Annotated in this window: 50 protein-coding genes and 2 pseudogenes (1 of these 52 running past the window's edge); 21 read left to right on the top strand and 31 right to left on the bottom strand. The window is 70.9% G+C overall.

The genetic code is table 11. The features are described from left to right. Nucleotides 1–781 carry the 5' portion of a polysaccharide deacetylase family protein gene (locus ACZ4LX_RS29045; RefSeq protein WP_467649839.1) on the bottom strand. It extends 68 nt beyond the left edge of the window, so the window shows 781 of its 849 coding nt (coding positions 1–781); the start codon lies at nucleotides 779–781; its stop codon lies off the left edge, out of view. Between the two features lie 188 nt (nucleotides 782–969). Between ACZ4LX_RS29045 and ACZ4LX_RS29040 the strand changes: the two genes are divergently transcribed. After that, entirely contained in the window at nucleotides 970–1431 is a 462-nt protein-coding gene (locus tag ACZ4LX_RS29040) for a universal stress protein (protein WP_467649840.1), read from the top strand. A 168-nt stretch (nucleotides 1432–1599) separates the two neighbouring features. Continuing rightward, complete coding sequence (locus ACZ4LX_RS29035; protein WP_467649841.1) at nucleotides 1600–2112, top strand: sigma-70 family RNA polymerase sigma factor; 513 nt, start codon at nucleotides 1600–1602, stop codon at nucleotides 2110–2112. Nucleotides 2113–2237: 125 nt separating this feature from the next. On the opposite strand, the gene ACZ4LX_RS29030 is transcribed toward ACZ4LX_RS29035, so the two are convergent. Beyond that, nucleotides 2238–2435, bottom strand: coding sequence for a zf-HC2 domain-containing protein (locus ACZ4LX_RS29030; protein ID WP_467649842.1), 198 nt, complete (start codon nucleotides 2433–2435; stop codon nucleotides 2238–2240). A gap of 160 nt (nucleotides 2436–2595) precedes the next feature. On the opposite strand from ACZ4LX_RS29030, the gene ACZ4LX_RS29025 reads away from it, so the two are divergent. Then, on the top strand, nucleotides 2596–3105 hold the full coding sequence (locus ACZ4LX_RS29025; protein ID WP_467649843.1) for a hypothetical protein: 510 nt from the start codon (nucleotides 2596–2598) through the stop codon (nucleotides 3103–3105). A 37-nt stretch (nucleotides 3106–3142) separates the two neighbouring features. Here ACZ4LX_RS29025 and ACZ4LX_RS29020 read toward each other — a convergent pair whose 3' ends face one another. The 10 genes from ACZ4LX_RS29020 to ACZ4LX_RS28975 form a co-directional block, all read right to left on the bottom strand. After that, complete coding sequence (locus tag ACZ4LX_RS29020) at nucleotides 3143–4333, bottom strand: sensor histidine kinase (protein ID WP_467649844.1); 1191 nt, start codon at nucleotides 4331–4333, stop codon at nucleotides 3143–3145. Beyond that, a complete protein-coding gene (locus tag ACZ4LX_RS29015; RefSeq protein WP_467649845.1) occupies nucleotides 4330–5811 on the bottom strand; it encodes a sodium/solute symporter in 1482 nt (493 codons plus the stop codon). The genes ACZ4LX_RS29020 and ACZ4LX_RS29015 overlap by 4 nt, the downstream gene beginning before the upstream one ends. Then, a complete protein-coding gene (locus tag ACZ4LX_RS29010) occupies nucleotides 5808–6170 on the bottom strand; it encodes a hypothetical protein (RefSeq protein ID WP_467649846.1) in 363 nt (120 codons plus the stop codon). Before ACZ4LX_RS29010 ends, ACZ4LX_RS29015 begins: the two co-directional genes overlap by 4 nt. Nucleotides 6171–6232: 62 nt before the next feature. Beyond that, nucleotides 6233–6985: a LytR/AlgR family response regulator transcription factor gene (locus ACZ4LX_RS29005; protein ID WP_467649847.1), complete on the bottom strand. Its 753-nt coding sequence runs from the start codon at nucleotides 6983–6985 to the stop codon at nucleotides 6233–6235. A 165-nt stretch (nucleotides 6986–7150) separates the two neighbouring features. Next, a complete protein-coding gene (locus ACZ4LX_RS29000) occupies nucleotides 7151–8011 on the bottom strand; it encodes an Fpg/Nei family DNA glycosylase (RefSeq protein ID WP_467649848.1) in 861 nt (286 codons plus the stop codon). A gap of 33 nt (nucleotides 8012–8044) precedes the next feature. Then, the gene (locus ACZ4LX_RS28995; RefSeq protein WP_467649849.1) at nucleotides 8045–8902 is read right to left on the bottom strand and encodes an amidohydrolase family protein; all 858 of its coding nucleotides are present in this window, start codon (nucleotides 8900–8902) and stop codon (nucleotides 8045–8047) included. A 1-nt stretch (nucleotide 8903) separates the two neighbouring features. Further along, the gene (locus ACZ4LX_RS28990) at nucleotides 8904–9215 is read right to left on the bottom strand and encodes an L-rhamnose mutarotase (protein WP_467649850.1); all 312 of its coding nucleotides are present in this window, start codon (nucleotides 9213–9215) and stop codon (nucleotides 8904–8906) included. A gap of 1 nt (nucleotide 9216) precedes the next feature. Next, nucleotides 9217–10200: an aldo/keto reductase gene (locus ACZ4LX_RS28985; protein ID WP_467649890.1), complete on the bottom strand. Its 984-nt coding sequence runs from the start codon at nucleotides 10198–10200 to the stop codon at nucleotides 9217–9219. 140 nt (nucleotides 10201–10340) lie between these two features. Then, on the bottom strand, nucleotides 10341–11774 hold the full coding sequence (locus ACZ4LX_RS28980; RefSeq protein ID WP_467649851.1) for a wax ester/triacylglycerol synthase family O-acyltransferase: 1434 nt from the start codon (nucleotides 11772–11774) through the stop codon (nucleotides 10341–10343). A gap of 160 nt (nucleotides 11775–11934) precedes the next feature. Beyond that, nucleotides 11935–14001, bottom strand: a complete 2067-nt coding sequence (locus tag ACZ4LX_RS28975; RefSeq protein ID WP_467649852.1) for a SpoIIE family protein phosphatase — start codon at nucleotides 13999–14001, stop codon at nucleotides 11935–11937. A 284-nt stretch (nucleotides 14002–14285) separates the two neighbouring features. Here ACZ4LX_RS28975 and ACZ4LX_RS28970 point away from each other — a divergent pair, with 284 nt between their 5' ends. Further along, the gene (locus tag ACZ4LX_RS28970) at nucleotides 14286–15653 is read left to right on the top strand and encodes an FAD-dependent oxidoreductase (RefSeq protein ID WP_467649853.1); all 1368 of its coding nucleotides are present in this window, start codon (nucleotides 14286–14288) and stop codon (nucleotides 15651–15653) included. A gap of 91 nt (nucleotides 15654–15744) precedes the next feature. Here ACZ4LX_RS28970 and ACZ4LX_RS28965 read toward each other — a convergent pair whose 3' ends face one another. Continuing rightward, nucleotides 15745–16797, bottom strand: a complete 1053-nt coding sequence (locus ACZ4LX_RS28965) for a chitinase (RefSeq protein WP_467649854.1) — start codon at nucleotides 16795–16797, stop codon at nucleotides 15745–15747. A gap of 349 nt (nucleotides 16798–17146) precedes the next feature. Between ACZ4LX_RS28965 and ACZ4LX_RS28960 the strand changes: the two are divergent. Further along, a pseudogene (locus tag ACZ4LX_RS28960) lies at nucleotides 17147–18576 on the top strand (carotenoid oxygenase family protein). Between the two features lie 179 nt (nucleotides 18577–18755). Here ACZ4LX_RS28960 and ACZ4LX_RS28955 read toward each other — a convergent pair. After that, entirely contained in the window at nucleotides 18756–19997 is a 1242-nt protein-coding gene (locus ACZ4LX_RS28955) for a DUF6777 domain-containing protein (protein WP_467649855.1), read from the bottom strand. A 152-nt stretch (nucleotides 19998–20149) separates the two neighbouring features. On the opposite strand from ACZ4LX_RS28955, the gene ACZ4LX_RS28950 reads away from it, so the two are divergent. From ACZ4LX_RS28950 to ACZ4LX_RS28940, 3 genes are read left to right on the top strand one after another with little or no spacing between them, the layout of a single operon-like run. After that, complete coding sequence (locus tag ACZ4LX_RS28950; RefSeq protein WP_467649856.1) at nucleotides 20150–21004, top strand: YndJ family protein; 855 nt, start codon at nucleotides 20150–20152, stop codon at nucleotides 21002–21004. Beyond that, a complete protein-coding gene (locus ACZ4LX_RS28945) occupies nucleotides 21001–21525 on the top strand; it encodes a DUF1990 family protein (protein ID WP_467649857.1) in 525 nt (174 codons plus the stop codon). Before ACZ4LX_RS28950 ends, ACZ4LX_RS28945 begins: the two co-directional genes overlap by 4 nt. Nucleotides 21526–21549: 24 nt before the next feature. Next, a complete protein-coding gene (locus tag ACZ4LX_RS28940; RefSeq protein ID WP_467649858.1) occupies nucleotides 21550–22986 on the top strand; it encodes a lipase maturation factor family protein in 1437 nt (478 codons plus the stop codon). A gap of 52 nt (nucleotides 22987–23038) precedes the next feature. Here ACZ4LX_RS28940 and ACZ4LX_RS28935 read toward each other — a convergent pair whose 3' ends face one another. From ACZ4LX_RS28935 to ACZ4LX_RS28895, 9 genes are all read right to left on the bottom strand, one after another. Continuing rightward, nucleotides 23039–24388, bottom strand: coding sequence for an ammonium transporter (locus tag ACZ4LX_RS28935; protein WP_467649860.1), 1350 nt, complete (start codon nucleotides 24386–24388; stop codon nucleotides 23039–23041). A gap of 33 nt (nucleotides 24389–24421) precedes the next feature. Next, nucleotides 24422–25381 carry an urease accessory protein UreD gene (locus tag ACZ4LX_RS28930; RefSeq protein WP_467649861.1) on the bottom strand — a complete coding sequence of 320 codons (960 nt, stop codon included), beginning with the start codon at nucleotides 25379–25381 and terminating at the stop codon, nucleotides 24422–24424. A gap of 1 nt (nucleotide 25382) precedes the next feature. Continuing rightward, a complete protein-coding gene (ureG, locus tag ACZ4LX_RS28925; RefSeq protein WP_467649862.1) occupies nucleotides 25383–26003 on the bottom strand; it encodes an urease accessory protein UreG in 621 nt (206 codons plus the stop codon). 31 nt (nucleotides 26004–26034) lie between these two features. After that, the gene (locus ACZ4LX_RS28920) at nucleotides 26035–26781 is read right to left on the bottom strand and encodes an urease accessory protein UreF (protein ID WP_467649863.1); all 747 of its coding nucleotides are present in this window, start codon (nucleotides 26779–26781) and stop codon (nucleotides 26035–26037) included. Between the two features lie 5 nt (nucleotides 26782–26786). Further along, complete coding sequence (ureC, locus tag ACZ4LX_RS28915) at nucleotides 26787–28511, bottom strand: urease subunit alpha (protein WP_467649864.1); 1725 nt, start codon at nucleotides 28509–28511, stop codon at nucleotides 26787–26789. Then, a complete protein-coding gene (locus tag ACZ4LX_RS28910) occupies nucleotides 28511–28966 on the bottom strand; it encodes an urease subunit beta (protein ID WP_467649865.1) in 456 nt (151 codons plus the stop codon). The genes ureC and ACZ4LX_RS28910 overlap by 1 nt, the downstream gene beginning before the upstream one ends. Further along, entirely contained in the window at nucleotides 28963–29865 is a 903-nt protein-coding gene (locus tag ACZ4LX_RS28905) for a sirohydrochlorin chelatase (RefSeq protein WP_467649866.1), read from the bottom strand. Before ACZ4LX_RS28905 ends, ACZ4LX_RS28910 begins: the two co-directional genes overlap by 4 nt. A gap of 3 nt (nucleotides 29866–29868) precedes the next feature. Further along, nucleotides 29869–30174, bottom strand: coding sequence for an urease subunit gamma (locus tag ACZ4LX_RS28900; RefSeq protein ID WP_467649867.1), 306 nt, complete (start codon nucleotides 30172–30174; stop codon nucleotides 29869–29871). Between the two features lie 67 nt (nucleotides 30175–30241). Next, nucleotides 30242–31204 carry an urea transporter gene (locus tag ACZ4LX_RS28895; RefSeq protein WP_467649868.1) on the bottom strand — a complete coding sequence of 321 codons (963 nt, stop codon included), beginning with the start codon at nucleotides 31202–31204 and terminating at the stop codon, nucleotides 30242–30244. A gap of 200 nt (nucleotides 31205–31404) precedes the next feature. Between ACZ4LX_RS28895 and ACZ4LX_RS28890 the strand changes: the two genes are divergently transcribed. Both ACZ4LX_RS28890 and ACZ4LX_RS28885 read left to right on the top strand, forming a co-directional pair. After that, nucleotides 31405–31872 (top strand): fluoride efflux transporter FluC, encoded by a 468-nt coding sequence (locus ACZ4LX_RS28890; RefSeq protein ID WP_467649869.1) that lies wholly within the window; start codon nucleotides 31405–31407, stop codon nucleotides 31870–31872. Beyond that, the gene (locus ACZ4LX_RS28885) at nucleotides 31869–32243 is read left to right on the top strand and encodes a fluoride efflux transporter FluC (RefSeq protein WP_467649870.1); all 375 of its coding nucleotides are present in this window, start codon (nucleotides 31869–31871) and stop codon (nucleotides 32241–32243) included. Before ACZ4LX_RS28890 ends, ACZ4LX_RS28885 begins: the two co-directional genes overlap by 4 nt. Nucleotides 32244–32323: 80 nt before the next feature. Here the strand turns inward: ACZ4LX_RS28885 and ACZ4LX_RS28880 are convergent, their stop codons facing one another. Together ACZ4LX_RS28880 and ACZ4LX_RS28875 are read right to left on the bottom strand one after the other, a co-directional pair. Then, nucleotides 32324–32500 carry a hypothetical protein gene (locus tag ACZ4LX_RS28880; protein WP_467649871.1) on the bottom strand — a complete coding sequence of 59 codons (177 nt, stop codon included), beginning with the start codon at nucleotides 32498–32500 and terminating at the stop codon, nucleotides 32324–32326. Between the two features lie 349 nt (nucleotides 32501–32849). Continuing rightward, entirely contained in the window at nucleotides 32850–34334 is a 1485-nt protein-coding gene (locus tag ACZ4LX_RS28875; protein ID WP_467649872.1) for an SDR family NAD(P)-dependent oxidoreductase, read from the bottom strand. A gap of 289 nt (nucleotides 34335–34623) precedes the next feature. Here ACZ4LX_RS28875 and ACZ4LX_RS28870 point away from each other — a divergent pair, with 289 nt between their 5' ends. The 3 genes from ACZ4LX_RS28870 (at nucleotide 34624) to ACZ4LX_RS28860 (ending at nucleotide 37971) form a co-directional block, all read left to right on the top strand. Next, nucleotides 34624–35796, top strand: a complete 1173-nt coding sequence (locus ACZ4LX_RS28870) for a PP2C family protein-serine/threonine phosphatase (protein WP_467649891.1) — start codon at nucleotides 34624–34626, stop codon at nucleotides 35794–35796. Continuing rightward, complete coding sequence (locus ACZ4LX_RS28865; RefSeq protein ID WP_467649873.1) at nucleotides 35793–37409, top strand: sensor histidine kinase; 1617 nt, start codon at nucleotides 35793–35795, stop codon at nucleotides 37407–37409. The genes ACZ4LX_RS28870 and ACZ4LX_RS28865 overlap by 4 nt, the downstream gene beginning before the upstream one ends. Before the next feature lie 106 nt (nucleotides 37410–37515). After that, nucleotides 37516–37971 carry an ATP-binding protein gene (locus ACZ4LX_RS28860; protein ID WP_467649874.1) on the top strand — a complete coding sequence of 152 codons (456 nt, stop codon included), beginning with the start codon at nucleotides 37516–37518 and terminating at the stop codon, nucleotides 37969–37971. An 86-nt stretch (nucleotides 37972–38057) separates the two neighbouring features. Here ACZ4LX_RS28860 and ACZ4LX_RS28855 read toward each other — a convergent pair. The 4 genes and pseudogenes from ACZ4LX_RS28855 to ACZ4LX_RS28840 all read right to left on the bottom strand — a co-directional run bounded on the left by ACZ4LX_RS28855 (nucleotide 38058) and on the right by ACZ4LX_RS28840 (nucleotide 41900). Next, a pseudogene (locus ACZ4LX_RS28855) lies at nucleotides 38058–39831 on the bottom strand (GH92 family glycosyl hydrolase). 129 nt (nucleotides 39832–39960) lie between these two features. Next, nucleotides 39961–40191 (bottom strand): hypothetical protein, encoded by a 231-nt coding sequence (locus tag ACZ4LX_RS28850; RefSeq protein ID WP_467649892.1) that lies wholly within the window; start codon nucleotides 40189–40191, stop codon nucleotides 39961–39963. A gap of 29 nt (nucleotides 40192–40220) precedes the next feature. Continuing rightward, a complete protein-coding gene (locus tag ACZ4LX_RS28845) occupies nucleotides 40221–40862 on the bottom strand; it encodes a GAP family protein (RefSeq protein ID WP_467649875.1) in 642 nt (213 codons plus the stop codon). A 324-nt stretch (nucleotides 40863–41186) separates the two neighbouring features. Then, on the bottom strand, nucleotides 41187–41900 hold the full coding sequence (locus ACZ4LX_RS28840) for a (2Fe-2S)-binding protein (protein WP_467649876.1): 714 nt from the start codon (nucleotides 41898–41900) through the stop codon (nucleotides 41187–41189). Nucleotides 41901–42133: 233 nt separating this feature from the next. Here ACZ4LX_RS28840 and ACZ4LX_RS28835 point away from each other — a divergent pair, with 233 nt between their 5' ends. Next, nucleotides 42134–43555 carry a DMT family transporter gene (locus ACZ4LX_RS28835; RefSeq protein ID WP_467649877.1) on the top strand — a complete coding sequence of 474 codons (1422 nt, stop codon included), beginning with the start codon at nucleotides 42134–42136 and terminating at the stop codon, nucleotides 43553–43555. Here the strand turns inward: ACZ4LX_RS28835 and ACZ4LX_RS28830 are convergent. Next, a complete protein-coding gene (locus ACZ4LX_RS28830) occupies nucleotides 43545–44939 on the bottom strand; it encodes a transglycosylase family protein (protein WP_467649879.1) in 1395 nt (464 codons plus the stop codon). The genes ACZ4LX_RS28835 and ACZ4LX_RS28830 overlap by 11 nt on opposite strands. A gap of 240 nt (nucleotides 44940–45179) precedes the next feature. On the opposite strand from ACZ4LX_RS28830, the gene ACZ4LX_RS28825 reads away from it, so the two are divergent. The 3 genes from ACZ4LX_RS28825 (at nucleotide 45180) to ACZ4LX_RS28815 (ending at nucleotide 49444) form a co-directional block, all read left to right on the top strand. Continuing rightward, a complete protein-coding gene (locus tag ACZ4LX_RS28825) occupies nucleotides 45180–47690 on the top strand; it encodes a glycoside hydrolase family 3 C-terminal domain-containing protein (RefSeq protein ID WP_467649880.1) in 2511 nt (836 codons plus the stop codon). Nucleotides 47691–47698: 8 nt separating this feature from the next. Further along, nucleotides 47699–48793: a LacI family DNA-binding transcriptional regulator gene (locus ACZ4LX_RS28820; RefSeq protein WP_467649881.1), complete on the top strand. Its 1095-nt coding sequence runs from the start codon at nucleotides 47699–47701 to the stop codon at nucleotides 48791–48793. Between the two features lie 87 nt (nucleotides 48794–48880). Further along, entirely contained in the window at nucleotides 48881–49444 is a 564-nt protein-coding gene (locus tag ACZ4LX_RS28815) for a hypothetical protein (protein ID WP_467649882.1), read from the top strand. A 128-nt stretch (nucleotides 49445–49572) separates the two neighbouring features. On the opposite strand, the gene ACZ4LX_RS28810 is transcribed toward ACZ4LX_RS28815, so the two are convergent. Then, on the bottom strand, nucleotides 49573–50928 hold the full coding sequence (locus tag ACZ4LX_RS28810) for an ROK family transcriptional regulator (protein ID WP_467649883.1): 1356 nt from the start codon (nucleotides 50926–50928) through the stop codon (nucleotides 49573–49575). 145 nt (nucleotides 50929–51073) lie between these two features. Between ACZ4LX_RS28810 and ACZ4LX_RS28805 the strand changes: the two genes are divergently transcribed. The 4 genes from ACZ4LX_RS28805 (at nucleotide 51074) to ACZ4LX_RS28790 (ending at nucleotide 55697) form a co-directional block, all read left to right on the top strand. Continuing rightward, nucleotides 51074–52387 carry an ABC transporter substrate-binding protein gene (locus tag ACZ4LX_RS28805; RefSeq protein ID WP_467649884.1) on the top strand — a complete coding sequence of 438 codons (1314 nt, stop codon included), beginning with the start codon at nucleotides 51074–51076 and terminating at the stop codon, nucleotides 52385–52387. A gap of 10 nt (nucleotides 52388–52397) precedes the next feature. Then, complete coding sequence (locus ACZ4LX_RS28800) at nucleotides 52398–53411, top strand: carbohydrate ABC transporter permease (RefSeq protein WP_467649886.1); 1014 nt, start codon at nucleotides 52398–52400, stop codon at nucleotides 53409–53411. Between the two features lie 67 nt (nucleotides 53412–53478). After that, on the top strand, nucleotides 53479–54318 hold the full coding sequence (locus tag ACZ4LX_RS28795; RefSeq protein WP_467649887.1) for a carbohydrate ABC transporter permease: 840 nt from the start codon (nucleotides 53479–53481) through the stop codon (nucleotides 54316–54318). 20 nt (nucleotides 54319–54338) lie between these two features. Next, nucleotides 54339–55697, top strand: a complete 1359-nt coding sequence (locus ACZ4LX_RS28790; RefSeq protein ID WP_467649888.1) for a GH1 family beta-glucosidase — start codon at nucleotides 54339–54341, stop codon at nucleotides 55695–55697. Nucleotides 55698–56114 lie beyond the last annotated feature (417 nt).

Below are 56114 nucleotides of genomic sequence, written 5' to 3'. Positions count from 1 at the left end.
CGGCGACGCTCTGCGAACGGTTGCCGCCCGCGTCGTGCGAGAGCACCACGACCCCGGGCCCGGCCCCCTCCCTAACCCGCCCGACGATGCTGTCGGTTCCCGGTACGGTCCAGTCCAGGGTGTCCACCGTCCAGGCCATCGGTTCCATGCCCATCGCGGCCCCGATCTCGAACGAGTTCCGGTTCCAGGCCCCGTAGGGCGCCCGGTACCAGAGCGGCGGAGCGCCGGTGATCTTCTCGATCACCTCGCTGGTACGGCCCAGCTCATCGGTGATGCCGGCCCGGGAGAGCCCGGTGACCAGCGGGTGGGTCCACGAGTGGTTGCCGATGACGTGCCCCTCGTCCGCCATCCTGCGTACCAGGTCCTCGTTGTCATGGGCCATCTCCCCACAGAGGAAGAACATGGCCCGTACGTCATGCTTGCGCAGTGTGCGCAGGATGTGCGGCGTGTGGAGCGGATCCGGTCCGTCATCGAAGCTCAGCACCATGGCCCGGCCGATATCCGGCAGTTCCTCGAAGGGCCGGGTGCGCACCGGTGGCGCCGCCGGACGGTAGGAGGGCGGGTTGTGCGCGGTCATGGGTCTCAGCCGGTAGGCGAGCGGCCGGGCCTCCGGGGCGGCCGCCCGCGAACCGGCTGCGGCTGCCGGTGGCGGGGCGGGAGGCCGGACCGGGGTACCGGCGGAGTCCGCCGCGACCAGGCGCACGGCGGTGGCGGCGCCCAGTCCGGCGGCCAGCCTCAGCAGCGTTCTGCGTACAGGCGACATCGGTGACATCAGCGACATCGGCGAAATCTGATTACTTTTCATGACCAACTGCTCGCATGACCGCTCTGCCACCCTTCTCAACGACACCGATGATCGGAGATATTGCACCCCGATGGAGGGAGCGCGTCCACGCGTCCGGCAGCAGCGCGCCGGGCACCCGCCGGCCCGGACCGGGGCCCCGCCCGCGAGCCGATAGCCTCACTGCCGTGACAGACCAGCAGCCCCACCAGTTCGAACGTGGCACGGACGGCCCAAAGGTGATCGTCGCGGGCCTCGACGGTTCCGATTCCTCGATGCGCGCAGCGGCGTACGCGGCGGGTCTCGCCCGTCGGCAACGGGCCATGCTCGCCCTCGTCTACGTCCAGCCCGTGCTGGCGGCGGGTGCCGCCCTGGGCGCTCCGGTCGGCGACGCGACCGGAGAAGTCGCGGAGGGGCTGGTGAACGAGATCCGGGCGTCGACGGAGCGGATGAAGGACATATGGGATGTGCGCTGGGAGTTCCACACCTTCCGTGGTGATCCGTACAACGGGCTGGTGACGGCGGCGGACGAACTCAAGGCGGACGCCGTCGTGGTGGGCGCGTCCGAGTCGGCGGGGCACCGGTTCATCGGCTCGGTGGCGGTCCGTCTGGTGAAGGCCGGGCGCTGGCCGGTCACCGTGGTCCCGTAGCGCCCTCGCCCTTTCCCCCGCCGCCCGACCGTTCACCGCACCATTCGCCGCTCTGTGCGACCGCTCGTCGCACAGGGCCGCGTTTGTCCTGTTCCCCGGGGCGTGAATGCGTTCGTATACGCCAGTCGGCAACGAGGCGGCACGGACCGCGGGGAAGGGGCGTTCACCATGACCACGACGACCGATGAGCGGGCACTCGCGGATCTTCAGCGTGAACACGGACCCGCCCTGTTCCACTTCCTGCTCGGCCTGACGTTCGGTGACCGGCAGCGGGCCGAGGATCTCCTTCAGGAGACGCTGGTGCGCGCCTGGCAGCACCCGGAGGCGTTCGACGGCCCGTACGAGTCGATGCGGCCCTGGCTTTTCACGGTCGGACGCCGGCTGGCCATCGACGCTCGCAGGTCGCGGCTGGCCCGGCCGACAGAGGTCAGCGACGCGGTCCTGGAAAGCGCCCCGGCTCCGGGGGACACCGCGGAGTCGGCGGTAGCCGCGCTCGATGTGCGGCAGGCGGTACGCACCCTGAGCGCCGAGCACCGGGCCGTGCTTGTGCAGATCTACTTCCGGGGGCTGAGCGTGGGTGAGACCGCCGAGGTACTCGGGATACCCGCCGGCACGGTGAAGTCCCGCTCCTACTACGCGCTGCGCCTGCTCTCCCGCAATCTTTCCGGCTACCGGAACTGATCGCCGTGTACCGGGACCGGGCCCGGTGACGGCAGCGGCTCCGAGCGGTGCGGTGAGCGGCGGTGAGACAGAGGGTTCCGCCGCTCGACGTACCCGGCGGAGGGGGCGGGGAGCGGCAGCGGGAGTCAGTCCAGCAGGTCCTCCTCGCTGAGCAGCGGCAGCAGGGCCGCAGCCTCCGCGACCGCCACGTATTCGGCGGCGCAGCGGTCGCAGCACTGGAGATGGCGGGCGACGGTGTGCGCCTCCGCGGCGCCGAGCGCGTCCAGGACGTAGGCACCGAGCAGTTGCCGCATGTGCGGTCCCTCCTCCGGGTCGGCGGTCATCGCATCCTCATGTCTGTGACGGATCAGGTCCGACGGATCCTGCCCTTCTGGCCACGCGGGGCGCGCTCCCCCGGTTCAATGCTGCGTGTGGGGCCGGTCGGGCCCCCGTCCGCCGGGCAGCTCCCGGCCCGGCCCCGAGAACGGAAGGAGGCGAGACGGGATGTGTCCGGAACGTCACGACGGATCCCACGGAGGCGGTCTGCTGGTCCCGATGGCCTGGATGTACGCGGAGTACATCGCCGACGAACTGCTGCGGACCGGCGACCTGATGGAGCCGGCGACCCTGGAGTACCGGGCGGGGCGTGATGCGCTCGCCCTGACCGTGTTTCTCTCCGACGCAGCGGTGGCCGAGGCGCTGCCCGCCACTCGGGTGGACGAGCTGCGGCTGCTGACGGCGTACGGGACGCCGTGGCGCCGCTGGGTGTGCGAGCGGCTCGGCGCGCTGGAGACGGCGCCCGGCGGCACGGGCCCGGACCTGGCGCTGGCACGGGCTGCCTGGCGGTGGCTGGAGGAGACCGAGCTGCTGGCCGCCGACCTCGACGCGCTCGGCCCGCTGCCGTGGGAGTCCGCCGGCCCGGATGAGCCGGACGGGCAGGACGGCGTCCAGGTGTGGACGCCTGCCTGGCAGCTGGGTCTGCCGCTGGGGCATCTGGCGATCCACCTGTACTGAGTCCGCGCCGGGGCCGCGCCGAATCCACCCAAGGCGCTCAGGAACCGTGCACCCCGGCACGGTACTTCGGCAGTCGCACGGTGATGCGCATACCGGCGCCGATGCCGGTCTCGATGACGAGCCCGTACTCGTCCCCGTACACCTGGCGCAGCCGTTCGTCGACGTTGAGCAGTCCGATGCCGGTCGACTTACCGCCTTCACCGCGCAGGATGTGACGCAGGCGTCCGGGGTCCATTCCGGTGCCGTCGTCCTCGATGACGACCTCGGCCTCGGAGCCGGCGTCCAGTGCGCTGATGGTGATGCGGCTGGAGGTGACGGCTCCTTCGAGTCCGTGTTTGACGGCGTTCTCCACCAGGGGCTGGAGGCAGAGGAACGGCAGGGCGACGGGCAGGACCTCCGGGGCGACCTGGAGGGTGACCGAGAGGCGTTCACCGAACCGGGCCCGGACGAGAGCCAGGTACTGGTCGATGGAGTGCAGTTCGTCGGCGAGGGTGGTGAAGTCACCGTGGCTGCGGAACGAGTAGCGGGTGAAGTCGGCGAACTCCAGCAGGAGCTCGCGGGCCTGCTCGGGGTCGGTACGGACGAACGAGGCGATGGCGGCCAGCGAGTTGAAGATGAAGTGCGGGGAGATCTGCGCGCGCAGGGCTCGGATCTCGGCCTCGATGAGCTGGGTGCGTGAGCGGTCGAGCTCGGCGAGTTCCAGTTGTACGCAGACCCAGCGGGCGACCTCGCCCGCCGCCCTGGCCAGGACTGCGGATTCGCGCGGGGCGTAGGCGATCAGGGTGCCCAGGACCCGGTGGTCGACGGTGAGCGGCACGGCGACGGCCCAGCGCAGCGGGCAGTCCAGGTCCTCGCACTCGCTGCGGAAGGCGGTCCCGCGTCCACTGGCGAGGAGGTCCTCCACTTGCTCCATGACGTGCCGGCCGTGGTGGTCGCCCTCGCCGTCCCAGACCAGGACCCGGTCCCGGTCGGTGAGACACAGGGCGTCGGTTCCGAGCAGTGAGCGCAGCCGGCGGGCCGATCTGCGGGCGCTCTCCTCGGTCAGTCCGGCGCGCAGCGGGGGCGCGGCGAGCGATGCGGTGTGCAGGGTCTCGAACGTGGCGTGCTCGACGGGTGTGCCGACGTCGCTGGTGCGGACGGGGCGCGCGGTGCGCCGGCCGGTCAGCAGGCCGCCGGCGAACAGCAGCAGGGCGAGGAGCACGACGGCGGCGTATCCGGCTCCGGTCACCGGTGCCTCCCGGTGGTCAGCGCCTCGGGCAGGTGGAACCGGGTCATCGCGGCATTGGTTCCGGAGGGTATCCGGCCCGGGGTGGCGAGCGAGACCAGAATCATGGCGAGGAAGCCGACGGGCACGGACCAGACGGCGGGCCAGGCGAGCAGGGCGTGCGGCCAGCCGGGTGGGCGCACCGCCCCGCTGACGGTGATGGCGACGGAGAGCAGCGCGGAACCGCCGCCCAGGACCAGTCCCGCCACGGCGCCGGGCGGGGTGAGCCGGCGCCACCAGATGCCGAGGACCAGCAGCGGGCAGAAGGAGGACGCCGACACGGCGAACGCCATCCCCACCGAGTCGGCGACCGGTACCCGGCTGACCAGCAGTGAACCGGCCAGCGGGACGGAGATGGCGAGGACGGTGGCCAGCCGGAAGTGCCGTACCCCGCGCGAGAGGAGGACGTCCTGGGTGATGACGCCGGCGACCGCCATGGTCAGTCCGGAGGCGGTCGACAGGAACGCGGCGAAGGCGCCGCCCGCGATGAGCGCGCCGAGCAGATCGCCGCCGAGACCGCCGATGACCCGGCCGGGCAGCAGCAGCACGGCGGCGTCCGCGTCGCCGCCCCCGATGAGCTCGGGCGCGTACAGCCTGCCGAGGGCTCCGTAGACGGGCGGCAGCAGGTAGAAGACACCGATCAGGGCGAGGACGGCGACGGTGGTGCGGCGGGCGTCGCGGCCGTTGGGGCTGGTGTAGAAGCGGACAACGACGTGCGGCAGGCCCATGGTGCCGAGGAAGGTGGCGACGATGAGCCCGTAGGTGGCGTACAGGGGATGGTCGGCGCGGAAGACGGAGAGCTGTTCGTCGAACGTGACGCGGGGCCGTCCGTCGCCCTGCCAGGCGAGCACCAGGAAGAGGGCGGGGACGAGGAGTGCGGTGAGTTTGAGCCAGTACTGGAAGACCTGGACGAAGGTGATGGAGCGCATCCCGCCCGCGGCGACGGCGAGGACGACCACGGAGGCGACGAGGACGTCGCCGAGCCAGCCGGGCGCCCCGGTGAGGATCTTGAGGGTGAGTCCGGCGCCCTGGAGCTGCGGAACGAGGTAGAGCCAGCCGGCGCCGACGACGAGCACGCTGACGAGTCTGCGCACCTGCCGGGATTCGAGCCGCCCCTCGGCGAAGTCGGGCAGGGTGTACGCCCCCGAGCGGCGCAGCGGGGCCGCGACGAAGACCAGCAGCACCAGATACCCGGCGGTGTAGCCGACCGGGTACCAGAGCATGTCGGGTCCGTGGACGAGCACCAGGCCCGCGATGCCGAGGAAGGACGCGGCGGAGAGGTATTCGCCACTGATCGCGGCCGCGTTGAGGCGGGGCCGGACGGTGCGCGAGGCGACGTAGAAGTCGGAGGTGGTCCGGGAGATGCGCAGCCCGAACCCGCCGACGAGGACGGTGGCGAGGACTACGGCGGCGACGGCCGCCACCGCGTACGTGCGGCTCACGGTGCGGGGCGGCCTTCCACGAGCCGGGCGAAGTCGTGCTCGTTGCGTTCGGCCCGGCGCACGTACCACCAGGCGAGCAGCGTCAGCGGAGGGTAGGCGGCGAAGCCGAGGACGGCCCAGACGACGGCGGAGCTGTGCAGGGCCTCGAAGACCAGCGGCAGGGTGCCGACCACGACGGCCAGGGCGGCGAAGGCGGTGAGTCCCGCGCGCAGCTGGCTCCGCATCAGCGAGCGGACGTAGGCGCCGCCCAGCGCGGTCTGTTCGTCGATCTCCGACTGGGTGCGGTAACGCGGCAGCGGACGCACCCGGCGGGGCTCCCCCGTCACCACTTCACGCCGGGGCGTTGGCTCTGCGGACATGGGGCCGGAGTGTACGCAGCACCCGCCCCCGCTGGGAAGGGTCCGGCACGGGTAGGCGCTGGTCAGCGGCCGGTCCCGCGCATCAGCAGATCACGCAGCGCTCGGGTGTGGCGACGGCTGACGGCGAGTTCCGCGGCACCGATGCGCACGCTCATGCTGCCCGCGTCGAGCCGCAGTTCATCGATCCGGCCGAGCGCCACGAGATGGCGGCGATGGATGCGGACGAATCCGCGGGAGCGCCAGCGCTCCTCCAGGGTGGTCAGGGGGACGCGGACGAGGTGGCTGCCGGTGGCGGTGTGCAGACGGGCGTAGTCGCCCTGGGCCTCGGCGTAGGCGATGTCGTCGACCGGGATGAAACGGATGACGCCGCCCAGTTCCACGGGGATCTGGTCGGTCGCGGTGTCGTGGGCGGGTGCCGAGCGCTCACCGACCTGTTCGGCGACGCGGCGCACGGCTTCGGCGAGACGTTCCCGCCGTACGGGTTTGAGTACGTAGTCGACTGCCTTGAGGTCGAAGGCGTGCACGGCGAAGCCCTCGTGGGCGGTGACGAAGACGATGAGCGGGGGCGCGGCGAACCCGGCCAGCAACTGGGCGACATCGAGCCCGGTGAGGCCCGCCATATGGATGTCGAGGAAGACGACGTCGATGGCGGCGGGGTCGTCGGGACCGGCCTCGACGGCACTGCCGATGCGCCGCAGCGCCTCGGTGGCTCCGGTGGCTCCCTCGGCGCTGCGGATCCGGGGATCGGCGCGCAGGAGGTACAGCAGTTCCTCCAGGGCGGGTTCTTCGTCGTCGACGGCGAGTACGCGGAGCATGGCGGGAGTTTAGGGGGTGTGGGGCGGAGTGAGGGGGTGCCGGTACGAGTGATTCACGGGCTGTTTCCGTACCGGACGGCAGGCGCCCCGGCAATGCCGTCGTCACGGCTCACCGCGGGCGGGCACGGGAGGGGTGCGGCACCGAGAGGTGCGGGGCCGAGGGCCCTACTTGAGGAGCTTGGAGAGCCTGCGGTCGGCCAGCGGCTTGCCGCCCGTCTGGCAGGTCGGGCAGTACTGGAGCGAGGAGTCGCTGAAGGACACCTCGCGGATGGTGTCCCCGCAGACCGGGCAGGGCTGACCGGTACGCCCGTGGACCCGCATGCCGCTCTTCTTCTCGGCCTTGAGCCGTCCTGCCGCCAGTCCGCTGGAGCGGGTGACCGCGTCGTCCAGCGTGGTGCGCAGCGCGGCGTGGAGCCGGGTGATCTCGTCCTCGGTGAGGTGCGCGGTGAGCTTGAACGGTGACATCTTCGCGACGTGCAGGATCTCGTCGCTGTAGGCGTTGCCGATGCCGGCGATGAGGGACTGGTCGCGCAGGGCGCCCTTGATCTGGCGTCGTTCCCCGTCGAGCAGAGCGGCGAACGCGTCGCGGTCGAAGGACGGGTCGAGCGGGTCGGGTCCCAGCCGCGCCACCCCGGGGATCTCGGCCGGGTCGTGGACCAGATGGACGGCGAGGCGTTTGGTGGTCCCGGCCTCGGTGAGGTCGAAGCCGTCGCCGCCGGTGAGGACGGTACGCAGAGCCAGGGGGCCGTTGCCGGGGCGCGGAGGGGTGGCGGGGAAACTGTCCTTCCAGCGGAGCCAGCCGGCGCGGGCGAGGTGGGTGACCAGGTGCAGCGGACCGACGGCGATGTCGAGGAACTTGCCGTGCCGCCGGACGCCGGTGACCGTACCGCCGTGCAGGGCGGTGAGCGGCGGGTCGTACGTCTTCAGGACGCTGATGGCGAGGGGCAGCACGCGGTCGATCTCCCTGCCGACCAGGTGGTCGTCGAGGAAGACCCGCAGGGCTTCGACTTCCGGCAGTTCGGGCATGGTTCCACCCTGCCGCAGCTGTCGCTCCGGCGCCTACCGGAGGCCGTACACGCGCTCGGCGGTGGTGGCCAGGACGGCGTCCCGCTCCTCTTCGGTGAGGTGGTCCAGGAGCGCGAGCGCGGTCTCGACGACCTCGGTGTACGTCGCCGCGAGCCGGCACACCGGCCAGTCCGAGCCGAACATCAGCCGGCCGGGGCCGAAGGCGTCGAGCACGGTGTCGGCGTACGGGCGCAGGTCGTTGACGGTCCAGTCGTGCGGGTCCGCCTCGGTGACCAGGCCGGAGAGCTTGCACACGGTGTTGGGGAGAGCGGCGAGCGCGCTCAGGTCGTCGGCCCAGGGCCGCGTCGCCCCGGCGGCGATCGGCGGTTTGCCTGCGTGGTCGAGTACGAAGGTGAGGTGCGGAAGCAGCTCGGCGGCCCGGACGGCGGCGGGCAGCTGGTGGGGCTGGACCACCAGGTCGTAGACGAGTCCCGCGTCGGCCACTGCGGACAGTCCGCGCTGGACGTCGGCGCGCAGCAGCCATCGTGGGTCGGGTTCGCCCTGCACCTGGTGGCGGAGCGAGACGAGCCGGTCACCGCCGGGCAGGCCGCGCAGGGCGTCGAGGGTGCCGGCGATGTCCGGAGCGGTGAGATCGGCCCAGCCGACGACGCCGGCGACCAGCTCGCTGCCGTCGGCGAGCGCGAGGAACTCGGGGGTCTCCTCCGGGACGGTGACGGTCTGGACGAGCACGGTCGCGCACACACCGTTGGCGCGGGCCTCCGGCTCCAGGTCGGCGAGGGTGAAGTCGCGTCGCAGGGGAGCCAGTTCCTCGCCGGTGATCCAGTCCTGGTCGCGTACCGAGAGGTCCCACACATGGTGGTGGGCGTCGACGACGCGAGGGCGGCCGGTCATCTCACAGCTCCCAGGCGACCGGCAGGCCCGCTTCGGCGCCGTCCGAGGAGTAGTCGTGGGCGACGTCGAGGAGTCCGTCCATCCTGGCCTGCCAGGCGACGTTGACGGGGAGCTGTTCCAGTTCGGCGAGGAGCCGGGCGTAGTCGTCGCACTCGATGACATGGAAGAGATCGGTACCACTGCGCCAGATCGTCCAGGAGGTGGCTCCCGCCGCCCGGATGGCACGGGTGAGCTCGGCCGGGACCTCACGGTGCGCGGCCTCGTACTCGGTGATGCGGTCCGCTCGGACCTTGGTGTGCAGGGCGATACGCATGTCAGTGTCCGTTCTCGGTCAGCAGGCCCTCGGAGCGCAGGTCGTCCCAGAGGGCGTCGGGGATCTCCCGCCGGAGCAGCGCGGCGGCGTCGCGCACCTCGTCGGGGGAGCGCGTGCCCACGAGTACGCCGGCGACCGCCGGGTGGGCGAGGGGGTAGTGCAGGGCGGCGGCGCGCAGCGGGACACCGTGGCCCTCGGCGACGGCCTTCAGGCGCAGCGCCCGGTCCAGAAGGTTCAGTGGCGCGGCGGCGTAGTCGTACGTGGCGCCGGGGCGCGGGTCCGCGAGGAGACCGGAGTTGAAGACGCCGCCGACGACGACGCTGGTGCCGCGGGCGGTGGCGGCGGGCAGCAGATCCGTCAGGGCGGACTGGTCGAGGAGGGTGTAGCGGCCCGCGCAGAGCACCACGTCGACATCGGTCTCGACGACGAAGCGGGTGAGCATCGCCGTCTGGTTCATGCCGGCGCCGATGGCCCCGATCATCCCTTCGGCCCGCAGCTTCTCCAGCTCCGGGTAGGCCTCGCCGAAGGCGGCTTCCGCGTGGTCGTCGGGGTCGTGGAGGTAGGCGATGTCGATGCGGTCGAGCCCGAGACGTTCCAGGCTGTCCTCGATGCCGCGGCGGACACCGGCGGCACTGAAGTCCCATCGCCTGCGGTGCGTGGCGCGGACGGCGAAGCCCTCGGAGAGTGAGTCGGACGCGGCGGCACCGCCCCCGGGCAGCGGGTCGAGCACCCGGCCGACCTTGGTGGACAGCACGTAGGCATCGCGTGGCCGGCTGCGCAGGGACTCGCCGAGCCGTCGTTCGGAGAGACCGAGCCCGTAGTGCGGCGCGGTGTCGAAGTAGCGGACGCCCTCGTCCCAGGCCGCGTCGACGGCGGCCGCGGCCTGCTCGGGCTCGACGGCGCTGAAGAGATTGCCGATGGCAGCCGCCCCGAAGGACAGCTCGGTGACCTCGACCGCGCTGTGTCCCAGCCTGTTGCGCCGCATGTGTCCGCCGCCCTCCCCGAAGATCGCTTTCTGCACATAGCGAATATTCATCGGATCACTTGGGCGAGTCAACACCTCGGGGACGATCCATTGGCGGCAAATTCAGGGAATCTGTCCGATCTATAGCGCCGAGCGCGCGATCAGCCTTCGGGCAGCAGTGCGATCAGACCGGCCACTTCCTCCTCCGCGCAGCGCCCCAGCCGCTCCAGATCCGGCAGCGCCTTGCCGTCCGCCACCAGCCCGATCTGCACCGCGGAGCCGTACGTGGTCAGCGCCACGGCCAGGGCCTGGCCGCGGGCCAGCGGCGCCATCGGGTAGAGCGCGCGCAGCGGGCAGCCGCCGAGCGAGAGGGCCGAGCGCGGCAACGGCACGCTGGTGACCAGCACATCGAAGAGCATCCGGGCGGCGTTCCCGGCAAGCGGCGCACCGAAGCGGTGCGCCAGCGACGGCAGTTGGTCGGCGAGCACGGCGACCGCACCGGCCCCGCGCAGCGGCCCGGCCAGCTTGTTGCGGTCCATGGCGACGCGGACGGCCCGCAGCCGCCCCCAAGGATCGGGGTCGGAGACGGGGAGCCCCAGCAGGTAGGCGGACAGCCGGTTCCCGGTGGCCGCCGCCGCACCGCCCGGACGGCGTCTGGAGACGGGGACCAGGGCGCGCGGATCGTCGCCGGGCAGCGGCTCCCCGCGCTCCAGCATCCAGCTGCGCAGCGCCCCCGCCACGACCGCGAGCAGCACGTCGTTGCTGGTGCCGCCCGCCGCCCGGCGGATCCGCTGCACCGCTGCGAGGTCGAGGTCGGCCGTGACGAGGCGCCGGGTGCCGGAGGAGCTGGCGCTGAGGGCCGGAGCACCGCGCAGGTCGAGACGGCTGGCGCGTACCAGCGAGGCGCCGACACCGAAGGCGCGGCCGAGATTCTCGATCCGCCCCAGGGCGAGGCCGGCGACCTGGCGGGGTCCGGGCATCCGGGAGCGCGGCGCGAAGGGACGGCCCCCTGCGGCCGCCGCTCCTGGCCGGGCCCGGCCCGCGGCCGAAGCCGAGGCAGAGACGGAGGCTGGGGCGGATACGGATGCGGATGCGATCTGGTCGAAGATCCCGGCCCCGATCGCGACCGCGCGCATCCCGTCGGCGAGCGCGTGGTGGAGCTTGACGAGTACGGCGAAGGGGAGGCCCGGTGCGCCGCCGATGACATACATCTGCCAGGGCGGCAGCCCTCTGCGCAGCGGCTGCTCCATGAGCTCACCCGCGAGCCTGGTGGCCGCCGCCATGAATCCGGCCTCACCCGCACCGGCGGCCTCCGGCTCGGGCAGCCGCACCCGTTTGACGTGCTGGTGGACGTCGAACTCCTTGTCCACCGACCAGGCCGCACCCCCGACCGGCAGGAGTACGTCGCGCACCCTCATCCGCAGCCGGGGGATGGCGGCGGCGCGGGTGCCGAGCAGTTCGAGGAGACCGTCGGGACCGGGGGCCGGACCGTCTCCGGGAGAGAAGACGGCGAGCGCACCGAGGTGCATGGGGTGCGCATCGGACTCGAGGTGCCAGAAGGCCAGATCGAGAGGCGCCAGTAGCTCAGTACCCAACGGATCCTCATGTCATCGAAGGTGAAATGTCATGGAAGAGGAAGGCTGACGAAGTCGCAGTCAATCTCCCGCAGTCGGTTACGCTCAAGTGCAGACACGTTACGTTCTGTTACTTTTCAGTAATACTCAATCCCCGTAAACGGCCGCGCCTTTCACCGGATCAGCCGCGCGGCGGGATGACGAATTCGCACCAGACGCACTTGCCGGTGCCCCGCGACTCGACACCCCAGGCGTCCGCCAGCCGGTCGACGAGCATCAGCCCCCGGCCCGAGACGCCCGTCTCACCCGCGTCCCGGCGGCGCGGCAGCGCGCTGGAACGGTCCTCGACGTCGACGCGCAGCCGGCGCTCGGGCCCGGTGAGCACCCGGATGGTGACGATCGCGCCGCCGTCGGTGTGCATCAGAGCGTTGGTCATCAGCTCGTCCGCGGCCAGCTCCACCTCGTCGGCCCGCCCCTTCGCACCCCAGGCCCGCACCGCCGCACGGATCATGTGCCGCGCAGAGCTGAGCGCCTCCGGGTCGTTCTGGCCCACATGCTGCTGGAGCCGGCCGCCGGGCTGCGGGGCAGGGACGGCCCTGCGGCGCAGCAGCAGGACCGCGACATCGTCCTCGCCGCCGCGTTCGTCGACCGATTCACAGAGCCGGTCGGCAAGCCGCTGAAGGTCCCGGGGGCCGTTCCTGATCATGGCGGTGAGCAGCTGCATCCCCTCGTCGAGGTCGGCTCCGGGCAGCTCCACCAGGCCGTCGGTGAACATCACCATGGTCTGCCCCGGGTCGAGCTCCACCGTGCTGACCGGATACTCCAGTCGCCCGAACTCCGCGGAGAGTCCCAGTGGCAGCCCGCCGTCGACGAGCACCCTGCGGCAGCTGCCGTCGGCATCGCGCACCAGCGGGTCCACATGCCCTGCGCGCACCATCTGGACCACACCGGTGGTCAGGTCGGCCTCGGCGTAGGTGCAGGTCGCGAAGCGGTCGGTGTCCAGTTCGCGCAGAAAGACCGAGGCCCGCGCCATGACCGTCGCGGGGCTGTGCCCCTCGGCCGCGTACGCGCGCAGCACGATGCGCAGCTGCCCCATGACGGCGGCAGCGTGTGTGTCGTGGCCCTGCACGTCCCCGATCACGGCACCGACCCTGCCGCCGGGCAGCGGGATGACGTCGTACCAGTCGCCGCCGATGTCCCGGCCGAGCCTCGCCGAGCGATAGCGCACGGCGATCCGCGCACCCGGCACGTCGGGGACACGGCGCGGCAGCATCGCCTGCTGGAGCCCCTCGGCGAGGTCGTGCTCCTGTTCGTACAGCATCGCGCGCTGGAGACTCTGGGCGATAAAGCTGCCGAGGGTGACCAGCAGGTTGCGCTCGTCGCCGGTGAATCCGTTCTTGCCGCTGTAGAGCAGCCCGAGTGCGCCGATGGGGCGCGCCTGGGCGATCAGCGGCAGATAGGCGGCGGAGGTGATGCCGAGATGGCTGATGTGGGGCCACAGGACGGGGTACGAATCGGCGAAGTCCTCGGCGGACTCGATGAAACGGGGGGCGAGCGTGCGCACGACCTCGCTCATCGGGTACTGCTCATCCGTCCGCGTGTACCTGGTACCCGGCACGAAGGAGCCGTCGGGCCCGTCGGCCACCAGGTGGATGCGCCCGGACTCGATCAGCCCCATGACCAGACTGGTCGCCCCCAGGTGGGCCAGCCCCTGGGAGTTCTTGAGCACGTCGATGACGTCCTTGACGGTACGGGCGTGGGCCAGCGCGGCCGTGGTGGCCTCGACCAGACTGGTCCGCCGCCGCCGCTCCTCGTCCAGCTCGCGGCGGGCGGTGGAGTCGGCCAGCTCCTGGGTGGCGTCCCGGACGATCCCGATGATGCGGCGCGGGCGCCCGGTGGAGTCGCGGTGGACGAAGCCCTGGGTGTGCGTCCAGCGCAGGGTGCCGTCGCGCCGCAGGATGCGGAAGTACGCCCCGTAGTCGTTCCGGCCGGATTTGAGCGCCTGGGTCACCATGGCGTCGAGCCGGACACCTTCGTCCGGCGGCACCCGCGCCCCGAGCGTGATCGGCCTGTCGTCGTACTCGTCGGCCCGCAGGTCGAACACGTCGAGGGCCGGCTGGTCCATGTGCATGAGGCCGCTGTCGAGATCCCAGTCGAAGCTGCCCATACGGTTCAGGGCGAGACTGAGGTCCGGGTGGGCGGGCCAGTCGTCCGGGAGTGACAGGGCACCCGCTACCCGATCATCCATGCGCGTCACTCTGCCACCATTTGTCCGATTCTTCGAGTGAGCCGTCCACCAGGTGAACGTGCGATGGAACACATTTACGGGACGTTCGGCCGAGGCGATTCCCCGGGGATTCCGGGAGATCCCATGAGCCGGCAAAAGTGCGGGGCACCGGATATCGCCGCAGAACACCGCCCCGCTCCGAAAGCGGGCAGGTCCAGCGGCTAACGTGTGCGTCGGGCGGAGTAAGTCAAGCCTTACCACGGCCCGCCCTGCCTCTGTTCGTCCGTCCTAAGGAACAGCCCTCCATGACACGCCCCGTCCGCGTAGCCATCGTCGGAGCCGGTCCCGCCGGAATCTACGCAGCGGACGCGCTGCTTAAATCCGATGCCGCCGTCGAGCCGGGCGTCTCCATCGACCTGTTCGAGCGGATGCCCGCCCCCTTCGGCCTGATCCGTTACGGCGTGGCACCGGACCACCCGCGGATCAAGGGCATCGTGCAGGCCCTGCACCAGGTCCTGGACAAGCCGCAGATCCGGCTCTTCGGGAACGTCGACTACCCGAACGACATCGGCCTGGACGAACTGCGCTCCTTCTACGACGCGGTCATCTTCTCCACCGGCGCCGACGCCGACCGCGCGCTCGACATACCCGGCGGCGACCTGGACGGCTCGCACGGCGCCGCCGACTTCGTCTCCTGGTACGACGGACACCCCGACGTCGCGCGCACCTGGCCGCTGGAGGCCGAGAAGGTCGCCGTGCTGGGCGTCGGCAACGTGGCCCTGGACGTCGCCCGCATCCTCGCCAAGACCGCCGACGAGCTGCTGCCGACCGAGATCCCGGCCAACGTCTACGACGGTCTCAAGGCCAACAAGGCGCTGGAGGTCCACGTCTTCGGGCGGCGCGGCCCGGCCCAGGCGAAATTCAGCCCGATGGAGCTGCGGGAGCTGGACCACTCGCCGAACATCGAGGTCATCGTCAACCCCGAGGACATCGACTACGACGCGGGCTCGATCGAGACCAGGCGGGGGAACAAGCAGGCCAACATGGTCGCCTCCACACTGGAGAACTGGGCGATCCGCGATGTCGGCGACCGGCCGCACAAGCTCTTCCTGCACTTCTTCGAGTCCCCGGTGGAGATCCTCGGCGAGGACGGCCAGGTCGTCGGCCTGCGCACCGAGCGCACCGAGCTGGACGGCACCGGCAACGTGAAGGGCACCGGCCGGTTCAACGACTGGGACGTGCAGAGCGTCTACCGCGCGGTCGGCTACTACTCGCAGGAGCTGCCCAAGCTCCCGTTCGACGTGGCGTCCGGCACCGTTCCGCACGCCGCCGGGCGGGTGCTCGCCGGCGGCGAGCCGATGGAGTCGGTGTACGTCACCGGCTGGATCAAGCGCGGCCCGATCGGCCTGATCGGGCACACCAAGGGCGACGCCAACGAGACCGTCGCCTGTCTGCTGGAGGACCACTCCACCGGCCGGCTGCCCGCCCCGGCGCAGCCCGAGCCGGCGGCCGTGACCGAGTTCCTGGAATCCCGTGGCATCCGCTACACCACCCGTGAGGGCTGGTACCGCCTGGACGCCCACGAGCGCGCCCTGGGCGAGGAGCAGGGCCGCGAGCGGGTCAAGGTCGTGGAGCGCGAAGCCATGCTGGACGCCTCGGAGCCCGGCAACTGACACCACGGCGAAGGCCCCGGAACACCCCCGTGCGGGGTGTTCCGGGGCCTTCGCCGTGAACCGGGAACCGGACGGCCCTGTTCCGCGGGCGTCAGCGGCCCTGCAGCGCCTTGACGTTGTCGCCGAAGGTCCAGCCCTTCGAGCCGTCCCAGTTCAGGGACCAGGTCATCAGGCCCTTGAGGCTGCCGCCGTAGTGGTTCCAGGCCTGTGCGACGAGGTTCGGTGCCATATGACCGCCGCCGGCACCCGGCTGGGCGGGCAGACCCGGCACCTGCTTGTCGTAGGGCACCCTGATGGTGGTGCCCTGAATGACGAGCCCCTTGTCCAGACAGTCCGTCTGCGCCGTGAAGCCCTCGACGGTGCCGGCGGAGTACGAGTCGCCCGCGCAGCCGTACATGCTGCCGTTGTAGTACTGCATGTTCAGCCACCAGAGCCGGCCGTTGTCCGCGTACTTCTTCACGATGGGCAGGTACGCGCCCCAGATCGAGCCGTACGTGATGCTGCCGCCGGTGACATAGGCCGTCTCCGGCGCCATGGTCAGGCCGAAGTTGGACGGCATCTGCGCGAGGACGCCGTCGATGATGCGGATCAGGTTGGCCTGCGAGGCGGACAGCTGGTTGATGATTCCGCTGCCCGTCAGGCCGGTCTCGATGTCGATGTCGATGCCGTCGAAGTTGTACTTCTTCAGAATCGGCACCACCGTCTCGACGAAGCGGTCGGCGACCGTGCTCGAACTGAGGTCGATTCCTGCGGTGGCACCGCCGATGGACATCAGGGTGGTGAGCCCGGACGCCTTGGCCTGGCACATCTCGGCCGGGGTCGGGACCTTCACCGTCGAGTCCATCCCGTCCTCCCACAGGACGGTGCCGTCCGAAAGGATCACCGGGAAGGCCGCGTTGATGACGTTGTAGCCGTGCTGCGGTATCCGGCTGTCGGTGACCGGTATCCAGCCCAGCGGCGGGTGCACACCGTTGGACGCGCCGTCCCAGTTCTCCCAGTAACCCTGGAGCACCTTGCCCGACGGCTTCGACTTGACCGCGCAGGTGTCCTCCTGCGCGGAGCTCGGAGTGGCCGCGACCAGCATCTGTACGATGCACGCCGCCGCGAGACCGGCCCCCAGCAGCCGTGACGTGCGACCGAACATGACGGACCCCTCCCTGAATTGGCATGCCCCTGACAATTCATGACGGGGCCACGCATGCGCTCAACGTAAAGTGGTCCAGACCTTCCGTCAATAGGTCTGGACCAAAAGCGGTGGCCTCGGCCCACGGCCCGCCACAAACGGCGTCACCCGCCCGGCTACGCGAGCAACCCCGGCCCACACACCGGGGCGGCAGCATTCCACCACCCCTCCCCCATGGTGAAGCCGGAGCCCGACCGTCGCATTTCCGCACTCCGGGCCCGCTTTGCGGCGAGTCCCGGCCGGAGTTTGAATACAGGTTCGGGCACGGCACGTTTCCGGGTGCGCACGCACCAAGGCGAAGGAGACCTCCATGGCCGCACACGCCTCACAGCCCTTCGACCCCACCCGCGTCGTCCATCTGTCCGGCCGCTTCGCGCCGGTGACCGAAGAGGTGGACGAGGCCGGACTCCAGGTGGTGGGCGAACTGCCGGCCGAGCTCGACGGACTGTTCCTGCGCAACGGCCCCAACCCCCGCTTCACCCCGATCGGTTCGTTCCTCTACCCGATCGACGGGGACGGCATGCTGCACGGGGTCTGGATCACAGGCGGACAGGCGCGCTACCGCAACCGTTTCGTCCGCACACCCGCCGTACTCGCCGAGGAACGCGCGGGGCGAGCCCTGTGGGGCAGAATCGAGTCCATGATCACCCCTCAGGTTCCGGATGTGGAGCCGGAGTTGGCCGGGACGTTCCGCGACCTTCCGGACATCAACGTGGTACGCCACGCAGGGCGCCTGCTGGCCCTCGCCGAGTCCGGCATCCCGTTCCGCATCACGCCGGAACTGGAGACGGCCGGCAAGGAGACGTTCGGGGGCGCGCTGCCCGCCGGTATCACCGCCCACCCGAAGACCGATCCGGTCACCGGCGAGATGCTGGTCTTCTGCTACGGCCTCGAACCGCCCTACCTCACCTGGTCGGCCATCGATCCCAGCGGCACCGTGGGCGGCGGCCCCACCCCGGTCGACGGGCTCGACGAACCGATGATGATCCACGACATGGCGCTGACCACGAGGTTCCTGGTGATCGTGCTGGCACCGGTGTTCTTCGACATAGCCGCGGCGATGAGCGGCGGTTCCATGATCGACTGGCGGCCGGACCGAGGCACCCGGGTGGCCCTGGTCCCCGCGACGGCGGACCGGTGCGATGGGCGTCCGACGAGGCCTTCCGGCTGTGGCACACGGTCAACGCGTACGACACCGGACCCGACGGCGGTGACGTCGTACTGGACTACGTGCAGTGGTCCCACCTCTCCCTGGGCGCGCCGGACGCTTCGCAGGCACCCAGCACCTCCGCCCTGGTCCGAGCGGTCATCGATCCCGTCGCCGGCACGATGCGCCGGACCGTGCTCGACGCCAGGATGGAACTCCCCCGCACGGACGACCGGTTGATCGGCCGACGGCACCGACAGCTGGCCGTGGCAGCGGATTCCGGCAACCCGGACCTGCTGCCGGGTGAGTTCGACGCGCTGCGCTGGTACGACGGCGGGGACACCTCGGGCACGAGTACGGAGTGGCGGGCAGGGGACCTCTCCGTAGGCGAGCCGGTCTTCGCGCCCTCCCCGGGCAGCGGCCCCGGGGAGGGCGGCCACTGGATGACGTACGCCACCGACCGGACCGACGACAGCAGCTGGCTCCTCGTCATCCCCGCCGACGACCTCGCCTCCGGTCCGGTCGCCCGGGTGCGGATCCCGGTGCGGGTACCGCTCGGCCTCCACGGGAACTGGCTGCCGACGCAGGAGTGAGGCCGCCGCCCGGCAGGGGGCGCGTCCGTGCGGCCGTGGGCGTGCCCGATACCTGGTGAGCCGCTCACGTCTGAGCTGCCGGAAGCGACGGGGAGCGGATCGGCGCCATGTCGCGCGGCAGTCGCGGCGAGTGCGCCGCAGGGCGGGCCCGAACCGTCAGTCGCTGTTCACCGACCGGATCATCGCCACCCCGGTCGTCCTGCGGCTCCGGCTTCCTCGCGCAGCTCCGCGATGGACGTCTGCGGTTCGTCCGTCATCGGCGGCACCGGGCCCGGCGGCTCGTCCGGTTGGGCGGGGGTGCCGGGCGGTTCGTCCGTCGGGGGCTCCGGGAACGGTTCGGGGTATCCGTCCGACGGCGTACCGGTCGGCGTCGGGCAGTCCGTCGGCGCCGGCACGGCGGTCGGTCCGTCCGTCGCCGCGACGGCCTCGCCGGGCGGTGTCGGGACGCGGGGAGTCGGGCAGTCCCCGGGCGCGGGTACGGAGAGCGACGGACTCGGTGTCGCCGGACTCTCCGGCTTCTTCGGCTTCACCGGGGGCATGTCGGGCAGCGGCCCGGTGATGTCGGTGCCGGGAGCGTAGGGCGGTGGCACCTCGGGGGTGTGGTCGCGGGCACCCTGGTCACCGACCGGCCGCTCCAGCCAGCTGTTGTGATCGGCGTCGACGACGACCAGATCCGTGACGGCCTTCGCGGCGGGTACGACGGTGATGATCCGCGCCGGGTCGTAGCCCGGCCACCTCTCGCCCCTTACGCCCTCGGCGTCCCCCGCACCGGCGGGCCGGCTCAGCGGATTGCCGCAGGCACACCGGACACGCGGAAGGCCATGACTGTCCACCATCACCGCGGTACCGGCCTGCAGCACGGACCGCACCGTGGTGGCGGAGCCCGCACGGAAGCCGTGGCTGTCCACCCGGGTATCGGCACGCAGCACCACCGGCGTCAGACCGCGCAGGAAGTCGGGGACACCGGTCCGGGGCACACCGGCTGCGCGCGCGAAGGCCTCTTCCCTGGCCGGGTCGTCCGCGAGGAGGCGGATCTGCTGCCGGACATCGCAGGAGGCCACGGAGCGGGTGCCCCCGTAGAGGCCGGGAGTCGATCCGGGAAGGGTGTGCGGGGCCCCGCTCCCCGGCGCCGAGGACCGCGGCGCCCGCGTCCGCGGCGACGAGGGCGGCGCGGCTCCGGCCGGTTCCGCGGTCGACGCGGTGAAGGGGTCCGCCCCCCTCGCGGCAGCCGGCTGGAGCAGCACCTCCTCGGCGTCGGCCGTCCCCTCGGTGCCCCGGCCGCCGCCCACGGTCTCCCGTGCGCACCCCGCGATGACGAGAATGCCGGCGGACAGTGCGGCGAGCACGGCGCGGCGCATGCGTATCGGTGCGTGCACGAAGAGGTCTCCTGCCTGGTCACCGGTCCCGGGTGGTCCCCCCATGTCTGCCGCAGTTCCTCCTCCCCCGCAAGCCGGCGGCCCACCGTGTACGCCAGTCCCCGGAGGACGGGCGAACATCGTATTGAACACGTTCAAGAAAGGCTCTAGAGTCGCCGTCGACAGCACTTGAACACGTTCAAGACGGGGGTGTGGTCATGTCGGTCCTGGTGGGGCTGATCGTGATGCTGGGCATGCTGGTGATCGTGCCCGCCGGACTGCGACTGGCGGACATCCCGGAGCTGGAACGGATGCGACGGCTGTGGCCCGTCTTCGCCGTACCGGGAGCCGTCGCGCTCTGGCTGCCGCGCGGGCCGGCCGCCACCGTCCTGGCCCTCGGCTACGGGCTCGGCGCCGCGATCCTCGCCCTGCACGCCCCGGCCCGGGTCGTCCGGCGCCCGCAGCCGCTGCTGTCGTGGCGCACAGCACCCGCCGAGGTCGCGCTGTGCACCGCACTGGTGACCCCGGCCGTCGCCGCCACCGCGCTGGTCGCGGAACGCTCGGGGCAGCCCCTGTTCGGCTTCGGCCTCGGCATTCTGGCGCTGACCGTGCCGCACTTCCACTTCGCCGGATTCGCCGCCGCCCTGGTCTCGGGGCTCGTGAGCCGCGTGGCCGACAGCGCGGCGGGCCGGTTCGCCGCGCTGAGCGTGCCGCTGGGCACCCTGTTCGTCCTGATCGGCTACTTCATCGGCGACTGGGCCGAGCTCGCGGGGGCAGTCGTCCTGACAGCGGGAATGTGGACCGTCGCCTTCCTGACCTGGCGCACGGTCCGCCCCGCGGCCCGCGACCGGACCGCCCGGCTGCTGCTCACCACCTCGGCCGCCGTGCTCGCCGCGACCATGGTGCTCGCCCTGAGCTGGGCGCTCGGCGAGGCCACCGGCCTCCCCCATCCCAGCCTGACCTGGATGGCCGCCACACACGGCATGGGCAACGCACTGGGCTTCGCGCTCTGTTCGCTGCTCGCCTGGCGGCGCCTGACCCACCGCACCGCCCACGAAGGAAGGACCGCATGAGCACCCTCACGTATCCGGAGGCGGGCGCCACCCGGCTCGGCCCGCTCCCCGACGGCTACAACCATCTGCACCACCGCACCCGGATCGGTCGCGGCCGCGCCGACTTCGAGGCCGCCGGGGCCGCGATCACCGAGTTCCGCATGCACCGCGCCTCCGGAGTCCGGGTCAGGGCCTCGGCGCCACGCGCCGAGCCCGGTGCGTCCGTTCGGGTGGCACTGGGAACCGGACCGTTCCGGCTCACCGCGCCCTGCCAGGTCATCTGGGCCGAGTACGGCGTGGAGCGCATCGGATTCGCGTACGGAACGCTCACCCGTCACCCCGAGCGCGGCGAGGAGTGCTTCGTGGCCGAGCTCGCGGACGACGGTGCGGTCTCGTTCACCGTGATGGCGTTCAGTCGGCCCGCCAGCTGGTACACCCGGCTCGCCGGACCACTCGTACCGCTGGCCCAGCGCTGGTACGCGCGCCGGCTCGGCCGTACGCTGCGCCGGATCGTCGCGGAGGGTCACGCCGCCCGGAACTGAGCCGACGGGCCGATACTGGAGGTGATGGACTGGTTCACCGCGGACGGGTACTGGCTCGGCCGGCTCCTCTTCCAGAAGGGCCTGGCCGTCATCTATCTGGCCGCCTTCCTCACCGCCGCGCTCCAGTTCCGGGCGCTGATCGGCGAGCGCGGCATGCTGCCCGCGTCCGAGGTGCTGCGGCGCACGGACTGGCGCACCGCACCCGGACTCTTCCGTCTCCACTACTCCGACCGGTTCTTCGCCCTGGTCGCCTGGTCCGGCTGTGCGCTCGCCGTCGCTCTGCTCGCGGGCGCGGACCGCTTCCTGCCTCTGTGGGGGGCCATGATCCTTTGGGCCCTGCCCTGGGCGCTGTACCTGTCGATCGTGCAGATCGGCGGCGCCTGGTACGGATTCGGCTGGGAGTCGCTGCTCCTGGAGACGGGTTTCCTCGCCCTCTTCCTCGGCAACGCGGGCACAGCGCCACCGGTGCTCGTGCTGTGGCTGCTGCGCTGGGTGCTGTTCCGGGTGGAGTTCGGCGCCGGGCTGATCAAGATCCGCGGGGACGCCTGCTGGCGCAAGCTGACCTGCCTGTACTTCCACCACGAGACCCAGCCGATGCCGGGACCCCTCAGCTGGTTCTTCCACCGCCTCCCCCGGCCCCTGCACCGCGCCGAGGTGGCGGCCAACCATGTGACCCAGCTCCTGGTGCCGGTCCTGCTCTTCACTCCGCAGCCGGTCGCGAGCATCGCGGCGGGCCTGATGACCGTCACCCAGCTGTGGCTGGTGCTGTCGGGCAACTTCGCGTGGCTCAACTGGCTGACGATCGCCCTCGCCCTGTCGGCCGTCGACTGGTCCCCGGTCAGCGGACCGCCCGCACAGGCAGGCGCGCCGCTCTGGTACGAAGTGGTGGTCATCGCCGTCACGGCCCTGGTCGTGGTCCTCAGCTACCGCCCGGCCCGCAATCTGCTCTCGCGCCGGCAGGTGATGAACCGCTCCTTCGACCCACTGCACCTGGTCAACACCTACGGTGCGTTCGGCAGCATCAGCCGGGTCCGGATGGAGGTGGTCGTCGAGGGCACCGAGGAACAGGTGATCCGCCCGGAAACCGTATGGCGGGAGTACGGATTCCGGGGCAAGCCGGGTGATCCGCGACGGCTGCCGCGCCAGTTCGCCCCCTACCATCTGCGGCTCGACTGGATGATGTGGTTCGCCGCGCTTTCGCCCGCGTACGCCCGGCCCTGGTTCGGGCCGTTCGTGGAGCGGCTGCTGGAGAACGACCGGGACACGCTGCGGCTGCTGCGGCACAACCCGTTCCCCGGCGATCCGCCGGCCCACGTCCGCGCCCGTGTGTACCACTACCGTTACACGACCTGGCGCGAACTGAGGGCCACCGGATGCTGGTGGCACCGCACCTACGTACGGGAGTTCCTGCGCCCGACCCCGGCGGGCCCGCCCCCGCCCGGCGCGGCAGGGCGGCCCTGAGAACCGGAACCATGCCCGCCGGTCCGGTGACCGGTCGTCCTCGCCGGTCCGGTTACCGGTCGTCCTCGCGGTTCCGCAGCAACGTACTGATCTGCTTGACGAGTTCGTCGTCCTCGGATGCGGGCTTGCCGGACACCAGCGCGCCGAGGCGCTCGGCGGTCTGGAAGTCGTACGCGCGCTCCCCCACCTCGCCGGGAACGTTGGCGTACTCCTCCTTGGCGCGGAAACCGACGGTCAGGTCCACGGCCTTGGCGATGAGCCAGGTGAGGATGAACGAGAACGCGATCACCGAGACGATGGCGACGAGCTGCTTGCCGAGCAGCCCCCAGCCGCCGCCGTAGAAGAGCCCCTCCTTGCCGCTGACGCGCGCGGTGGCGAAGAGCCCGACCATGATCAGGCCGATCAGCCCGCCGACACCGTGCACTCCCACCACGTCGAGCGTGTCGTCCACGTTGAAGCGGTACTTGAGTGTGATCGCGAAGGCGCACACCGCGCCGACGACGAGACCGGTGATGACCGCGCCCAGCGTGTCGACCTCGCCACAGGCGGGGGTGATGGCCACCATGCCCGCGACGGCGGACGAGACCACGCCCATGGTGGTGACCTTGCCGGTGCGCCACTTCTCCACCAGCGGCCAGGTGACCATGGCGCCGGCCGCTCCGAGCTGGGTGTTGATGAAGGCCGCGGCGGCGGTTCCCTGATCGGTCAGCGCGGAACCGGAGTTGAAGCCGAACCAGCCGAACCAGAGAAGGCCCACACCGATGACCACGAGCGGGATGTTGTTGGGGCGTTCCTCGCGGCGGGCGAAGTCCCGCGGCGCGCGGAGCACGAGGGCGACGGCAAGGCCTGCGACGCCCGAGTTGAGTTCCACCGGCAGACCGCCGGCGAAGTCGAGGGCGCCGAGATGCTTCACGATCCAGCCGTCCGTGTCGAACACCCAGTGTGCGATGGGGATGTAGACGATGAGCAGCCACAGCACGACGAACACGAGCCACCCCCTCATCGTGGCGCGGTCGGCGATGGAACCGCTGACCAGCGCCACCGTGATGATGGCGAAGCCCATCTGGAAGGTGCTGTAGATGTAGGTCGGGATCGCGCCGGTCAGCGTGTTCAGTTCGATGTCGTGCATGAACACGTGATCCAGGTTCCCGATGATTCCGGCGCCGCCGACGTCGGGGCCGAACGCCAGGGTGTATCCGATGACCCACCAGACGAGGGTGCCGAAGGCCAGCGCGGCGAAGCTCATCTTGATCATCATGAGCACGTGCCGGGTGCGCACCATGCCGCCGTAGAAGAAGGCGAGCCCTGGCGTCATCAACAGCACCATGGCAGTGGCGGCGAGGAGCCAGGCGGTGTCCCCGGAGTCGTACGCGGCCGGCATCGGCGCGGGAGCGGTGTTCATCGGCGGATCCTCGTGTGGGTCGTCGGGGAGGTGTCAGGGCTTGCGGAGGTCGGGCGCGGGATGGCCGGTCAGCAGGCGGCGTGCGGCCTGGCGGACGGCTTCGTGAGCGGCGGCGACCTGGACCGGGCTGTCGTCCAGCAACCGCACCCAGGCTCCGCAGTCCCGGGGCAGGACGCTCACCCCGTACAGGACACCGAGCCCGGCGAGTGCGTCGTGCAGGGCGTCGGCGAGTTCGGTGGCGGGTACCCGGTCGGTCACGGCGAAGAGAGAGGCGACATGGTCGTGACCGGCGAACACCCCGGGGCCGAGCGCTCCTTCACCCTGCCTGCCGGGGGCCAGGCGCAGGGTGTCGACGGCCAGCAGCGTGCCGTCCGGCCGGCTGATGCGCAGGTCGGTGGCGAGCACCCGGTAGGCGTGCCGTTCACCGCGGGCGAGCCGTCCGGCGGTGACGGTCTCGCCGACGACGACGGTGGCACCGGGTGCGACCGTCACCTCGGTGCGCTGGTAGAAGCGGGCGTCCCTGAACGGGATCAGCGGGTCCGGCAGATACTCGACGTAGCTCCCGGGATCCGCCGTCAGGTGCACCCGCTGGCTCGCGTAGTCGTGCTCCATCCGGAAGACCTTGGTGGCCGCCTGGGTCGTCAGATGGACCTGGGTGTCCGGTCCGCAGCGGAAGTCCATCCGGTAGCGGTCCGCCTGGGCGATGCCGCCGCCGGTCGCCATCATGTAGACGTAGCTCATGCCCGGCATCCCGGGGTCGATCCACAGCGGCCGCATGATCTGCAGGGGCGTCTTCTGGTAGCGCTCGACGAGTTCGGTGCGCTCGCCCCGTACCGCGAAGGCCAGGTCGAGGATGCCGACCTTGGCCGGGGATCCGGGGGCCAGCGTGTCCGGCGCGGAGGCCAGCGCCGCCACGTCCGGTGGGACACGGACCACCGCGTAGTACTCCTCGGCGAGCCGGTCGGCGCGGGGACGGAACGGGGCGAGCCGCATGTCAGATCAGCACCTTGCGGCGCGATTCGAGATAGACCGCGATGTCGTCGATGCCCACGCCGGTGAGGCAGTCGGTGAGGACCACGGGGCGGTCGTCCCGCACCCGGTGGGCGTCGGACTCCATGACGTCGATGTCCGTGCGCACGTACTTGGCGATGTCGATCTTGTTGATGACGAGGAGGTCCGAGTCGGTGATGCCGGGGCCGCGCTTGCGGGGCATCTTCTCGCCCTCCGCCGTGTCGAGGACGAAGATGAAGAGGTCCACCAGGGCGGGGCTGAACGTCAGGGTGAGGTTGTCGCCGCCGGACTCGTAGAGCAGCGTGTCGGTGTCCGGGAAGCGCTCCAGCATCTCCGCGCCGGCCGCCAGGTTCATCGTGGGGTCGTCGCGCACGGCGGTGTGCGGGCAGGCGCCCGTCTCGACACCGACGACCCGCTCGGGTTCGAGGACCCCGGCGAGCGTGCGGCGGACGTGCTGGGCGTCCTCCTGCGTGTAGATGTCGTTGGTGATGACGGAGGGGCGGCGGCCTCGTTCGATCAGGACCGGGACCAGTGCCTCGATGAGCGCCGTCTTGCCGGATCCGACGGGTCCGCCGATACCGACTCGCAGTACGTTGTCGTCCATGGTTCTCCCTGTGTGATGCGTGTGGTGGATGTCAGCTGGCGAAGAGCCGGGCCTCGGCGCGTTCATGACGGCCCGACATGATGTCCGAGGCGAAGACGGTGGCTCCCACATCGTCGAGTTCACGTCGCAGAGCGGCCTCGACGGTCTTCTCGATGACGGGTGCGGCGCCTCTGATCAGCGTCTGCGTCGTACGGTGGTCGGTCAGCCGCAGTCGCAGGGCAGCGCCCGCGAAGCTGACGCAGAACGCGAACAGATCGGCTGCGACGGCCTGCCGGACCGGGACGCCGGTCGCCGCGTAGATGACCCCGGCCGCCACCGCCTGGGTACCGGGGGCCTCGCGCCGCACAACCCGGCCGAAGTAGTCGCCGATCTCCGGCCGGCCGAAGACCTCCTGGCCCAGGTCCAGGAGCTGACGGCCGGTCCGGGTGGCCGCCTGGCGCATCTCCCGTCCCAGTTTGGTGGCCAGGAGATGCTCGTCGATCCGGACGACGGCCGCCGGGTCACCGGCCGCCGTCGCACGGTGGGCGAGGGCCAGCGCGGTGGCGTCGGCAGGGCCGACGCCGTGCAGCAACAGGTCCTCCAGCAGCAGCGGCAGGCTGTCGGAGTCGACTGCCCCGGCCTGCGCGAACCCTTCCAGGCTGTGCGACAGCGTGTAGAAGCCGCTCGGGAACGCGGAGTCGGTCAGCTGGAGGCTGACCAGCAGCGGTCCGAGACCCGTGCCGGTCGCGCTCACCGCGGCCGCGGTCTCCGCGGAGGTGTCGCCCTCATTGCGGTACATCGGCCCTAGACCAGGAAGTAGAGATGGTTGAGGGGCAGCTTTTCGGCCGGGTCGATGGTGGCGACCTTGCCGTTGAGCGAGACCTTGAACGTCTCGGGGTCGACCTGGATGTCGGGCAGGGCGTCGTTGCGGACCATGTTGTGCTTGCCGATGGTGCGGGTACGCCGTACCGGCAGAACCGTACGGTCCAGGCCGAGTGCGGCCGGCACACCGGCGGCGATGCCCGCCTGGGACATGAAGGTGGCGTGGGTGGCCTGCATGGCCTTGCCGTACTGTCCGAACATCGGCCGGTAGATGACGGGCTGCGGCGTCGGCAGCGAGGCGTTGGGGTCTCCCATCTGCGCCCAGGAGATGATGCCGCCCTTGATCACCATCTTCGGCTTGGCGGCGAAGGAGTGGATGGGCCAGAGGACGATGTCGGCGATCTTGCCCTTCTCGATCGATCCCACGTAGTCGGAGATGCCCGAGGCGATCGCCGGGTTGATGGTGACCTTGGCGAGATAGCGCAGGACCCGCTGGTTGTCGTTGCGGGCCGAGTCGCCCTCCAGCGTGCCGAGCTTGTCCTTGCAGTGGTGCGCGGTCTGGAAGGCACGCGTGACGGACTCCCCGATACGGCCCATGGCCTGGGAGTCGGAGGAGAACATGCTGATCACACCGAGGTCGTGCAGCACCGACTCGGCGGCGATGGTCTCGGCCCTGACCCGGCTGTCGGCGAAGGAGACGTCCTCGGGGATGTCATGGCTGAGGTGGTGGCAGACCATGACCATGTCGAGGAGCTCGTCCACCGAGTTCACCGTGTACGGCAACGTCGGGTTGGTCGAGGACGGCAGGATGTTCGGCTCGCCGGCCACGCGCAGGATGTCGGGGGCGTGACCGCCGCCCGCTCCCTCGCTGTGGAAGGTGTGAATGGCCCGGCCGTCGATGGCGGAGCGGGTGTCCTCGAAGAATCCGCTCTCGTTCAGGCTGTCGGTGTGGATGGAGACCTGGACATCGTGCTGGTCGGCGACGTTCAGCGCGTTGTCGATGACGGCCGGGGTGGCGCCCCAGTCCTCGTGCACCTTGAGTCCGCAGGCCCCGGCGACGACCTGCTCGTTGAGCGCCTCCGGCAGGCTGCCGTTGCCCTTGCCCATGATGCCGATGTTGACAGGCATGGTCTCGGCGGCCTGGAGGAGCTTGCCGATGTTGTACGGGCCGGGGGTGCAGGTGGTGCCGTTGGAACCGTCCGACGGGCCGGTGCCGCCTCCGATGAGGGTGGTGATCCCGTTGGTCAGCGCCTGCTCGGCCTGTTGCGGAGCGATCAGGTGGACGTGGGTGTCGATGGCGCCCGCGGTGGCGATGAGGTGCTCCCCCGCGATGGCCTCCGTGCCGGGGCCGATGACCAGGTCCGGGTCGACGTTGTTCTGTGTCTGAGGGTTGCCGGACTTGCCGATGCCGACGATGAAGCCGTTCTTGATGCCGATGTCGCACTTGACGACGCCCACGACCGGGTCGATGACGACGACGTTGGTGATCACGGTGTCGAGTGCGCCCTGGGCAGCGGTGGCCTGCGGGTCGGCGGCCATGCCGTCACGCATGGTCTTGCCGCCGCCGTAGACGACCTCGTCGCCGTACAGGCCCTCGCTGTAGTCCTTCTCGACCTCGACGACGAGGTTGGTGTCGGCGAGGTGGAAGCGGTCGCCGACCGTCGGGCCGAACATGTCGGTGTACTGCTTGCGGGGCAGGATGGGCATCAGCGCGAACCCTTCTTCTTTTCCTTGGTGGCCTTGGAGCCCTTGGAGTCCTTTGCGGCACGGCCGCCGCCGGATGTGCCGCCCTGCGCACCCTCGAAGCCCTGCTCAATGGCCTTGCGGACGGCCTCGACGCGGGCGGGGTGGGAGGCGAGGCTGCCGTTGAGCAGTCCGCTGAAGCCGACGAGACGGCCGGTTCCGGCGTACGCGCACAGCTCCACCTCGCGCGAGCCGCCGGGCTCGAACCGTACGGAGGTGCCGGCCGCGATGTTGAGGTGCATCCCGAGCGTCTCCTGGCGGTCGAACGACAGTGCCGAGTTGACCTCGAAGAAGTGGTAGTGGGAACCGACCTGCACGGCACGGTCCCCGGTGTTGCTCACGGTGACCTTCAGCGTGCGGCGGCCCGCGTTCAGCTCGATGGGTCCCTTGCCGTACAGATATTTCTGACGGAACGTCATGCGATGCTCCTGATGGCTCGGTCCGCACCGGTGGCGGACGGGTGGTGGTGCGTGTGCAGAGGCCCGGGACCGTGCTCATGGCCCGGATCGTGGTGGTGGCCGTGCCCGTGCTCATGGCCCGCGCCCGGGGCGTGGGTGTGCGTGTGGTCATGTCCCTCGCCGGGCGGGTGCGTGTGGGAGTGGCCGTGGTTGTCGGCGGCGGTCAGTCCGGCGGCGACGCCGTCGTCCCCGTGCTCGCTCCAGCGCCGTCGCGCGTCGGCGACCCGCTCGGCGAGAACGCGTCGCAGTGCGGACGCCGGGACCAGTGGCTCCGCCCGGTCGACGGACACCGTTCGCGCACCGGCCGCGTCGGGCACATCCGGCAGCGCGAACGCGGCCGGCAGCAGCGTCACCCGTTCCGCACCGAGCAGCCCGCAGCGCCGGACGCCCTCGGCCGGGTCCGGGGCACCCCCGCTGAACGCCACCTCGACGAGGCCCCGTCGGCCGTGGCGTCGTACCAGCGCCGCGATCCGGTACAGCTCGGCGTCCTCGAACGGATCGCCTGCCGGGGCGGTGACCAGCAGCGCGGAGCTCGCGGGCACCCGGCCCGCCGCCGCCCGCAGCCACGCGACCAGGTGCTGCGCGGTACCGAACGGCTCGGCCAGCACGGTGGCGCCGCGTTCACCGGCGGGGACGGCACGGAGCGTCCTGGCCGCGTCCGCGACGAGTCCGGGGTCGCGGCCCAGCGTCATCGGGACGACCACGGCCGCCGTGTCCCCGCGCCGGTGCGCGGCGACGCTCCGGAACAGTTCGCGCCCGCTGGACACGATGCTGACCCCGGCGTCGACGACGCCCTCCAGCGCACGCCCGTGGGCGGATTCGTGGCCGCACACGGCGATGACGGCGACGGGCTCGGCCACGGGTCAGCCGCCGATGGGGTCGTGGCAGGACACGAGCTTGGTCCCGTCCACGAAGGACGCCTCGACCTGCAACAGGCCGAGCATTTCCCGTACACCGTCCATGGTGTCGGTCTCGGCCACGACATGGCGGCCCAGTTCCATGCAGTCCGCGACGCTCTTGCCGTCGCGGGCCGCCTCCAGGATCGCCTCGGTGATGAGCGCCACCGACTCGCTGTAGTTCAGCTTGAGGCCGCGGCCCTGGCGCTTGCGGGCCAGGTCGGCCACCACATAGACGAGCAGTTTGTCGATCTCGCGAGGTGCGAGGTTCATCGTGAGTACCTTCCTCGGTGGTGATGCGGGGCTGGGGGGCGGGAGGTCCGGTGCGGGCCGCGAGCGGTCACTCGCTCCGGCGCAGGCGGGGCAGGAGAGGAACGGCCGCCATCAGCACCCAGGTGGTGAGGATGAACGGCCAGGTGAAGGTGTGACCGCCGAACGGCTTGAAGAAGGAGGTCAGCGACGCGGTGAGGCCGGTGGTCACCGCCGCGCCGAAGAGGGCGTAGGCCCCGTTCCAGACCGTGTTGGCCATGAAGACGGCACCGACGGCGATGGCCACGAGCACCGCGTTGTACCCGTAGATGCCGTTGGCGATGAGCGCCGTGGGCGCTCCCAGCAACCACGCGGCGATGATCCCGACCACGCTGCCCGCCGCCGCGTAGAGGACGACACGCAGGCCCGCCAGGGCCAGGCCGACGAGCATGATCAGTCCGACGTACCAGCTCTCGACCAGGAAGATCTGCGAGACGTTGTTGAAGAACGCGTGCCACAGGACGTCCCACGACATCGCGGTGTCACCGCTGGTGGTGCTGGAAACGGAGGACGGGGCGCCGTGCCAGACCCGCTCGAACGACGGTGCTCCGACCACCATCACTCCGGAGACCAGGCAGAAGGGCGCGGTCAGGGGGGTGAGCCCGTAGGGGGTGAGGAAGGTGCCCAGAGCCGCCATCAGAAGGGTGCACATGATGGCGCCGACGACGGTCAGCACGTAGGTGGCCGGGTGGTTGCCCAGCGAGGAGACGAGCGCGATGCCCGTGAGGCAGCCCGCATATCCCTGGAGGCCGAGCGCGATACCCGCCCGGTCGACAGCGAGGGCGTAGGCGGTCGCGGTGGCGATGAGTGTGCCGAGCGTGGCGAAGAGGCCGGTCTCCCAGCCCGCGACCCACAGCGCGACCAGGATCGCCACACCTGTCAGCAGGGCGGGCTGGAGGTCGACCTGTCCGAAGCCCCTCAGGGCCGCCAGGATGTATGCGGACGGCTGACGCTTCTCCAGCCGCCGGACGATTTCCGGCTCGGCGATGGGCAAGGCGGGCTCCAACGGCTCGGCGGTGATGAGCCCTTCCGGCCGGCAGGCCGGAGGGGCTCACCCCTTACACCCATATCAAGACACGGAGTGACTGAGATGTCGCGTTATGTGATGTCCGGATTGGTCCAGTCAGGTACGGGGGCACCATGGACGGCGCGCTCCGCCCGAGCCGCCCTGGACCGGTTCCGTAGATTCGCGGAATGTCCCTAAAGATGCGTTTGCACCATCACAGCCACCCCGATCACCATCCCGGAGTGCAGTTGACGGTCGTGGGCGCCGTCGCGGTCGGCGGCGCCGCCGGAGCCGCGGCCCGGTACGGCGCCGAGCGCCTGTGGCCGACCGGCACGACGGCCTTCCCCTGGACGATCCTGCTGATCAACACGGCGGGCTGTTTCCTCATGGGCGTCCTGATGGTCACCCTGAAGCTGCGCTTCCCGGGCGCACCCCGGCTGATCAGTCCGTTGCTGGGCACGGGTGCGCTCGGCGGGTTCACCACGTTCTCGCACTACACGGACAACGTGCGGCAGCTGTTCGAGAACGATCAGCCCGGATACGCGGTCGGCTGCCTTCTCCTGACCGTGGTGGCCGCGCTGGCCGCCGTGACCGCCGGCGCGTTCGCGGCCCATTTCGCCTTCGGGCGCTCCTACGGCACAGGAAGTCCCTCATGACCGACTGGCTGCTCGTACTCGCCGGCGGACTGGTGGGGGCACCGCTGCGCTACTGGCTCGGTGTGGACGCGAAATTCCGCCTCCACACCGCGTTCCCCTGGGGCACCTTCGCGGCCAACGCGGGCGCGGCCCTGATCCTCGGCTTCGTCGCGGAATCGGTGTCCGACGGCGAGCTGGGAACCCGGCTGAATCTGCTCCTGGCCACCGGGTTCTGCGGGGCCCTGTCGACCTGGTCGACGTTCTCCTACGAACTTCTCACCCTGACGTCGGCACGCCGGCTGGCGCTGGCGGCGGGATATCTGGTGCTCACCGTAGGGGCGGGGGTCGGGCTCTCGTTCGCCGGGGCCGCCGTCGCGAACGCGGCCTTCTGACCGCCGCGCGCACCGTGGCATGACGGAGCTCCGGCCCCTCCCCTCTTCAGGGGCGGGGCCAGAGCTCGTACGGGAAGCACTCAGTCGACGCCGGGCAGGATGTGCGGCTCGGCGAGGTCGTCCTCGTAACCGGCCAGCCGGATCGGAGCGGACCGGGCCCAGACCTCGATGTTCCGGAGCTTCTCGGGCCTGCGGGCCCGCTCTCCGTACCGTTCGGCCGTTCCCTTTTCGTGCTTCGTCAGTTCTGGTGTCGTCACCGCGCACTCCTTTGTGTCGCGTAGCCCCGGGCGCACCGACACCCCGGCGTCATAGCCGGTGGTCGACCGCCCTTGATGCGGGCAGGGCAGGATCTGTTCGGTCGCGGTGGCGCCGGGTACGGGACGGGACGGCGGCCCGGTTGACGGGCCTGTCCCAGGACGGTCGAGGAACCTTCGTGGATTCCTTGATGACGTCCGTTCCCCTCAGCGTAACCAAATGAGCGCTCCCCTGCTCGATGGACCGTGTGCTCTGGGTCACTTTCAGCCACCCCTCATGGAAAAGACCCGGCCCGGAGAGTTCCCGGACCGGGTCTGTGACCACGGAGCGTGCTGCCAGTGGGCGGGCGTCCTACCAGTTGGCGGGGGCGTAGTCCTTGAGGAAGCAGCCGTACATCGCCTCGCCCGCTTCGCCTCGCACGATCGGGTCGTAGACACGGGCGGCACCGTCGACCAGGTCGAGCGGGGCGTGGAAGCCCTCCTCGGCGAGCCTGATCTTGTCGGGGTGCGGGCGCTCGTCGGTGATCCAGCCGGTGTCGACGGCGGTCATCAGGATGCCGTCCTTCTCGAACATCTCCTGGGCGCTGGTGCGGGTCAGCATGTTCAGCGCCGCCTTCGCCATGTTGGTGTGCGGGTGGCCCGCGCCCTTGTAGCCCCGGCCGAACACGCCCTCCATCGCGGATACGTTGACCACATAGGAGTGCTTGGCGGCGGTCGCGGCCATCGCCGGGCGGAGCCGGCTGATCAGGATGAACGGCGCGGTGGAGTTGCAGAGCTGGACTTCCAGCAGCTCTATCGGTTCGACCTCGTCAACTGTCTGGATCCAGCTGTTGGTGTGATGCAGATCCGGGACGAGTCCGCCCGCGTCGATCGCGGTGCCGGCGGCAATGCGCTCCAGCGAAGCCGATCCGGTCACCAGGGCCAGTTCGGTGACGTCCTGCGCGCTCAGCCCCTCCTTGCGGGCGGCGGGCAGCGCGGCCACACGGTCGACGGAGCCGCTGCCGTAGGTGCCGATCACCTCGGCGGCCGGCAGCTCCCCCGCGGGCAGCGGAGCGGACTCGGCGCCGAGCAGTTCGCTGTACGCCTGCGGCGACCGGCGGACCGTCTGCGCGGCGTTGTTGATCAGGATGTCCAGCGGCCCCTCGGCGGCGACCGAGTCGGCGAGCGCGACGACCTGCGCCGGGTCGCGCAGATCGATGCCGACGATCTTCAGGCGGTGAATCCACTCGTCGCTGTCCTCCATCGCCTTGAAGCGGCGGATCGCGTCGTTGGGGAAGCGGGTGGTGATCGTGGTGTGCGCGCCGTCGCGCAGCAGCCGCAGCGCGATGTACATGCCGATCTTGGCGCGCCCTCCGGTGAGCAGCGCCCGACGGCCGGTGAGGTCGGTGCGGGCGTCGCGCCGGGCGCGGTTCTCGCGTGCGCAGTCCTGGCAGAGCTGGTGGTAGAAGGCGTCGACCTCGACGTATCGCGTCTTGCAGATGTAGCAGGACCTGGGCCGCTGGAGGACACCCGCGATCTCGGAAGCGGCGGAGGACGACGGCAGAACGCCCTGGGTCTCGTCGTCGATGCGCTCGGCCGAGCCGGTCGCGGTCGCCTCGGTCACGGCCTTGTCGTGCGCCGTCTTCGCGGCGCGGCGCTCCTGGCGGCGACGCTGCTTCACGGTGCGGTAGATACCGGCGGTGGCGCGGCGCACCGTGATGGCGTCCGGGTGGTCGACATCGATGGCGTCGAGCTCGTCGAGCACACTCAGGCAGACGGCCAGCCGCTGCGGGTCGATACCGGGACCGAACTCCTCGATTCCGGGCTCGGTCCCCGGGCTGTCCTCTGTCACCGTCATTGCCGTTCCTCTGTCATGTGTCCCTCGTGGCGAACGCCCCGGTCAAGTCTGCCATGCGCCCGGCGCTGCTCCGTATCGGTGAGACCGCCCCCGGACCGGCCCGCACACCGGCCGCTTCCTCCACGCTTCGGTCACATATGCTTCGCAAGCGACGCGGCGCGGGCCCGGCGCCGTCCGTGCGAGGGGGTGGGATGTGACAGAGCTCCCTGCGGGCGGACCGGACACCTTTCCGGCTCACCTCGCCTCGGTACCCGCACAGCACTCCGCCCTCCCGGCGGGGACCGGCTCGGTGTGGGACGTGAACGCCGTGATCCTGCTGGTCGAGGACGACGCGGGGGACGCGCTGCTGGTGGAGGAGACGCTCGCGGACAGCGAGCTGGACTCCGCACTGACCTGGTGCAGGACGCTGGCCGAAGCACGCCGCTTCCTGGCCGGCAGCCGTACACCGTGCTGCGTACTGCTCGATCTGCATCTCCCCGATGTGCACGGACTCGACGCGGTCACCCAGCTCGTGGAGTCTGCGCCCGACGCCGCTGTCGTGGTGCTCACCGGCACGGCCGAGGCCGATACCGGCCTGTCGGCGGTGGCGACCGGCGCACAGGACTACCTGGTCAAGGGGCGGCTCGATCCGCAGGTGCTGGGCCGCTCGGTGCGTTACGCGCTCCAGCGCAAGCAGGTGGAGCGCGCGGCGGGAGCGCTGCGTGCCAACCGGCTGATGGCTCAGGAGAACGCCCGCCTGGAGCTGGGTCTGCTGCCGGTTCCGCTGCTGCACGACGACGGTTTCGAGGCGGTGGCGCGGTACGAACCCGGCCGGGCCCACGCGCTGCTGAGCGGCGACTTCTACGACGTGGTGCAGACGTCCGACGGCACGGTGCACGCGGTGATCGGTGATGTGTCGGGGCACGGGGCGGCCGAGGCGGCGCTCGGGGTCTGTCTGCGGGTGGCCTGGCGCACGGCGGTGCTGTGCGCGACCGGCCCTCTCGACCTGATCCGCATCCTGGAGGAGATCCTGGTCGCCGAGAGGTCCGACCCCCATGTCTTCGCCACGGTCACCTCGCTGGCCTTCCGGCCCGAGAAGGGCGTGGCCGAGGTCGTCAGGGCCGGCCACCCCGGACTGCTGATGCGCGACGGTACGGCGGTGAGCTGGGTGGAGCCGGATCCCGGGATCGCGCTGGGCGTGCTGCCGGGCACGGGCCGGTGGACCGCGACCGAGGTGTCCCTGCCCGAGGACGGGCGGATCGTACTGTTCACCGACGGACTCTTCGAAGGGCGCACGGGACCCCGGACCCGTCTGGGCGAGGACGGCCTGCTGGCCATGGCCCGCAGGCACGGGACGCTCACCGCCCGCCCGTTCGTCGATGCCCTGGTCACCGAGGCGTCCGAGGCCGCGGCACCGTACGGCGGTCTCGCCGACGACGTGGCCGTGCTCCATCTGGGCTGGGCGGGCGGGGGCAGACGGTGAACCGTCCGCGCCCGTCGACCGATCCCCACCGCCCGGGTCTCGTCGCACGTCTGTCGGTCCAGAACCGGGTTCATCTGATCCTCGGCGGCTTCGTGCTCGTCGTCTGCGGCGCCCTGGTGGCCGGCGGTCTCGTACTCTCCCGGATATCCGAGCGGACGACCGAGCTGGTGGACCGCATCCAGCCGGCCCGCTCCTCCTCCTTCCAGTTGCAGAACGCCCTGCTCGACCAGGAGACGGGGGTCCGCGGCTTCGCCCTCACCGGTGACGACTTCTTCCTTCAGCCGTACGAGGCGGGGATGCGGGCCGAGCGTGTGCGGCTGGACCGGGTCCGGGCGCTGGTCGGTGACGAGGAGCCGTTCGGCCAGGATCTGGACAAGATCGCGGCGGCCGCTCGCGACTGGCGTGCCCAGCACGCCGAGCCGTTGATCGCCACCGTCCGCAGAAACGGTCCCGCATCGGAGTCCTCGATGCCCATCCAGCGCAGCAACGACCGGTTCGACACACTGCGCCGGCTGTACGCCGTTCAGCAGGCCCATCTCGACACCGCCCGCGACCGGGCCCGCGCCGATCTCGACGAGGCCCGAACCACCCGGGACCAGGTCGCGCTCGCCCTGGTCGTCTGCCTGCTGATGGCGGTGATCTCGGTGAGTCTGCTGCTGCACCGCCTGGTGGGCCGGCCGCTGAGCCGGCTGAGCGCCGCATCGGACCGGGTGCGCGCCGGGGCGTTCGGCAACCGGATCGAGGTACGCGGCCCGTCGGACGTCCGGGCGGTCGCCGCGGCGGTCGAGGACATGCGCCGGCGCATCGTCGAGGAGCTCGCCGAGTCGCGCGAGCGCGAGACATTGCTGGCCGGACAGGCCCAGGAGCTGCGCCGCTCCAATGCCGAGCTCGAACAGTTCGCCTATGTCGCCTCGCACGATCTCCAGGAGCCGCTGCGCAAGGTCGCCTCGTTCTGCGGGCTCCTGGAGAAGCGGTACGCCCACGAACTGGACGACCGCGCGCACCAGTACATCGACTTCGCGGTGGACGGTGCCAAGCGGATGCAGGTGCTCATCAACGACCTGCTCACGTTCTCCCGGGTGGGCCGGATCCACGACCAGTGGCAGACCGTCGGGCTCGACCGCTGCCTGGACCGGGCGCTGGCCGATCTGGCGCTGGTCGTCGAGGAGTCCGGGGCCACGGTGGTCCGGGACGGCCCGCTGCCCGAGATCACCGGCGACGCGACGACGCTGACCATGGTGTGGCAGAACCTGATCGGGAACGCGGTGAAGTTCCGTCGCCCCGGCGTGCCGTGCCGGATCGTTGTCGGCTGCACGCGTCAGGACGACACCTGGCACTTCACGGTCACGGACAACGGCATCGGGATAGCGCCGGAGTCCTCGGAGCGGGTGTTCGTGATCTTCCAGCGGCTGCACGGCCGCGACGAGTACGGAGGCACAGGCATCGGTCTCGCCCTGTGCCGCAAGATCGTCGAGTTCCACGGGGGCCACATCCAGCTCGAACCGGCGCCTGCCGCCGGCACCCGGGTCCGCTTCACCCTGCCCGTCGAAGGGGAGCCACCTGTCCGTACCCCGCCCGGTCCGGTCACCACACCGTCGGGAGAGACCGAGTGAGCTCCAGGATCCGTGGGCCTCTACCCGGAGTGGGACGGCCTTTGCCGGGTAGGCGGACGCCGAGACATGGTCAACGACCTTCCCTGCGTCGCCTTGGCGGGAGCACATGAACGAACAGATCGCCTCCCTCCCGGCCGGCCGCCCCGACGGAGACAGGCCGACCGAGGTCCTGCACAGCTCCGAGGTGTTCGACGGCGAACCCGGCTGCATCGCGCAGGCCCGGGCCCTGGCCGACCGTTTCCTGGCTCGGCTGGCCGCCGAATGGCTCGCGGTGTTCGGGGAGCACACCCGCAGCGATCTGATGCTGGCGGTGAGCGAGCTGGTCACCAACGCGGACCGTTACAGCCAGGGCCCGTATCTGCTGGAGCTGGAGGGGACCGCCGAGCGCGTCAGCGTCACGGTGTACGACAGCAGCACGGCCCTCCCGCTGCTCTACGCCCCCGACCCGACGCGCCCCGGCGGGCACGGCATGGAGATCGTCGTGGCGATCTGTGACCGGCTGACCGCCGAGCGGGTGCCGGTGGGCAAGCGCATCCGGGCCGAGTTCGAGCTGAGCAGCTGAGGCGCAGAGCGTGGGGCGGGCGGGACGCCGCCCGCCCCACATCCATGCCCGGAGAGCTGCCGGGTGGCCTCGGACCGGGCGGCCGGTCAGCCCAGCGCGGGCGGAGCGTCCCCGGGCGCGGTCCCCCAGGCCGACGGCTCGCCGCCCACCGTGAAGGAGAGCGTGCGGGCCGAGCGGATGTCGTCCGTGGTGAGGTAGGTGCGCGACTGCCGCGCGCCGTCGAGCCGTGCCGACCGGATGTAGCGGTCGGTGTCCGAGGCCCCGGGGGCACTCACCGTGAGCGACCCACGCGGGTAGTACCGGCGGTCGAGCCTGAGGTCGACGCGCTCGAAGGCGGGCGTGGACAGACCCCAGGTGTCGGTGCCGGGCTGGACCGGGAAGACCCCGGTCGAGGAGAGCACCATCCACGCGGACATGGTGCCGAGGTCGTCATTGCCCGTCATTCCGGTGGGGCCGTTGGTGAAGAGCGTCAGGGCCGCGTGGACCACATCGGTCGTCTTCCACGGCTGGCCGGTCGAGAGATAGGTGTACGGGGCGATGAGGTCGGGCTCGTTCTGCGGGTTGTACTTGTCGGCGTTGTAGTACGCGTACGGACCGTTGACCCAGACCTCACGGGCGGTCCGGTCATGATGTTGGTCTCGACCGTGCCGTAGCCCCACTTGGGCAGCCAGCCGCTCTAGGCGTCGATCCGCAGAACGGACACGGCCATGTCGCGCGACTCACGCGGGGCGAGCAGCGAGAGGAGCTGTGCCTGGGTGCGGTAGGTGTCCCAGAGCGACCAGTTCTGGTAGTAGGTGAATCCCTGGGCGCGGTGGGTCTTCTGGTCCCAGCCGGTGTAGCGGCCGTCGACGTCACTGCCGACGTTGGGCGCGAGGAAGGAACGGTAGAGGGACGAGTAGAAGGTGCGGCGGAGTGCGTCGCTGCCGCCCCGGGCCCGCACACCTTCGAGGCGGTCCTCCCATTCACGCTGCGCGGCGCGCTCGACACGGTCGAAGCTGCGGCCGCCCTCGGCACGGAGGTTGAGTGCGGCGCCCTTGGCGTCGACATAGCTCAGGGCCGTGGTGGCCTCGACGGTCCGGTCCTCGGTGGTGTCGAAGCGCAGCCAGGCGCCGTTGCGGGCATCGGTGGCCGAGGACTTCTTCGATCCCTCGGTGACCGTGTCGCCGTTCCACGTACCGGATGTGGTGAACGGCCGGTCGAAGCGCGTGACGGTGTAGACCGTGTACGCCTTGGTGTCCTGGCAGAAGCCGCTGCCCTGATCGCGGTCCGCACGGTCCGGTTGTCCAGGATCTCGACCTCGGACGAGAGGGTGCGGTGCAGCGACTGGCCCGCGTTGAGCAGGACGTTGGCCTTGTCGGTGGCCGGGAAGGTGTAGCGCTGGACCCCGGTGCGCCGTGTCGCGGTGAGTTCGGCCTCGATGCCGGTCTTCAGCCCGACCTTGTAGTAGCCGGGGCTCGCCTTCTCGTCGTCGTGGCTGAACTCGGCGGCGTACGTGGCGTAGTCGGTCTCGGTGACGTCACCGGTGGTGGGCAGCGTGGGCAGGTCGCCGCCCAACCCGCAGCCGACACAGGAGAGATGGACCGAGGAGAAGCCCCGGATGTGGTTCTCGCCGTAGTCGTACCCGGTGTTGTGCCCGGTGTCCGGGGAGAGTTGCACCATGCCGAACGGCACGGAGGCGCCGGGGTAGGTGTTGCCCTCGTTCTGGGTGCCGATGAACGGGTTGACCAGGTCGGTCAGCCGGCCGTCGGTCCGGGGCGCGGCCTGGGCCGTGGCTCCGCCGGTGAGGACACCGCCCAGGAGCGCGGCGGCGGCGAGTGCGGCCGCCGGGCCGCGCAGGCGCGGCCGTGGGATCCGGTGCATGGGAATACCCCATTGGACAACGTTGTCAGAGCGCGATCGTTCTTGGTTCCCCGTTGATCCGCGTCAAGGGGTCGGGCGGGCCGCTGCGGCCCGCCCCGCGCAGGGGCGGACCGCGGCGGACCGGAAAGGTCAGGCCGCGGGGCAGCCCGCGACGACGTCCTGCGATGCGTCGCGGATCAGCGCCCGCTGGGCGTCGCGGACCCTCGTCACACCGGGCTTGATGACCTTGCGGTCGTAGGTGAGCAGACCGTTCCAGGTCCATGACAAGTCCGTGTGCGGAGCGGAGGGGAACAGGAAGAGCCCACGTCGGAGCCCTGCGGTCGACGGCGCGGGCCGGATCGCCACGCCGGTTTCCCGCATGTCCGAAGGGGCTACGGAGGGAGCGCGGGTCAGACCAGTTGGTAGAGGCTCTTGGCGACCAGCCACAACCCCGCCAGCAGGGCGAGCGTCACGATCGCCTGGTCCTGATGACTTTCCGTCCAGTCGCGGAGCGCGCCGAGTTTCAGCCGGGCCTCCGTGGGCCGGAAGGTCGTGTACAGCAGCATCACCAACAGGCCGGCGCTCGCGAGCAGGCAGAAGGCGAGCAGCGCCATGTAGGAGCCGACGGAGGACATGTGCGCCTGGACGACCGTGGCGCCCCCCGCCGCGACCAGGCCCCATGGCTGCAGGACGACGCCCAGACCTGCCGCCGTCCACGGTGAGGCGTTGTCCAGCCGCGACAGCCACTTCGGGGAGCGTCGCGTTACGCTGCCCCGCCGCCGCTTCCGCTCCGCGTAGACGACCATCCCGACACCCAGCGCCAGTTTGACCGCCAGGGCCGCCGTGGAGGGCGCGCTGCGCGGGGCAGGCGGCTTGCCGCCGGTCAGCAGGATCACTACGGCGAGCACGAGGACCAGGCAGCCGAGCCAGGCGAGCACGAAAGCCAGCCCCTTGCGTACGCCCCGGGGCGTGGAGAGCAGCAGGATGAACGCGCTGTTGTGCAGGGGGCCGACGTTGATGACCAGTCCGAGGATGACGAGATCAAGAACCATGCGCGGCACCGGTCGTCCCCGGGACACGGGCACGGGGCCCCACATCGATGGTCCTCACGGTGGAATGCCGCATGTCCGGGCTCCTGTGGCAGAGACGAACCGTTCTCCGTCGACTTCGTAGCCCGTCAGCCGCTCCCGTGCCGCCCTACGTGCCGAGCCGCACCCGAGAGTGACCCGAAAGGCTCTGCCGCCCACGCTCCTGAGCCCCTCTCATCCCCCATCCCTCGCGTCTCTCACATCCCGGTGACCCCACTGGCCCCGGCGGTCCGTCGTCCCGGCAAACCCCACGCGCCCTGGCGGCCCTGTCCGTCCCGGCGGCCTCGCTCACCCCCTGCCGGAGCGGCCTGACGGCCGTCGGGGGGCCTCGTCGAAGACGCAGTCGCCGCACAGCCCACCGCCCGGCACCCGGTAGTAGAGGCAGCAGGTGCCCCTGCGGAAGCCCGGCCCGTGCGGTTGGCCCGTGCCGCGCAGATCCGGGTGGTCGAAGAGTTCCGCTGCCAGGGCACGGGCGCGCGAGGCGACGTCCGGCCTGCCGTGGGCGCCCGCCCACGCGACGAGCAGGCGCACGGATCCCGCCAGCGCGGATCCGGCGTTGCCCCACAGCAGCCGGGCCGGCACGGGGGTGTCCCGGCGTACCGCTTCACCGAGCGGCACGAGATGGCCGTACTGGACGGCCTCCCGGATCCCGGCGGCCGTACCCGGAACCACGGTTCCGCCACCGCACCACAGGTCGTCCGGGGCGGGCAGCCGTGGATTCCAGTGGAGGACGTCGGCCCGCAGCCCGGGAAGGGCACCGGTGAGGACCGCCGGGCCCAGCGCGGTGGACCACAGCCGAGCGGCGAGCCCCAGATGTGCGACGGAGGCCGCCACGCGTCGTTCGACCGTCCCGAGCCTCTCCGCGACGGTGTCGATCCGGGCCGCGAGCAGTGCGTCCTCCCCGGCGTACAGGCGTGCCAGGGCGAGGTATCCCCCTCCCGGCGCCGGAGCGTCCCGCCACGCGAAGAACGCTCCCGGGCCCGCTTCCTCGTGCTCCTCCATGGTCCTGCCGTCTCCTGCCCGGCCGGCCACCCGGTGTCATTCCGAGAACACCCGCAGTGCCGCGGCTCGCGGTTCACCGTACCGGTGCGGGATGATCGTTCTGACGTCGGGCGCAGGGAGGACTACCGTCGGGAGGAGGACACCGGGACCACTCCCGTACTACCAAAGCAGTACGCCCAATCGCCGTCTCAGGGACGACGACGCGGCGGCTTTGAAGGGAGATCGTGGTGTACATGAGTTCCCTCGCGCTGTCCGTGCTCCTGTCGCTGGTCTCCGCGGTCGCCTACGCGGCCGGGGCGATAGTCCAGGAGCGCGTGGCCACCTCCTCCGACGGCCGCTCACTCGCCCCCCTGCGCGACCGGGTCTGGTGGGCGGCGGTGGCGCTGAACGGCGTGGGCGCGGTGCTGCACGTGGTGGCGCTGGCGTACGGTCCGCTCAGCCTCGTACAGCCGCTGGGCGCCCTGACCATCGTCTTCGCCCTGCCGATGGCCGCCCTCTTCGTACGCCGCAAGGCCGGGGCGACCGCCTGGCGCGGCGCGGTCATGGCAACCGTGGGACTGGCCGGGCTGCTTGCCCTGACCGGAAGTTCCGATGCGCACTCCCTGGGCGGTCCACGGCAACTCATGCTCGCCATGGTGACGTTCGGCGCCGTGGCCGTCCTCATGCTGGTCGCGAAGGCCATCCCCCGGCCGGTGATACGCAGCGTGGTCCTGGCCGGCGCCGCGGGTGTCGCCTTCGGTATCGCCTCGGTGTTCACCAAGACCGTGGCCATGCAGTGGACTTCGGGCGCGGTGGGCGCGGGCCTGCCGACGCTGCTGGTGATCGCCGCGCTCGCGGGCGCCGGGCTGCTGCTGTCCCAGGCCGCGTACCGAGGTGCGGGGCTGACCGCACCGCTGGCCACGGTGACCGTCGTGAACCCGGTGGTGGCAGCCGCGGTCGGCATCACACTGTTCGGTGAGCAGTTCCGGCACGGCACCGCGGGCACGATGCTCGCCCTCGTCTGCGGAGCCGTCGCGGCCGGCGGACTGATCATGCTCACCACGGAGCGGATGAGCGCGGAGCGCCGAGAGAATCAGCGGACACCCGGATGCGACGAGGGTCCGCGGGCCGCACCCCGTGAGGTCAGGGCCTCGGGCGGCGCCACCGTCGTCGCGCCGTCACCGGGCCCGGTGACGGCGGCCGGGACCTCCGGCATCCCCGGCCCCGCGTCCGGCGAGGACGCGCGGGATTTCGCCGGGCCCGCCGGCTCGCCGGACCCGGCGGGCGCACTCCCGGAACCGATGGTCTCGGTGACGGACCTGACGGGCGCGGTGCCGGAACCGGTGGCCTCGGTGACGGAAACGGTGGACGCACCGCCGAAACCGGCAGGCGCGCTGCCGGAACCGGAGGACGCACGGGCCCGGCCGACGTCACCGACCGTGGTGACCTTCGCCGAACCCCTGGGCCCGATGCCGCCGACAGCAGCCGCAGAAACGTTTCCCGCCCCGGTGCCGTTTCCCGTACGGCCGCCGTTGGAGCGCCGGGTGGGGCAGACGGAGTTCGGACGGGATCCACGGCCGCGCCGCGGCGCCGCGCGCAAGGGCGTGCCCTCCTCGGGGCCCACCGCTTCCGCTGCCCCCACAGGTGACCGCCCCGTCGCCTCGTTCAGACCCTGACGCCGCCCGCCCGGAGGTAGGCGAGCGGATCGACGTCGGAGCCGTAGTCCGGTCCGGTCCTGATCTCGAAGTGCAGGTGCGGCCCCGTGACGTTGCCGGTGGCGCCGGAACGAGCGATACGCTGCCCGCCGCCGACGTGCTGGCCGGAGCGCACCAGAAGCGAAGACAAGTGCGCGTACTGGCTGAACTTGCCGTCACCGTGCCGGATCACGACCTGGTAGCCGTACGCCCCGCCCCAGCCCGCCGCGACGACCGTGCCGGGCGCCACCGCCTTCACCGAGGTGCCGGTGGGCACGGGGAAGTCGACCCCCGTGTGGTAGCCGCTGGACCAGGAACCCGCCTGGTGGTACGGAGTGCCGGTACTCGCCGCCACGGGGGCGGTGAGCCCGGAGTGCTTCTCCGCCCGCTCGGTCTTGCGGGCCTCCGTCTTGGGGCTGGCTGCCTTGCGGGTCTCAGCCTTGTGGGTTTCGGTCTTGTGGGTCTCGGTCTTGTGGGTCTCGGTCTGCTTCGGCTTCGGCCTCGCCTGCTGAGTCTGCTCGGGCCGGGCGGTCTGCTGGGGCTTCGCCTGCCGCGCGGGCTGGGCCGGCTGCTTCCGCTCGGGCCGCGCCGTCTTCTTCGGGGCGGGCGACGCCTTTTCCCTGGCCTTCGGCTCCGGCTCGGCATCCGCCTTCGGCGTGGCACCGGTGACCGTACCCGCGGTCCGTGTCACGCCGAGGCTCAGGCGCTGCCCCGGGAAGATCAGATCCGGGTCGTCACCGACGATCTCGCGGTTCGCGGAGTAGAGCCGCTGCCAGCCGCCTTCCAGGCGGCGGTCCGCCACGATCGCGGAGAGCGAGTCCCCGCTCGCCACGGTGTACGAGTCGCGTTTTCCCGGCACCGTTGTCGGCGTGGCCGGTGCCGACGCCTTCTTCGTCCCGGCCCCGGCCGAGGCCCGGGGATCGGCCTTCTTCGGCGTCGAGACCCCGGCCGTCCGCTCGGCCTGCGGGCTGACACCGGGGCCGTCACCGTCCCGTGTCAGCCCTGCCTTCCCGGAACAGGCCGGCCAGGCACCCGGACCCTGGGCATCGAGGACCTTCTCCGCGATGGCGATCTGCTGGGCCCTGGTGGCCAGGTCCGCGCGCGGGGCGTAGACCGCCCCGCCGTAGGCCGCCCAGGTCGACCGGGTGAACTGAAGCCCGCCGAAGTAGCCGTTGCCCGAGTTGATGTTCCAGTTGCTCGTGGATTCGCACGCGGCGACCTTGTCCCAGACATCGCCTGACGCCGCACCGGCCGACGCGGCGGTGAGCAGTGGGAGCGCAAGACCCGCACCGCCCGCCGTGACCGTCAGCGAAGCACGGTTGATGCGGCTGGGCTGATATCTGCGGTGCCGTCCGTTCGCGGCCATGATCTTGGCTCCCCCACAGGCAGTTGGACACGTCGCAAGCGGTCAACTTATGTGCAGACAACGGGTGATGACAAGAGCACAGCGAGTTCCGGCCACAGCCTGCGCAGGGCCTTCCGCGGTCGCTCGCGCCCGGACCCGTTCCCCATTGACATGGTCGGCGTCGGCCAGCGACGCTGGGCGCGACAGACTGGGAGAGCGCTCTCCGATCGTGAGGGCTCGGAGCTGAAGGGCAGGGCCGTCATGACGGACGAAGAGATCGATCCGCTGCTGGAGAAGCTCGACGCGGCACAGAAGGTGCGCCTGCTGACCGGCGCGAGCACCTGGCGTACGCATGCCGAACCGGCCGTCGGGCTACGCGCCCTCACCTTCTCCGACGGGCCCGCGGGAGTGCGCGGCGAGAGCTGGGACGAGCGGCGGACATCGCTCGCCCTGCCCTCCCCGACGGCTCTGGCCGCGTCCTGGGACGATCTCCTGCTCACGGATCTCGGCGTGCTGCTCGCCGCGGAGGCCCGGCGCAAAGGGGTGGACGTCCTCCTCGCCCCCACACTGAACCTGCACCGGTCCCCGCTGGGCGGCCGGCACTTCGAGTGCTTCTCCGAGGACCCGCTCCTCACCGGCCGGACCGGCGCAGCCCTCATCAAGGGCATCCAGTCCGGTGGAGTCGCCGCCACCGCCAAGCACTTCGTGGCCAACGACGCCGAGACGGACCGGCTGAATGTCGACGTCCGCATGGACGAACAGACACTTCACGAGGTCTATCTCGCCCCGTTCGAGGCGGCGGTGGCGGCCGGTGTCCGTGCGGTCATGTCGGCGTACAACAAGGTCGGCGGCGTCACCATGTCCGCGTCTCCGCTGCTGAAACACCCGCTGAAGGGAAGCTGGGGATTCGAGGGACCCGTGCTCTCGGACTGGGGCGGTGTGCGCACGCTCCTGGACACGGCGCGCTCCGCGCAGGACCTGGCGATGCCGGGGCCGGACGGCCCGTGGGCGGCAGGCCTGCTCACCGCACTGGAACACGGCCTGGTCTCCCCCGAGACGGTCGACGACAAGGTACGGCGGTTCTTCCGGCTCGCCCGGCAGGTCGGTGCGCTGGGATCGCCCCGGCCGGCGCGGCGGCCCGCGATCGCTCCCGGCGCGCGGCGCGCACTGCTGCGCCGGGCCGTCTCCGCCGGTTCGGTACTGCTCCGCAACGATGAGGGGCTGCTGCCGCTCGATCCGGCACGGCTGCGCTCGGTCGCGGTCATCGGCACGCATGCCATGGCGGTACGCATTCAGGGGGGAGGCAGCGCCGAGGTGTTCCCCGACGCGGTGGTGACCCCGTTGGCCGGGATCGAGGAGGCGCTGAAGGGCTCGGCGAACGTGACGTACCACCGGGGTCTGCCGGAGTCCGCCCTGCCCGCGCCGCTCACCCGCGAGATGTCGAGCGATCCGCGCAACGGGGAACCGGGCGTGCTGGTCAGGCTGCTCGACGCCGACGGGCACGAACTCCACGCCGAGCACCGGCTGTCCGGGCGGATCGTCGAGCCATCCGTCATGACCGAGGGCGCCGCGGCCGTGGAGATCCGGGCCGTGGTCCGCCCCGCCACCGGCGGCCCATGGACCTGGGCGGTGGGCGGCTGGGGCAGCCTCTCGCTGTCCGTCGGCGGCACGGAGGTGCTGTCCGGCACCTTCCCGCCGGACAGCGACGATCCGACCCGGGTCCACGTGGCCCCGCCCCTGCGCACCGCGCGGGCCGAGCTCGTCGCGGGTCGGGAGGTGGAGGTGGTGGCGCGACGCTCGCTCACCCCGGGCTGGGGTGTGGCGACGGTTCTCGCCGCCGCTCCGCCGTCCGGCGACGCGGCCTCCTCCCTGGCCGAGGCCGTGGCCGCAGCACGCGCCGCGGACGTCGCCGTGGTGGTCGTGGGCACGACCGAGCAGAGCGAGTCGGAGGGCCACGACCGGGCGACCCTGGAACTGCCGGACGGCCAGGACGCTCTCGTACGAGCCGTGGCACGCGCCAATCCGCGCACGGTCGTCGTGGTGAACTCGGGCGGTCCGGTCGCGCTTCCCTGGCACACCCGGGTGCCCGCACTGCTGCTCTCGTGGTTCCCCGGACAGGAGGCCGGCGGCGGGATCGCAGACATGCTGTTCGGCCGGACCGAACCGGGCGGCCGGCTGCCGACCACCTGGGGGACCGCCCAGGACGACGTACCGGTGATCGGCACCGCCCCGACGGCCGGGGGCCGGCTCCACTACGAGGAAGGCCTGCACATCGGGTACGCGGCCTGGCTGCGCTCCGGGGCCGTGCCCGCCTACTGGTTCGGCCATGGGCTCGGCTACACGAGCTGGGAGTACGAGGAGCTGGCGGCGCCCGCGGAGGTACGGGGCGGGGAGCCCTTCGACCTGCGCGTACGGGTACGCAACTCGGGCCGGCGGCGCGGCCGCGAGGTGGTCCAGGTCTATCTGGCCAGGAACAGGACGGCGGTGGAGCGCCCTGCGCTGAGGCTCGTCGGGTACGCGGCGGTCGAGGCGGAGCCCGGGAAGAGCGTGGTCGCGGTGGTCCGGGTGCCCGGACGGGCTCTGGCCCACTGGTCGGCCACGCGCCGCGGCTGGGAGACGGAGGCCGGTGAATTCACCCTGCTGGGCGGCCGTTCGGCCGGCGATCTGCCGCTCGCCGCGACACTGACCGCGGTCACCTCGCGGCCCCCGGCCGGAACGGATGCCGCCGACGATCCGGATCACCCAGGAGAGCGCTCTCCGATGGTGCTATAAATGCACGCATGACGGATGATCCGCGACCGGCCGGTACACCCACCCTTGAAGACGTGGCGAGGGCGGCCGGTGTCTCCCGCGCCACTGTCTCCCGAGTCATCAACGGCGTACGAAATGTCGACCCGGCAATCCAGGAGGCCGTGCGCCGGGCGGTCTCCCTCACCGGCTACGCGCCCAACCGGGCGGCCCGCTCGCTGGTGACCCGGCGCACCGACGCCATCGCCCTGGTCGTGTCGGGCGCGGGGGTCGAACCCGAACCGGCCGAAGGCAGACCGGCCGGAGACACCTCCGGTCCGGAGAACGGACCGTCCTTCACCGCGCAGGTCTTCGCCGACCCGTTCTTCGGCCGGGTCGTGACCGGGGTGGTCAACTACCTCCGGCCGCGCGGCATGCACCCGGTCCTGATGTTCGCCGAGACGTCAAAGGCGCGGGAGGACGTGGTGTCGTTCCTGCGCCAGGGCAGCGCCGACGGCGCACTGGTCGTCTCGACGCACGCGGAGGACCCGCTGCCCGCCATGCTCACGGACGCCGGGCTTCCCGCGGTGCTGTACGCGCGGCCCGCCCGGCCGGTCCGGATCAGCTATGTCGACCTCGCCCACCAGGACGGCGCACGGCTGGCCGCCGAGCATCTGCTGGCCCGGGGCTGCCGGCGCATCGCGACCATCACCGGACCGCTCGACGTACCGGCGGGCCAGGAACGGATGGCGGGGTTCCGCGACACCCTGGCCGGACGCGGGCATTCGTATGTCCCGATCGCCGAGGGGCAGTTCACCCAGGAGAGCGGCGAGGCCGCGATGGAACGGCTACTGGCGGAGCACCCCGACCTGGACGCGGTGTTCGCGGCCAACGACCTGATGGCGACGGGCGCCTGCCATGTCCTGCGGGAGCACGGCAAGCGGGTGCCCGAGGACGTCGCGGTGATCGGTTTCGACGACAGCAGCGCGGCGTCCGCCTGCCGGCCGCCGCTGACAACGGTCCGCCAGCCGGTCGAGGCGATGGCGGCCGAGATGGCCCGGCTGCTGATCGAACGGCTCTCCAGGCCGGACGGCGCCGCGACATCGGTGATCTTCGAACCGGCGCTGGTGGTCCGGGACTCGGCGTAGGACCGTCCCGCGGCCATGGGGTGTTGTGCCGCACGGCAGCTCCGGAAAGGATCAGGTGGTCGTCGTGCCACATGATCGGGGTCCCTGTTGAGTCTGACCGAACGGATACGTCCCCTCGTGGGTGTCGCCCTGGGCGCGCTCATGTCCTTCCTCGTGAGCAGCCTGAACGAGCGGACGCGGTGGCGGAGGCAGCAGGCGGTGCGGTGGGACGAGCGCCGCCTGACCGCCTACGCCGAATACGCTCATGCCGTGAAGGAGCTGGCGGCCCGCTACAACATGATCGCTGCGGCCCGTGGCCTGGTGTCAGGGCCGATGGAGCTGGAACCCACGGCCGAAGTCCTTTCCGAACTGGCCGAGTTGGAGGCCCGCCGGTCGGCGCTGTCCGAGACGCTCGGGCTTCTCGGCGACACCGGGGCAAACACCGCGTCCAAGACGGTGGACCACTGCCTGTGGCGGTTGGAGTGCCTCGTCCGGGGGGTCACCATGGAGGCCGAGCAGAACTGGGACCAGGCCTTCCAGGAATTCCGCGACGCCCGCACCCGGTACGTGGAGCTCGCCCGGGCGAGTCTGGGCGTGCCCGGAGCGGTGGCCCGGGAGGTCACCTGGCCGGGCGAGTGGCGTCCCGTCTCCCGCTCGTCGCCCTCGTCCTGACCGGGGGGACGCGCCTCAGCCCTCGTCCTGACCGGAGGGACGCGCCTCAGCCCTCGTCCTGACCGGGGGGAACGCGCCGCAGCCCCCAACCCGGCCGGAGGCACGCACCCCTGCCCCCTCGCGCCGCCTCACCCCGCCGCGTCCGACGCCGTACGTGGGCGCTCCCGGTTCCGGACCATGTCGGCGGCGGTACGGAATCCCGCCGGGGTGGCGGGCCGGGGCTCGGGGGCCGGGCGGCTGCCGCCCCGGGCCAGGAAGTCGGAGAGCGGGAGCGTCGCGGCGCCGACGGTCACCGCGTCGGGGCCGAGGCGGCCCATCTCGATCGTGGTGCGGGCAGCGGCGTGGCGGAGGGCGTACTCCTGCGCGTAGCGGCGGATGTCGGGCAGCAGACGCGGTGCGATCAGCAAGCCCGCCCAGCCTCCGAGCAGAATGCGCTCGGGCAGGAAGAGGTTGATCAGATCGCCCAGCGCCGCACCGAGGCATTCGGCCGTCTCGTCGAGGACCGAGAGCGCCAGCGGGTCGGGTTCGCCGCCGTCGGCCGGGTAGGCGGCGGCCAGCAGCGCCGCGAGCGCGGTCTCGTCGTCGGTGTCGGCGGGCAGCGGGCCGCCCGCCTCGTGCCAGCGCTCGCGCATGGCCTCGGCACCCGCGTACGCCTCCAGGCAGCCGATCGAGCCGCACCGGCAGCGGCGGCCGCGCAGCTGCACGGTGGTGTGGCCCCATTCGAGGGCCATGCTGCTTCGGTCCTCGTCGAGCAGATCTCCGTGGTTGACGCAGGCGCCGACGCCGGAGCCGATGAGGGCGACGGCCGAGGCCCCCGCGTCGCGTCCGCCGCCGAACCACATCTCGGCCTGGCCCAGTGTCTTGGCACCGTTGTCGATGAAGAACGGGACTTCCGCCGGGACCCGGACGGCGTCGCGGAGCAGCCGTTCGAAGGGGACGGCGCTCCAGTCGATGGTCTGGCCGTGGACGACGGAGCCCACATCGCCGACCGCACCGTCGGGTGCGTCCCGCTCGATGATGCCGGGGACGCCGATCCCGATACCGAGAAGCCGGTGCGGATCGGCTCCGGCGTCCCGCAGGACATCGGCGACGCCGCTGCGGACATGGCCGACGATGCGGTCGACGTCGTAGCCGTGCTGGGCCAGCAGGCGTTCGGTGCGGGCGAGTTCGGTGAGGGCGAGATCGAACAGCTCGACCCGGATCCGGGTCTCACCTATGTCGATACCGATCAGCAGGCCGCCTCCGGGGGCAACGCGCAGCAGGGTGCGCGGACGGCCGCCGTCGGAGTCGACGACGCCGGCCTCCTCCAGAAGGCCCTCCGCGGCGAGTTCGGCGACCACGTTGCTGATGGAGCCTGAACTCAGCCCGGTGGCGGGGCCCAGCTCCTGGCGGCTCAGCGGGCCGTCGAAATACAACCGTTGCAATACCCTCGCCCGGTTGCCCCGTCGCAGGTCACGCACGGTCCGTCTGTTGCGCTCAGCCATGTGGCTCCTTCCCTTCCCGCAACATACCGCGACCGCGGGACTTGACGCGACCTTCTCTCACCTCTTAAATCACGTCATAAATTAAGCACTGAAGGTCGTTCGGTTCTCGTACACGGCCTTCCTCCCCGGAAAGGGGCCATCCCGCATGCGCACCATCAGAGCCGCGGCAGCAGCCACCCTCGCGATCTCCATAGCCGCCGGAGCCACCGGCTGCGGAGGCGGTACGTCGTCGAGCGGCGGCAGCAACGAATCCCCGAAGACCCTCACGTACTGGGCCTCCAACCAGGGCCCCAGCATCGAGGCCGACAAGAAGATCCTGACCCCCGAGCTGAAGAAGTTCGAGGAGCAGACCGGCATCAAGGTCAAGTTGGAGGTCGTACCCTGGGCCGACCTGCTCAACCGGATCCTCGCGGCCACCACCTCCGGTCAGGGCCCGGACGTCCTGAACATCGGCAACACCTGGTCGGCCTCACTCCAGGCGACGGGGGCCCTGCTCCCCTGGGACAAGGCGAACTTCGACGCGATCGGCGGCCGGGACCGCTTCGTCGAATCGGCGGTCGCCTCGGCCGGCGCGGAGGGCAAGGACCCCTCCGCGGTGCCGCTGTACTCGCTCGCGTACGCCCTCTACTACAACAAGAAGAGCTTCGCCGAAGCGGGCATCACCAAGCCCCCCGCCACCTGGGACGAGCTGGTCGCGGACGGCAAGAAGCTGTCCAAGGACGGCAAGTGGGGGCTGGGTGCCGAGGGCGCCAACCTCTCCAACAACATCCACCAGACCTTCGTGCTGGCCCAGCAGCACGGCGCGGACTTCTTCGACACCGCGGGAAAGCCGACGTTCACCTCCGACGGTGCCGTCGCGGCCGTGAAGCAGTACATCGACTTCATGGCCAAGGACAAGATCATCGCGCCGGGCAACGCCGAATACGCCCAGAACCAGTCCCTGACGGACTTCGCCAAGGGCAGGACCGCCATGGTTCTGTGGCAGGCCGCCGCCTCCACCTTCGCTTCCCAGGGCATGAAGCCCGAGGACTGGGGCGCGGCTCCGGTGCCCGTCGCCTCCGGCACTCCCGGCCAGGGAAAGAACACCAACTCCATGGTCGCCGGCATCAACATGGCGGTGTTCAAGAACACCAAGAACATCGACGGCGCCAAGAAGTTCGTGAAGTTCATGACGAGTGACGCCGAGCAGAAGCTGCTCAACAAGACCTACGGCTCCATCCCGCCGGTCAAGACCGCCCAGGCCGACGCCGCGTTCTCGGCGCCCGACCTGGCGGTCCTGCGCGACACGCTGGCCAAGAGCGCGGCCCCGCTGCCGCAGGTGCCCAACGAGTCGCAGTTCGAGACGGCCGTCGGCACCGCGGTCAAGGAGCTGTGGGCCGACGCCGCAGCCGGACGCCCCGTGACCACCGATTCCGTCAAGGCGCGCCTCGAAAAGGCCCAGCAGACGATGCAGCAGTAAGGCACTCCTCATGACCGCCACCGTGACCACCACCGACAGCCGGGCGGAGAAGTCCGACAAGGTGACGAGCCGGGGCACCGGGGGTGCGCGCAGGAGACTGCCGCGCATCCCCGACCGGATCCGCCAGGGCGGACTGCCCTATCTCCTGCTCCTGCCGGCCGTCCTGCTCGAACTCCTCGTCCATGTGATTCCGATGATCATCGGAATCGTGATGAGCTTCCGCCAGTTCACGCAGTTCTACATCAACAACTGGGGCGGAGCGCCCTGGTCCGGCCTCGACAACTACCGCATCGCCGTGGACGTCAACGCCCCGATCGGCGAGGCACTGCTCCACTCGTTCTTCGTCACCTGCGTCTTCACGTTCTTCGCCGTCGGCCTGGCCTGGCTGTTCGGTGTCGCGGCAGCGATCATGCTGCAGGAGAACTTCCGCGGCAGGGGCTTCCTGCGGGCGATCTTCCTCGTCCCGTACGCCCTGCCCGTGTACGCGGCCGTCATCACCTGGGCGTTCATGTTCCAGCGGGACAACGGCCTGGTCAACCACGTGTTCCACGACCAGCTGGGGATCACCGACCAGCCGTCGTTCTGGCTGATCGGCGACAACAGCATCTACGCGCTGATCATCGTCTCGGTCTGGAAGGGCTGGCCCTTCGCCTTCCTCATCGTGATGGCGGGGCTGCAGAACATCCCGCGCGAGCTGTACGAGGCCGCCTCCATCGACGGCGCCGGCATCTGGCAGCAGATACGCAAGATCACCCTTCCTTCGCTGCGCCCGGTCAACCAGGTCCTCGTGCTCGTCCTGTTCCTGTGGACGTTCAACGACTTCAACACCCCGTACGTCCTGTTCGGCAAAGGGGCGCCGGAGAACGCGGACCTCATCTCGATCCACATCTACCAATCGTCGTTCGTCACCTGGAACTTCGGCACCGGATCCGCGATGTCCGTGCTCCTGCTGCTGTTCCTCCTGCTCGTGACGGCCGTCTACCTGCTCATCACCTCGCGCGGAAGGAAGGGTGCAGATGCCTAGCCATGCCCAGCCGGCCGCATTGCGGAGAACGGCGAAACCGAGATCACGGTCCCGGTCCCGGTCGCCGATGGCCGCACCGCAGTCCTTTCTCTGGACGCGCCGCGTCATCCTGACCTTCCTGGCCGCCTTCGTCCTTCTGCCCGTCTATGTGATGGTCAGCAGCTCGCTCAAGCCGCTCCAGGACGTGTCGGGGAAGTTCCACTGGATCCCGTCGGGGCTGACCGTCAAGCCGTACTTCGACATCTGGGAGACCGTCCCGCTCGCCCGGTACTTCGTCAACTCGCTGGTCGTGGCGGGCTCGGCGACGGTCCTTTCGGTGATCATCGCGGTGTTCTCGGCGTACGCCGTCAGCCGCTACAAGTTCCGCGGCAAGCGGGTCTTCACCGTCACGGTGCTTTCCACCCAGATGTTCCCGGGCATCCTCTTCCTGCTGCCGCTGTTCCTCATCTTCGTCAACATCGGGAACAGCACCGGCATCGCGCTGTACGGCTCGCGCGGCGGACTGATCCTCACCTATCTGACGTTCTCGCTGCCGTTCTCGATCTGGATGCTCATCGGGTACTTCGACTCCATCCCCAGGGATCTGGACGAAGCGGCGCTGGTCGACGGCTGCGGACCGCTCGGCGCGCTGTTCCGGGTCGTCGTGCCCGCCGCGGTACCCGGCATCGTCGCCGTCGCCGTGTACGCGTTCATGACGGCCTGGGGTGAGGTGCTCTTCGCCTCCGTCATGACCAACGACACCACCCGCACACTCGCCGTCGGACTCCAGGGCTACGCCACGCAGAACGACGTCTACTGGAACCAGGTCATGGCCGCCTCGCTCGTCGTCAGTGTGCCGATCGTCGCCGGTTTCCTGCTCCTCCAGCGCTACCTGGTCGCCGGTCTCACCGCGGGGGCCGTCAAGTGACCATTTCGGAAAGGAAGTCCGTGAACGACCTCAGTGCCCTCCCGGCCGACTTCACCTGGGGCGTCGCCACAGCCGCGTACCAGATCGAGGGGGCCGTGGCCGAGGACGGCCGCGCGCCGTCGATCTGGGACACGTTCTCCCACACCCCGGGCAAGGTGGCCGGCGGCGACACCGGCGACGTGGCCTGCGACCACTACCACCGGGTCCCCGAGGACATCTCCCTGATCAAGGAGGTGGGGGCGGGCGCGTACCGTTTCTCCCTCGCCTGGCCCCGGATCGTCCCGGCCGGCGACGGCCCGGTCAACGCGGCCGGTCTCGACTTCTACGACCGCCTCGTCGACGGTCTGCTGGACGCCGGGATCACCCCGTTCGCCACGCTCTACCACTGGGATCTCCCGCAGGCGCTCCAGGACCGCGGCGGCTGGACCGTCCGCGAGACCGCCGAGCACTTCGCCGCGTACACCTCCGTCGTCGTGGACCGCCTCGGCGACCGGGTCAAGGACTGGGCCACCCTCAACGAGCCGCTCTGCTCGGCCTGGATCGGCCATCTGGAGGGCACGATGGCGCCGGGTCTCACCGACCTGACCGCCGCCGTCCGGGCCTCCTACCACCTGCACCTCGGACACGGCCTCGCCGTACAGGCGATACGGGCGGCGTCGCCGGACGCCCGCGTCGGCATCGTCAACAACCTCAGCCCGGTGGAGGCCGCCACCGACCGCGAGACGGACCGGGCCGCGGCGGTGCGGGGCGACGGGCACACCAACCGCTGGTGGCTCGACCCGATCCTCGGGCGTGGCTACCCGCAGGACATGGTCGATCTGTACGGAGTCGAACTCCCGGTCCAAGAAGGCGACATGGAGCTCATCTCGGCTCCGCTCGACTGGATGGGCGTGAACTACTACTTCCGCCAGGTCGTCACCGCCGACCCCACCGGACCCGTCCCGCACGCCAAACAGGTCTACCTGCCCGGCTCCCGCCACACCCACATGGACTGGGAGGTCCACGCCCAGGGGCTGGAGCAGCTGCTCCTGCGTCTGACCGAGGAGTACGGTGTCCAGCGCCTCTACGTCACCGAGAACGGCTCCGCGTACCGGGACGTCGTCCTCGCCGACGGTTCGGTGCACGACCCGGAGCGGACCCGGTACCTGGAGGAGCACCTCGCCGCCTGTGCCCGCGCCGTACGCAAGGGCGCCCCGCTCGCCGGGTACTTCGCCTGGTCGCTGCTGGACAACTTCGAGTGGGCGTACGGCTACGACAAGCGGTTCGGTCTGGTCCACGTCGATTACGCGACGCAGCGCCGCACCGTCAAGAGCAGCGGCCGGCGGTATGCCGAGCTGATCCGCGAGGTGGCGGCAGGCCGCACGCGCAAGGCAGCCTGACCGCCCCGCGAGGGCGCGAGGGCCATCCAGCAGCCTCCGGCCGCGGCGGACGACCGCCGCCGCCGGAGGTTCCGCGCTGTCCGCGGCGATCGGGGAGCAGCGGAGTCATCCGCTCCGATCCGGTCGGCCCACCGGTGGGCGGGGCTGTGCCGACCGGTCCGTCGCCGTCCGCCCCCGCCAGATGAGTACGGGCGAAACCTCAGTTCTCCGGCAGCAGAAGGAGGATACGGGCGGGACCGGATTTCCCCGGCGGCTATTGATCAGAAACTCATTGGGTTCACTCGTCGAGGACGTATCGGACGTGCGGGGCTTTGAAGTAGCTGGTGACGATGTGGGGCTGGCGCTGTCGGCGGTGGAAGAACCTGCGGGTTTCAGTAGCGAGTTCGGCCCGGTTTCTGGCCCGCTGGGTGTGGGGCA

The organism is Streptomyces sp. NPDC026062 (assembly GCF_055568375.1).
This window is presented reverse-complemented; position numbering and strand designations above follow the sequence as displayed.

Coding starts and splice junctions, on each gene's coding strand:
- ACZ4LX_RS29035 (WP_467649841.1), top strand. CDS start 1,600: ATGACCACGACGACCGATGAGCGGGCACTCGCGGATCTTCAGCGTGAA.
- ACZ4LX_RS29030 (WP_467649842.1), bottom strand. CDS start 2,435: ATGACCGCCGACCCGGAGGAGGGACCGCACATGCGGCAACTGCTCGGT.
- ACZ4LX_RS29025 (WP_467649843.1), top strand. CDS start 2,596: ATGTGTCCGGAACGTCACGACGGATCCCACGGAGGCGGTCTGCTGGTC.
- ACZ4LX_RS29010 (WP_467649846.1), bottom strand. CDS start 6,170: ATGTCCGCAGAGCCAACGCCCCGGCGTGAAGTGGTGACGGGGGAGCCC.
- ACZ4LX_RS29005 (WP_467649847.1), bottom strand. CDS start 6,985: ATGCTCCGCGTACTCGCCGTCGACGACGAAGAACCCGCCCTGGAGGAA.
- ACZ4LX_RS29000 (WP_467649848.1), bottom strand. CDS start 8,011: ATGCCCGAACTGCCGGAAGTCGAAGCCCTGCGGGTCTTCCTCGACGAC.
- ACZ4LX_RS28995 (WP_467649849.1), bottom strand. CDS start 8,902: ATGACCGGCCGCCCTCGCGTCGTCGACGCCCACCACCATGTGTGGGAC.
- ACZ4LX_RS28990 (WP_467649850.1), bottom strand. CDS start 9,215: ATGCGTATCGCCCTGCACACCAAGGTCCGAGCGGACCGCATCACCGAG.
- ACZ4LX_RS28985 (WP_467649890.1), bottom strand. CDS start 10,200: ATGCGGCGCAACAGGCTGGGACACAGCGCGGTCGAGGTCACCGAGCTG.
- ACZ4LX_RS28975 (WP_467649852.1), bottom strand. CDS start 14,001: ATGGATGATCGGGTAGCGGGTGCCCTGTCACTCCCGGACGACTGGCCC.
- ACZ4LX_RS28970 (WP_467649853.1), top strand. CDS start 14,286: ATGACACGCCCCGTCCGCGTAGCCATCGTCGGAGCCGGTCCCGCCGGA.
- ACZ4LX_RS28965 (WP_467649854.1), bottom strand. CDS start 16,797: ATGTTCGGTCGCACGTCACGGCTGCTGGGGGCCGGTCTCGCGGCGGCG.
- ACZ4LX_RS28955 (WP_467649855.1), bottom strand. CDS start 19,997: ATGGGGGGACCACCCGGGACCGGTGACCAGGCAGGAGACCTCTTCGTG.
- ACZ4LX_RS28950 (WP_467649856.1), top strand. CDS start 20,150: ATGTCGGTCCTGGTGGGGCTGATCGTGATGCTGGGCATGCTGGTGATC.
- ACZ4LX_RS28945 (WP_467649857.1), top strand. CDS start 21,001: ATGAGCACCCTCACGTATCCGGAGGCGGGCGCCACCCGGCTCGGCCCG.
- ACZ4LX_RS28940 (WP_467649858.1), top strand. CDS start 21,550: ATGGACTGGTTCACCGCGGACGGGTACTGGCTCGGCCGGCTCCTCTTC.
- ACZ4LX_RS28935 (WP_467649860.1), bottom strand. CDS start 24,388: ATGAACACCGCTCCCGCGCCGATGCCGGCCGCGTACGACTCCGGGGAC.
- ACZ4LX_RS28930 (WP_467649861.1), bottom strand. CDS start 25,381: ATGCGGCTCGCCCCGTTCCGTCCCCGCGCCGACCGGCTCGCCGAGGAG.
- ureG (WP_467649862.1), bottom strand. CDS start 26,003: ATGGACGACAACGTACTGCGAGTCGGTATCGGCGGACCCGTCGGATCC.
- ACZ4LX_RS28920 (WP_467649863.1), bottom strand. CDS start 26,781: ATGTACCGCAATGAGGGCGACACCTCCGCGGAGACCGCGGCCGCGGTG.
- ureC (WP_467649864.1), bottom strand. CDS start 28,511: ATGCCCATCCTGCCCCGCAAGCAGTACACCGACATGTTCGGCCCGACG.
- ACZ4LX_RS28910 (WP_467649865.1), bottom strand. CDS start 28,966: ATGACGTTCCGTCAGAAATATCTGTACGGCAAGGGACCCATCGAGCTG.
- ACZ4LX_RS28900 (WP_467649867.1), bottom strand. CDS start 30,174: ATGAACCTCGCACCTCGCGAGATCGACAAACTGCTCGTCTATGTGGTG.
- ACZ4LX_RS28890 (WP_467649869.1), top strand. CDS start 31,405: ATGTCCCTAAAGATGCGTTTGCACCATCACAGCCACCCCGATCACCAT.
- ACZ4LX_RS28885 (WP_467649870.1), top strand. CDS start 31,869: ATGACCGACTGGCTGCTCGTACTCGCCGGCGGACTGGTGGGGGCACCG.
- ACZ4LX_RS28875 (WP_467649872.1), bottom strand. CDS start 34,334: ATGACGGTGACAGAGGACAGCCCGGGGACCGAGCCCGGAATCGAGGAG.
- ACZ4LX_RS28860 (WP_467649874.1), top strand. CDS start 37,516: ATGAACGAACAGATCGCCTCCCTCCCGGCCGGCCGCCCCGACGGAGAC.
- ACZ4LX_RS28850 (WP_467649892.1), bottom strand. CDS start 40,191: ATGCGGGAAACCGGCGTGGCGATCCGGCCCGCGCCGTCGACCGCAGGG.
- ACZ4LX_RS28845 (WP_467649875.1), bottom strand. CDS start 40,862: ATGGTTCTTGATCTCGTCATCCTCGGACTGGTCATCAACGTCGGCCCC.
- ACZ4LX_RS28840 (WP_467649876.1), bottom strand. CDS start 41,900: ATGGAGGAGCACGAGGAAGCGGGCCCGGGAGCGTTCTTCGCGTGGCGG.
- ACZ4LX_RS28835 (WP_467649877.1), top strand. CDS start 42,134: ATGAGTTCCCTCGCGCTGTCCGTGCTCCTGTCGCTGGTCTCCGCGGTC.
- ACZ4LX_RS28830 (WP_467649879.1), bottom strand. CDS start 44,939: ATGGCCGCGAACGGACGGCACCGCAGATATCAGCCCAGCCGCATCAAC.
- ACZ4LX_RS28825 (WP_467649880.1), top strand. CDS start 45,180: ATGACGGACGAAGAGATCGATCCGCTGCTGGAGAAGCTCGACGCGGCA.
- ACZ4LX_RS28820 (WP_467649881.1), top strand. CDS start 47,699: ATGACGGATGATCCGCGACCGGCCGGTACACCCACCCTTGAAGACGTG.
- ACZ4LX_RS28810 (WP_467649883.1), bottom strand. CDS start 50,928: ATGGCTGAGCGCAACAGACGGACCGTGCGTGACCTGCGACGGGGCAAC.
- ACZ4LX_RS28805 (WP_467649884.1), top strand. CDS start 51,074: ATGCGCACCATCAGAGCCGCGGCAGCAGCCACCCTCGCGATCTCCATA.
- ACZ4LX_RS28800 (WP_467649886.1), top strand. CDS start 52,398: ATGACCGCCACCGTGACCACCACCGACAGCCGGGCGGAGAAGTCCGAC.
- ACZ4LX_RS28795 (WP_467649887.1), top strand. CDS start 53,479: ATGGCCGCACCGCAGTCCTTTCTCTGGACGCGCCGCGTCATCCTGACC.